This is a genomic window from Botrimarina sp. (assembly GCF_040219535.1).
Classification (GTDB): domain Bacteria; phylum Planctomycetota; class Planctomycetia; order Pirellulales; family Lacipirellulaceae; genus Botrimarina.
This window is the reverse complement of record NZ_JAVJSH010000009.1, coordinates 57,672-106,710: the sequence shown is the minus strand read 5'-3', so window position 1 is coordinate 106,710 and position 49,039 is coordinate 57,672. Positions and strand designations below refer to the sequence as shown.

The 49,039-nt window shown below is 69.3% G+C and carries 34 protein-coding genes (1 of these 34 running past the window's edge); 14 read left to right on the top strand and 20 right to left on the bottom strand.

Going from position 1 to position 49,039, the window contains the following annotated elements:
• The first annotated feature begins 155 nt into the window (after positions 1-155).
• Entirely contained in the window at positions 156-392 is a 237-nt protein-coding gene (locus RIC11_RS03675) for a hypothetical protein (RefSeq protein WP_350208482.1), read from the top strand.
• Between the two features lie 70 nt (positions 393-462).
• Here RIC11_RS03675 and RIC11_RS03670 read toward each other — a convergent pair whose 3' ends face one another.
• The 8 genes from RIC11_RS03670 to RIC11_RS03635 form a co-directional block, all read right to left on the bottom strand.
• On the bottom strand, positions 463-765 hold the full coding sequence (locus RIC11_RS03670) for a helix-turn-helix domain-containing protein (RefSeq protein ID WP_350208481.1): 303 nt from the start codon (positions 763-765) through the stop codon (positions 463-465).
• A gap of 183 nt (positions 766-948) precedes the next feature.
• Positions 949-2,091 carry an ABC transporter permease gene (locus tag RIC11_RS03665; protein WP_350208480.1) on the bottom strand — a complete coding sequence of 381 codons (1,143 nt, stop codon included), beginning with the start codon at positions 2,089-2,091 and terminating at the stop codon, positions 949-951.
• A gap of 1 nt (position 2,092) precedes the next feature.
• Positions 2,093-2,800, bottom strand: a complete 708-nt coding sequence (locus tag RIC11_RS03660) for an ABC transporter ATP-binding protein (RefSeq protein WP_350208479.1) — start codon at positions 2,798-2,800, stop codon at positions 2,093-2,095.
• A 28-nt stretch (positions 2,801-2,828) separates the two neighbouring features.
• Positions 2,829-4,430, bottom strand: a complete 1,602-nt coding sequence (locus RIC11_RS03655) for an efflux RND transporter periplasmic adaptor subunit (protein WP_350208478.1) — start codon at positions 4,428-4,430, stop codon at positions 2,829-2,831.
• 24 nt (positions 4,431-4,454) lie between these two features.
• Positions 4,455-5,624 carry an ABC transporter permease gene (locus RIC11_RS03650; RefSeq protein ID WP_350208477.1) on the bottom strand — a complete coding sequence of 390 codons (1,170 nt, stop codon included), beginning with the start codon at positions 5,622-5,624 and terminating at the stop codon, positions 4,455-4,457.
• Positions 5,625-5,647: 23 nt separating this feature from the next.
• The gene (locus RIC11_RS03645) at positions 5,648-6,181 is read right to left on the bottom strand and encodes a hypothetical protein (RefSeq protein WP_350208476.1); all 534 of its coding nucleotides are present in this window, start codon (positions 6,179-6,181) and stop codon (positions 5,648-5,650) included.
• Positions 6,182-6,518: 337 nt separating this feature from the next.
• Complete coding sequence (locus tag RIC11_RS03640) at positions 6,519-7,028, bottom strand: hypothetical protein (protein ID WP_350208475.1); 510 nt, start codon at positions 7,026-7,028, stop codon at positions 6,519-6,521.
• 158 nt (positions 7,029-7,186) lie between these two features.
• Positions 7,187-8,668 (bottom strand): TolC family protein, encoded by a 1,482-nt coding sequence (locus tag RIC11_RS03635; protein ID WP_350208474.1) that lies wholly within the window; start codon positions 8,666-8,668, stop codon positions 7,187-7,189.
• 140 nt (positions 8,669-8,808) lie between these two features.
• Here RIC11_RS03635 and RIC11_RS03630 point away from each other — a divergent pair, with 140 nt between their 5' ends.
• The 4 genes from RIC11_RS03630 to RIC11_RS03615 all read left to right on the top strand — a co-directional run bounded on the left by RIC11_RS03630 (position 8,809) and on the right by RIC11_RS03615 (position 15,691).
• A complete protein-coding gene (locus RIC11_RS03630; RefSeq protein ID WP_350208473.1) occupies positions 8,809-9,357 on the top strand; it encodes a hypothetical protein in 549 nt (182 codons plus the stop codon).
• Between the two features lie 176 nt (positions 9,358-9,533).
• Entirely contained in the window at positions 9,534-11,201 is a 1,668-nt protein-coding gene (locus RIC11_RS03625; RefSeq protein ID WP_350208472.1) for an efflux RND transporter periplasmic adaptor subunit, read from the top strand.
• Positions 11,191-14,706, top strand: a complete 3,516-nt coding sequence (locus RIC11_RS03620; RefSeq protein ID WP_350208471.1) for an efflux RND transporter permease subunit — start codon at positions 11,191-11,193, stop codon at positions 14,704-14,706. Before RIC11_RS03625 ends, RIC11_RS03620 begins: the two co-directional genes overlap by 11 nt.
• A 46-nt stretch (positions 14,707-14,752) precedes the next feature.
• Positions 14,753-15,691 (top strand): hypothetical protein, encoded by a 939-nt coding sequence (locus tag RIC11_RS03615; protein WP_350208470.1) that lies wholly within the window; start codon positions 14,753-14,755, stop codon positions 15,689-15,691.
• Positions 15,692-15,782: 91 nt separating this feature from the next.
• Here RIC11_RS03615 and RIC11_RS03610 read toward each other — a convergent pair whose 3' ends face one another.
• From RIC11_RS03610 to RIC11_RS03580, 7 genes are all read right to left on the bottom strand, one after another.
• On the bottom strand, positions 15,783-16,070 hold the full coding sequence (locus RIC11_RS03610) for a metal-sensitive transcriptional regulator (protein ID WP_350208469.1): 288 nt from the start codon (positions 16,068-16,070) through the stop codon (positions 15,783-15,785).
• A 242-nt stretch (positions 16,071-16,312) separates the two neighbouring features.
• Positions 16,313-18,670, bottom strand: a complete 2,358-nt coding sequence (locus tag RIC11_RS03605; protein ID WP_350208468.1) for a heavy metal translocating P-type ATPase — start codon at positions 18,668-18,670, stop codon at positions 16,313-16,315.
• 273 nt (positions 18,671-18,943) lie between these two features.
• Positions 18,944-19,411 carry a VOC family protein gene (locus RIC11_RS03600; protein WP_350208467.1) on the bottom strand — a complete coding sequence of 156 codons (468 nt, stop codon included), beginning with the start codon at positions 19,409-19,411 and terminating at the stop codon, positions 18,944-18,946.
• 95 nt (positions 19,412-19,506) lie between these two features.
• Positions 19,507-20,271, bottom strand: a complete 765-nt coding sequence (locus RIC11_RS03595) for a YciI family protein (RefSeq protein WP_350208466.1) — start codon at positions 20,269-20,271, stop codon at positions 19,507-19,509.
• Positions 20,272-20,327: 56 nt separating this feature from the next.
• Complete coding sequence (locus RIC11_RS03590) at positions 20,328-21,170, bottom strand: YciI family protein (protein WP_350208465.1); 843 nt, start codon at positions 21,168-21,170, stop codon at positions 20,328-20,330.
• 59 nt (positions 21,171-21,229) lie between these two features.
• Positions 21,230-21,628, bottom strand: a complete 399-nt coding sequence (locus tag RIC11_RS03585) for a YciI family protein (protein ID WP_350208464.1) — start codon at positions 21,626-21,628, stop codon at positions 21,230-21,232.
• A 258-nt stretch (positions 21,629-21,886) separates the two neighbouring features.
• The gene (locus tag RIC11_RS03580; protein WP_350208463.1) at positions 21,887-23,140 is read right to left on the bottom strand and encodes an RNA polymerase sigma factor; all 1,254 of its coding nucleotides are present in this window, start codon (positions 23,138-23,140) and stop codon (positions 21,887-21,889) included.
• Positions 23,141-23,370: 230 nt separating this feature from the next.
• Here RIC11_RS03580 and RIC11_RS03575 point away from each other — a divergent pair, with 230 nt between their 5' ends.
• The 4 genes from RIC11_RS03575 to RIC11_RS03560 all read left to right on the top strand — a co-directional run bounded on the left by RIC11_RS03575 (position 23,371) and on the right by RIC11_RS03560 (position 26,194).
• Positions 23,371-23,580, top strand: a complete 210-nt coding sequence (locus RIC11_RS03575) for a hypothetical protein (RefSeq protein ID WP_350208462.1) — start codon at positions 23,371-23,373, stop codon at positions 23,578-23,580.
• Between the two features lie 117 nt (positions 23,581-23,697).
• Complete coding sequence (locus RIC11_RS03570) at positions 23,698-24,705, top strand: hypothetical protein (protein WP_350208461.1); 1,008 nt, start codon at positions 23,698-23,700, stop codon at positions 24,703-24,705.
• A 207-nt stretch (positions 24,706-24,912) separates the two neighbouring features.
• Positions 24,913-25,728, top strand: a complete 816-nt coding sequence (locus RIC11_RS03565) for a hypothetical protein (RefSeq protein ID WP_350208460.1) — start codon at positions 24,913-24,915, stop codon at positions 25,726-25,728.
• Positions 25,729-25,741: 13 nt separating this feature from the next.
• On the top strand, positions 25,742-26,194 hold the full coding sequence (locus RIC11_RS03560; RefSeq protein ID WP_350208459.1) for a DUF6392 family protein: 453 nt from the start codon (positions 25,742-25,744) through the stop codon (positions 26,192-26,194).
• Positions 26,195-26,206: 12 nt separating this feature from the next.
• On the opposite strand, the gene RIC11_RS03555 is transcribed toward RIC11_RS03560, so the two are convergent.
• Positions 26,207-26,668: an IS5 family transposase gene (locus RIC11_RS03555; RefSeq protein ID WP_350208483.1), complete on the bottom strand. Its 462-nt coding sequence runs from the start codon at positions 26,666-26,668 to the stop codon at positions 26,207-26,209.
• 554 nt (positions 26,669-27,222) lie between these two features.
• Positions 27,223-38,667 carry a choice-of-anchor Q domain-containing protein gene (locus RIC11_RS03550; RefSeq protein ID WP_350208458.1) on the bottom strand — a complete coding sequence of 3,815 codons (11,445 nt, stop codon included), beginning with the start codon at positions 38,665-38,667 and terminating at the stop codon, positions 27,223-27,225.
• Between the two features lie 552 nt (positions 38,668-39,219).
• On the opposite strand from RIC11_RS03550, the gene RIC11_RS03545 reads away from it, so the two are divergent.
• Positions 39,220-40,347 (top strand): SGNH/GDSL hydrolase family protein, encoded by a 1,128-nt coding sequence (locus tag RIC11_RS03545; RefSeq protein WP_350208457.1) that lies wholly within the window; start codon positions 39,220-39,222, stop codon positions 40,345-40,347.
• A gap of 175 nt (positions 40,348-40,522) precedes the next feature.
• Here RIC11_RS03545 and RIC11_RS03540 read toward each other — a convergent pair whose 3' ends face one another.
• The 3 genes from RIC11_RS03540 to RIC11_RS03530 form a co-directional block, all read right to left on the bottom strand.
• Positions 40,523-41,488, bottom strand: coding sequence for a PEP-CTERM sorting domain-containing protein (locus RIC11_RS03540; protein ID WP_350208456.1), 966 nt, complete (start codon positions 41,486-41,488; stop codon positions 40,523-40,525).
• 175 nt (positions 41,489-41,663) lie between these two features.
• The gene (locus RIC11_RS03535; protein ID WP_350208455.1) at positions 41,664-42,167 is read right to left on the bottom strand and encodes a hypothetical protein; all 504 of its coding nucleotides are present in this window, start codon (positions 42,165-42,167) and stop codon (positions 41,664-41,666) included.
• A 47-nt stretch (positions 42,168-42,214) separates the two neighbouring features.
• Positions 42,215-43,330: a DUF1559 family PulG-like putative transporter gene (locus tag RIC11_RS03530; RefSeq protein ID WP_502879367.1), complete on the bottom strand. Its 1,116-nt coding sequence runs from the start codon at positions 43,328-43,330 to the stop codon at positions 42,215-42,217.
• Positions 43,331-43,787: 457 nt separating this feature from the next.
• On the opposite strand from RIC11_RS03530, the gene RIC11_RS03525 reads away from it, so the two are divergent.
• The 4 genes from RIC11_RS03525 to RIC11_RS03510 form a co-directional block, all read left to right on the top strand.
• On the top strand, positions 43,788-44,402 hold the full coding sequence (locus tag RIC11_RS03525; protein ID WP_350208453.1) for a sigma-70 family RNA polymerase sigma factor: 615 nt from the start codon (positions 43,788-43,790) through the stop codon (positions 44,400-44,402).
• Positions 44,403-44,511: 109 nt separating this feature from the next.
• Complete coding sequence (locus RIC11_RS03520) at positions 44,512-46,293, top strand: FecR family protein (protein ID WP_350208452.1); 1,782 nt, start codon at positions 44,512-44,514, stop codon at positions 46,291-46,293.
• Positions 46,294-46,678: 385 nt separating this feature from the next.
• A complete protein-coding gene (locus RIC11_RS03515; protein ID WP_350208451.1) occupies positions 46,679-47,929 on the top strand; it encodes an RHS repeat-associated core domain-containing protein in 1,251 nt (416 codons plus the stop codon).
• Between the two features lie 565 nt (positions 47,930-48,494).
• Positions 48,495-49,039, top strand: the 5' portion of a protein-coding gene (locus RIC11_RS03510; RefSeq protein WP_350208450.1) for a glycosyltransferase family protein. 190 nt of this gene lie beyond the right edge of the window; only the first 545 of its 735 coding nucleotides appear in the window; its start codon is at positions 48,495-48,497; its stop codon lies beyond the right edge, outside the window.

Genomic DNA, 49,039 nt, shown 5'->3' with positions numbered 1-49,039 from the left:
GCCGCCGCCCAGGCGACCCTCGCCACCGTGCTGGTCACCCTCGCCCAACAAGCGATCGACCCGGTCGGCTGGCTCGCCAACGCCCGACGCACCGTCACCCCGCTAACGCTCGTGGGATGACGGGCGGTAAACAAGTACTCTGCGACGAGCTACTCGTGCTGGAGATTACGCTGGTTTCTCCGCCCTACGTGATCGACTTCGGCAAGAGCTACCTTGACCACCCGCCCGAGCACTCGCCAGAGACTCTGGCCGAGCACGAAGCGGACCAGATTGAGCTATGGGGCGAAAAGATAGGCGAAGTCAACGCCATCCTTTGGCGTCTCGAACGCATGGGCATCTACTACACGGATGCGACGCCACGGAACATTTCGTTCCCGCCTGATTCGGATTGAGCCCGCTCGGAAAAAACTCCCAGCAACCGACCAATCAGCCAGTGCCCGATATCCGCGTGCGATTGGGCCGTTAGGTTGTTTCTGCGTCGGGGGTTGCGCATTCGTTACACCACCTCGCCTGCAGCCGGCGGTGGAGCTCGGCGAGGTGGCTCGCGACCGGATAATGGCCGCGGGGCCGTTGGCGGCGCGCGGATTGCGCCTCGCGCGCGGCTTCGAACCGCTTCGCGAAGGCGGGGGTTCGTTGAGCGGTCCGGTAAACGGCGGAACGGCTGAAGCCGAGCGCCTCGGCGGCTTCGGAGACCGTTTGGCCAAGGTCCACACGGCGGAGCAGCAGCTCACGGCGCCGGGCGGTGAGCTTCGACTTGCGGGGCATCGCGCACCTCGGGGGGCGTAGGACAGGCGGACGGATCGCGCCCCGTATTGTCCCCGACCCGATCCGGACCCGCGCCGGGCAATATTGGCCACGCCAAGCGGCCGCGCGGTTACCCGCCTACGGCGGCACGAGGACCTCTTGGCCGCCGATCCACGCCGCGAGCCGCGTCGGCGGGTCGACGCTCTAAGCGTGGCGCAGCGCCGCAACGATCTCCATCCGCGCCGCTTGCCAGCCGGGCGCCAGGCCGGCGACCAGGCCGACGGCGACGGCGACCAGCAGCCCTTGCAGCGCGAGCATCGCCGACGGCTCGAAGGCGATCGTGACACCCTCGGCGGCGATCGACATGCCCGCGCCCGCCAGCAGCAGCGCGCTGGCAGCGACGCCCAGCACGCCGCCCAGCGTGCTGAGGACCAGGCTCTCTAGCACCACCAGCGAGAAGACCCGTTGCGGCCGGAGGCCGAGCGTCTGCAACACGGCGTGCTCTTTGATGCGGTCCTGGACCGACATGACGGTCGTCGTCGCGACGAGCGAGAGCACCAGCCCCACGCACGCGTAGCCGAGCCAGTGCACGAAGCCGATCAGCTCCGCCAGGTCGGCGAGCGTGTCGGCCTGGTACATCCCCTTGGTGCGGGTCGTCGTGGCGACGGGGCCCGACTCGAACGCTTGATCGAGCCGTTTGGCGACCGCGTCGGGGTCCGCGCCGTCGGTGAGTTTGACCTCGTGCAGCGTCACCGTGCCGACGCCGTCGGCGCCGCGGGCGCGTTGCAAGAAGTCGAGGTGCGTGTAAATCAGGTTGTTGTCCGCGGCCACCGGCGAGTGGAAGACACCGCGGACCACCACCGAGACCCCGCCGATCGTGAACTTGTCGCCGGCCGCGAGGCCGCGTCGGTTGGCGACCGCTTCGCCGACCAGGGCCGCGTCGTCTTGCCCTTCGTAGGCCGACCAATCGCCGCTCGTGAGGGTGAGGTCGCGCCAGGCCTCGAGTTTGTGGGCGGCCATTCCCTGGAACACGATCGCGTCGAGGCTCGCGCGGCAGTTGTTCGTGAAGACCTTGATCGGGATCACGTCGCTCACGCCGGGCGTGTCGGCGATCGTGCGGGCGTAGTCTTGGGGCAGCCTGCTGCTCTGGGGGCAGAACCGGCTCTCTTGGAACACGATCAGGGTGCGGTCGGCCTCTTCGCTGGACGTGAGCCGCGCGAGGCCGCGTTGCACCGAGCCGATGAAGCAAAACACGAGCAGCGCGACGGCCGTGCCGGAGACCGTCAGCACGGTCCGGGCGCGGTGGCGCCAGAGGCTCTTCAGCACGTACGGGGCGAACTTTCTCACGTCAGGCGGTCCTCAGCGGCGCGGGGGCTTGCGTGCGGTTCTCGACGAGCCGGCCCCGTTCGAGCCGGACGCGGCGGCGGGCCCGGGCGCCGGCTTGGGCGTCGTGGGTGACCAGCAACAGCGTCATCCCGAGCTCGCTGTTGACGCGCTCCAGCAGCGAGAGGATCTGCTCGGTTGTCTCGTCGTCGAGGCTCCCGGTCGGCTCGTCCGCGACGATCAGCGTCGGGTTGGCGACGATCGCGCGGGCGATGCCGACCCGCTGCTCCTGCCCGCCCGACATCTGCCGGGGGTAGTGCGACGCCCGCGGCGTCAGGTCGACCGCCTCGAGGGCGATCCCGACGCGCTTGCGCCGCTCGGCGGCGGACATCGGCAGCAGCAGCAGCGGCAGCTCGACGTTCTCGTAGGCGGTGAGCACCGGCACGAGGTTGTGCGTCTGGAACACGTAGCCGATGTGCTCGGCCCGCCAGTCGGCGAGCTTCCCGCGCGAGAGCTTGGTGGTGTCCACCCCGTCGACGACTATCTGGCCCGACGTGACGCGGTCGATGCCGGCGATCAGGTTGAGCAACGTGCTCTTGCCCGACCCGCTCGCCCCCATCAGCGAGACAAAGTCCCCCTTCTCGACGGACAGGCTGACGCCGTCGAGCGGGCGGATCGTCTCCTCGCCGCTGGCGTATTGCTTGGTGACGTCGTTCACTTCAACGAGGGGCATGGCTGATTTTGTGCGGCGGAGGATTCGGTCAGGGCGAGTCGGCTTGCGCGGTCCGCAGGGCCGCCCGGGGTTCGCGGCCGCCGAGCGTGGTGTCTTCGCCGACGACGACCACCCGGGCGCCGTCGGTGAGCGACTCGCGGCCGGCGACGATGAGCTTGTCGGTGGGGGTGAGGCCGGATGTCACCTCGACGAGGCCACCGGCGGTCGGGCCGCCGAGTGAGATCGGCTTCCGCACCGCCGTACGCGACGCGAGGTCGGCCGCCCAGACCGCGGCGCCCGATGCGCCCTCGGAGGCCAGTTGCTCGGGGATGAACAGGCGCAGCGGCGGCTCTTCGTCCGCTTCGCTGGCCGCAGCCGACGGCGGCGCCAGGAAGGTCACCTTGGCCAGCATCTCTGGCTTGAGGACGGCCGGCGGGTCGAGCACGGCGACCTTCACTTGCAGCGTGTTCTTCTGGATGTCGGCGAAGGTCGTGATCGAGATGACCTCGCCGCTGATCGGCTCGGCGAGGGCGGCTGTCTCGATCTGGGCGGGCTGGCCGACGACCACGTGCGGCACGTCCTCCAGGCGCACGTCGACGCGGACCTGGAGCATCTTGGGGTCGTAGAGCTCGGCGACCGCTCCTCCGTGGCCGGCCGAGTCGACGGCGCCGGCTAGCCACTGCCCGGGCTGAGCCAGAACGCTCATCACGCAGCCGTCGATCGGAGAGCGGACTTCCATCCGCTCGAGCCGCAACTCCGCCATGTCGACCCGCAGCCGGGACTGATCCAGGCGCGCGCGTGCGGCAGCGAGGTTGGCCTCGGCCTCGCCCACCGCGCGGGTCTCGTCGGTCATCAGCCGGAGGCGGGCCTCCAGTGCGTCGCGACGCTTCGCGAGCGACTCGGTTTGGCTGCGGAGCCGCGGCTCTCTTCCGACGGTTTCGGCGAGGGTGCTCTCGGCGGCCGCCAGCTCGGCCTGCGACTCGCGCAGCAGGCGCCCGGCTACCGCGTCGCTGGCTTGCTGTCGGCGGCGCAGGTTCTCGGCCGCCAGGTCGCGCTCGGTGCGGGCCTTGTCGGTCTCGAAGGGCAGGCGGTGCAGCTCGAGCTGCGCTCCGCGGAGGTCGGCCTCGGCGTTGGCGAGTTCCGCTTGCAGCCGCACCGGCTGCGAGAGGTTCGCCCGCGCCGCTTGGAGGGTCGCTTCGGCGCGCCGCACCTCGGCTTGTTGCAGGTCGAGGGTCGCCCGGGCCTCGGCCAACGCCAGGCGCGCGTCGGTGTCGATCAGGGTCGCGACCGGCTCGCCGCGGGCGACGTGCTGCCCCTCGATCACGTGCACCTGGTCGATCACCCCGCCCGTCAGCGCCGAGGCCACCACGCGCGTGGGCCGGGGTTCGACCCACCCGGCGGCTTGGAAGAGCGGGGTCCCCTCGCGCTCGAACTCCGCCCGACTCACGACGACCGGCGTCACCGTCACGCGCCGGGCCGGCAGCAAGCTGCTGCGCGCCGACCAGGCAAACAGCCCGATAAACGACAGCACAACAGCCGCCGGCGCGGCGTAGCGGGTGAGCCAGCGCGAGGGCCTTGCGACGCTTTCGGCGGCCGCCGTGCGCTGGACCGCCAGTTGGCTGAGGTCGAGTTGTGGGTTGGCGTCTGCCATTGGGGCTCTGGAGTTGTATGGCTCTTAAACCGCTTTGATGGCGTCGACCACGGGCAGACGCATCGCCTTGATCGCCGGGGGGATGGCGCCGACGACGCCCAGCAGCGCCGCCACGACGCAGCCGATCGCGATCGCGACGCTGTCGACCCGCAGGGCGAACGCGCCCATCGTGAACCGGACCGCCATGCCGTCCACGAGCACCAGCCCGGCCACGCAAGCCACGAGCCCCGCGCCGCATGCCAGGAGGGTCGCCTCTTGGACGAGCGTGAGCAGCAGCGCGCGGCGCCGGAAGCCGAGCGCCTGAAGCGTGGCGAGCTCGCGCACCCGCCCCACGACGGCGCCGTACATCGTGTTGAGACCGGCGAACACGCCCGACCCCGCGACCAGGGCGACCACGGCCCACCCGAGCATCCGCACGGGGCGGTAGTGCCGCTGGAGCGACGCGTAGTACGCGCTCTCGGCGACCGCCTTGAGCTCGAGGTCGACGCGTTCTCGGCAGAAGAGATCGACGTCGGCCACCCGGTCCGGGCTCTGCATGCCGACGGCCACGAGGCTCAGGTCCTGTCGACGCAGGGCCGTCTGCAGGTCGGGCAGCGGCGCCCAGATCTCCGACTCGAACGCGGAGCCCGCCGCCGCGAAGCGGCCGCTGATCCGCCAGCTGCGCCCGTCGAACTCGACGGACTCGCCGACGGCGAGGTCGGCGTGCGGCGCGCCGAGCTTCGAGTAGGCGAGCCGTCCCACCATGACCTCGCCGGTGGCGGGCCAGCTCCCCTCGATCAGCTGCACGCTGCCGCGGACCAGCGGCGCGGAGGTCGTCACGCCCCGGACGAGCCCCAACCCGGGCTGGGCCATCGAGGCGGCCTTCACCCGCGTGCCGAGGTACAGCTCTGGGGACACGTGCTCCTCGCCGAACGACCGCCGCACCCCCTCGACACTGGCGGAGAGCAGCGCGGCCGTGGAGGCCGGGATCGACGAGTTCTCGATGTCCGCCGCCGAGGCCAGCGAGTAGACGAGCACGACACTCGGGCTGCCGCTCGCCGCGAGCGACTTCTCCAAACCGCGGATGAAGCCCACGACGACCAGCACCAGCAGCACCACCACCGCCAGCCCGCCGAGCGTCAGCAGGCTGCGCGACGGACGGCGGAAGAGGTTGCGGACGCCGTAGTCCCACGGCAGAAGTCGTTGACCGAGCATGACGCTGCGCCGAGCTCCCGGGTTCAGTTGCGGGCGTGGAGGCCCGTGGCCAAGAGTTGGAAGTTGCCGCTGTCGTCGCGCTTGGCCGTTCCCCGCACGACGACCATGTCGCCTTGCTCGACGCCGAGCAGCTCGCGCGCGCCGACCCTCACGAGGGCGCCCGACCCGTCGACGAACTTCACCAGCGCGGTGCACGCCTGGCGCTCGGTGGCGCAGCAGTCGGCGGTGCAGAGCTGGCCCTCGCCCATCCCGGCGCTCTCGTCGACGACGGCCATCGACGGGTCGAGGAGCGTGAACGCGGCGCGGCCCTCGATCCACGGGTCGGCCGCGCCGCCGATGCGGCCGACGAGCACGACCTCGTCCCCGTCGGACGTGTTCTCCCTCGCTTCGATCACGCCGACGGCGCCGCCGGGCTCGTCGGCGAGGAGAAACTGGTCGCCGTCGATCGAAGCGGCCGGCTTAGCCGACTGTGTCGAAGCGTTGGAAGCGGAGCCGCAGCCCGTCGCGAACGGGACGGCGGCGGCCGCAACAAGCGTTAGTGAGATTCGAAGCTTCATCGGTTGATTCCTCCGAGAGGACGCAGGTTGGCGTTGGGAGTCGGTTGCTGGTTGGCGTCGCGCCACTGGACGGCCAGGGTCCCGGCGGGCCCGGAAACGCTCAGGGGCCGGTGGCCCGTTCGCACAATCGGCCTAGTTGACGTGGTGCTGAGAAGTCGGCGCAAGCGCTGCCTCCCTAGCCCCCGCGTTGGCGTGACCGCTTGTCCGACGCCGCTGGCGGGCCGAAGGGACAGGCCGAGTCAGATCGAGCGTCGGGCGTTCGCCGCGCAGCGACGCCGCGGGCTCCGACAGCTCACGAACTAGCAGCGGCGAAGCAGGTCGCCGCGGGGCGCGAGAATCACGCCAAGAAACGCGACAGCAACACACAGCGTTCCAGCGCCCTCAGCGGTGGGCCGCTGGATCGCGACACGCCGACGAGCTGGTCAGCGGCTGACGAACAAACCGTCGGAGGCGCCGGCGGTAGGCAGGCGACAGAGAGACCCAGCTCCGCTTGGACCTTGACGACTTGCTCGTAAGGCTGCTCGGCGGCGAAGCACCAGCAACTCTCGTCGCACGGAGCGGCGGGGGCCTCCTCGCCGGGGCAGCGTGACTCGCCTTTGCAATGGGATTCGCCAGCGCAGTGGGATTCGCCGCGGCAGTGGGATTGCTCCTCGCTCGGCTCGGCGCGGGCCGCGTCACAGCAGTGCGATGCGCACTGGCCGTCAGTTGAGTGCGCGACGTGGCCGCAATGCCCACCGCAGCCAAACAGCCGGCACAGCGACTGCGTCTGCTGCAACGCGCCGACCAGCACCAACGCAGCGGCCATAACGGCCACGCGGCGGGTCAGGTTGCGAAGGGGCGCGCTCACGGTTCTTCCCAGCGGCGGGGGCGGACGGCGGGTCGGGCCTCGGTGGCTTAATCGGAAGATCTTATCATCCCGGTCCAGGGAATAGAACAACGCCGCTGTCGATGGCGCGCCTTCCAGGCCCCTACCTACGGGGGGGGCGGATCGCGTTCAGCCGAGCTTCACATCGATCCGCGTTCGCCCTCCGCGGGAGGGAGCAGGTCGCACCCGACGGCCCGCCGCAGTTGGGCCACCAAGCCACAGAGGGTCGCCTCGACCCGGGCGGCTTGCAGCTCGACGAGGAGCACCTCGGAGAACCCGTCGGTGACTTCTCCGAAGCCGACGAGCCGGCCCCGGTAGTCGGCCGCGGCGAGCTCGAGCGCCTGCTTCGCGCGGGGGGCGAAGCGCTCTTCGTACAAGCGGAGCTGCTCCTTGGCGGCTTCGATCTGCTCGTCGATGCGCCGGATCTCTCGCAGCGCGTCGTCGCGTTTGGCGTGGTAATCGCGGGACGACGCGGCGGCGCTGGCCGACGCCTCGCGGATGCCCGCGTCGATGCGGTCGCGCCAGATGGGGAGCGTCACCCCGACCGAGAGGCTCACGTTGTCGTGCCCGTTGGCGACCGGCGACACGGCGTCGCTCTCGGTGATCGTCTGCCAAGCGGCGCCGACGACGAAGTCGGGACGCTTCGCCAAGCAGGCGAGGCGCTGCTGCTGTCGGTCCCGAGAAGCGGCCCAACGCGCCTCGATGAGCTCGGGGTTGCACCCGACCGCTGCGGCGAAGAGGGCGTCGCGGTCGGCGATCGCCGCGTCGCAGTCGACCGACTCGCTCGGCTCGATCCCGGCCGCGTCCGGGCGCCGCAGCAGCGCCGCGAGGTCGGCTTGGGCGAGCGCCTTCTGCTGCCGGAGCTCGATCAGCCGGTTGTCGAGGTTGTCGACCTGAACGGCCGCGCGGAGCACGTCTTGCCGGCTGCCGCCGGCCGCGTTGCGTGCTTCGGCCAAGTGGACCAGTTCGGCGGCGATCTCTCGGTTGCGCTCGCCGATGCGGATCGCCCGGTCGGCGAACCACAGCTCGTAGTAAGCCAAGCGGACGAGCTCCTCGATCTCTAGCTCGACCGCACGCAGCCGAGCGGCCGCCATCTGGGCCTCGCGCGAAGCGATCGCCGCGCGCGTGTCGCGCTTCTCCGGCCAGGGGTACTTCTGCGAAACGCTCAGCGTGTTCCCTGCACGCCCCCCCGCGGTCTGCAGCGCGTGGTCCGAGATAGGAAAGAAGTTGTTCGAGAGCAGAGGGTCTTCGAGGGACCGCGCTTGAACGGGGCGCCAACTCGCAGCCGCGTAGCGCGCTCGCGCGGCGCCGACCCGCGGGTGGCTGGCGATCGCCTCCGCGACGAGCGCCTCGACCCCGAGGCGGCGCGGCGGCGGAGCATCGACGACCTCGCCGCGCTCCGCCGGGTCGGGCAGGCGGAGGGGGCCGTCTGGGGACTCGGCCCCCGGGGCGGCGGCGCCCTCGGAGCCGGCGGGTGTGGTGAACTCGGCCGGCCGGACGGCGCCTGCGTCGGGGGCCTGCAGGGCGGCGGTTTCGCAGGCCGGTTTGCCGGAGAGGGCCGAGTCAGCAATCTTCTGGCCCGCCGTCCGGCACCCCGAAAAGGCCGCAAACGCGGCGAGCACGCCCAACACGAGGCCCAGCGGAGCCGCCCCGCGGCCGCTTTGGCCTGGGTCCTCTGCTTGAACTAAACTTGCTCGGGTAGGCCGCATCGCCGACAATACCCCCAGAAGGTATACGTACTCCGACAGTATCGACTGCTACCGTGCTCAGGTCCCGGACGCTCCGAACCGCCGTCAATCTCTGCCTGACCGCGTCACTCCTGACGCCGGTCCAAGCGGGAGCGATCGCTTTCGGGCAAGCCTGCGACCAAACCGCTGGCGCCCGGGTCGCGTGCGCGGGCTGCGACCACTGCCGGATCGACGCGCAAAAAGAATTTTGTGGCTGCTGCCAGACGCGCCGGCCGGCGGCGCCCTCTCACTGCGGCGACGACGCGCGCCGGGCCCACTCGCCGGCGACCCACAAGCAGCTTGCCGCGGCTGCACGGCGCGAGCGCGAGCCCGTTCCCAGCTCCCCGGAGACCGAGCGTCCCGGTGCGTGCCTGTGCGCGGCGCCGAAGTCGCCGGCCGCGCCGGCGGCGCCTGCGCCGTCGGTCGAGCGCGTGCTGCGCGAGCTGGCCTCGGCGGTTTGCGTGACCACGCTGCCGACGCCGCGGCGCGATCGGGCCGGCCTCGACCACGCGGCCGACCCGCCCGGCTTCTATCTCTCGACGCCCCGCGACTCTCAGCGGCGGCTCTGCGTGTGGCGTATTTGACGCCGGCGCTACCGGTGCGCGCTTAGCGCCCCGGCTCTCTGTTCGGTATCCGAGGGCTGTTCCGGTATCGGCGGGCGACGCGTCTGTGTCGTTCGCGTTCGGTTGCTGCCTCAGGCCCCCGGTCGTTGACCCGGGAGCAAAGGCCACCCCGCAGCGCGCTTGCGCGATTGCCTCTCATGCCAACTCAGCACCAATCCAAGCCGACCTCGCCACGACTCAACCGCGGCTGGCTGCTGCGTGTCGCGCTGCAAGCCGCCGTGCTGCTGGCCACGCTGATTGGCGGCATCGCGCTGCTGGGCGTTGCGCAGCGTGTCGGCTGGCTGTCCGCCGCGCACGCGCCACCCGCTGCGGAGGCCGCCCCGTCGGGACCGGTCGAGTACACCTGCCCGATGCACCCGGAGATCCGCCAGGACACGCCCGGCAAGTGCCCGATCTGCGGGATGACGCTCGTGGAGGTGGCTGGGAAGCCCGCCGAGGCCGCGGCTAACGACACTTCGGGCGACAGACCACCACCCGGCGAGGAGCGCTACATCTGCCCGATGATGTGCACCCCGCCGCAGGGCGTGCCGGGCAAGTGTCCGGTCTGCGAGATGGACCTCGTGAGGGCCGATGCCGGCGCGGGCGGGGGCGATCGGAGCGTGGTCATCGACGCGGTCGCGCGGCGGATCGCCGGCATCCGGACCGCGACCGCGACCCGCGAGCGCGTGCAGCGATCGATCCGCACCGTCGGCGAGATCGCTTACGACCAAGAGCGTGTCGCCACGATCTCGGCGTATGTCGACGGGCGGATCGAGGAGATGTTCGCCGAGTACGAGGGGGTCGTCGTCGCTAAAGGGGACGACCTGGCCGTGCTCTACAGCCCGGAGCTCTATTCGGCGCAGGTCGAGCTGCTCGCGAGCCAACAAACGCCGGCCCTCGATTCGCTCGGCGGCGGCGAGCGGCTGAGCGAGATCGCCATCGACAACCTCCGCGAACTGGGGATGACGCCCCAACAGATCGACCGCTTGCTGACGACCAAGGAGCCACAGAAACGGCTGCGGGTTGCGTCGCCCCTCGGCGGCACGGTCACCGAGCGGCTGAAGGTCGAGGGGGACTACGTGAAGACCGGCGAGCCGATCTACCGGGTCGCCGACTTGTCGAGCGTGTGGCTCATGCTCGACCTCTTCCCGAGCGACGCGGCGGCCGTCCGCTTCGGCCAGGAGGTCCAGGCCGAGGTGAAGTCGCTGCCCGGAGAGGTCTACACGGGGCGCGTGGCGTTCATCGACCCGATGGTCGACCCGACCACACGCACCGTGGCCGTGCGTGTCGAGATGTCGAACTCCGACGGCCGCCTGAAACCGGGCGACTACGCGACCGCCAAGATCTCCGCGCCGGCCGTGCCGGGCGAAGTGGTCTACGACCCGGCGCTCGCCGGCAAGTGGATCGCTCCCATGCACCCGCAGATCGTGCGTAGCGAGGCTGGCGAGTGCCCGATCTGCGGCAGGGCGCTCGTGCCGACCGCCAGGTATGGCTACGCCGGAAAGCCCCTGGCCGGCGACGGCCAACTGGTCGTGCCCCGCTCCGCGGTGCTCACCGCGGGCGACAACTCGGTCGTGTACGCCGAGACCGCGCCGGGCGAGTTCGAGCTGCGCGAGGTGACCGTGGCGGCGTTGACCGGCTCTCAGGCGGTCGTACTGGAGGGGCTGTCCGAGGGGGAGACCGTCGCGACCGACGGCGCGTTCCTCATCGACTCGCAGATGCAGTTGGCGGGCAAGCCGTCGCTGCTCGACCCCACGCGGGGCGAAAAGAGCGAGGCCGCCGGCGGCGCGGCCGGCGCCACGCAGGAGGCCCCCCATGCTCACTAGGCTCGTGCGGTTCTGCGTGAAGGAGGCGTGGCTCGTCGTGCTGCTGGCGGTTGGGCTGACCGCGTACGGCTGGTGGTGCTACCGGTCCGTGCCGATCGACGCGATCCCCAACATCGGCGAGAACCAGGTCATCGTGCTCACGCCGTGGCCCGGCCGCTCGCCCAAAGACATCGAGGACCAGGTCACCTACCCGCTCAGCGTGTCGCTGCTCGCCGTGCCGGGCGCCGAGAGCGTGCGCGGCAAGAGCATGTTCGGCTACTCGTTCGTGCAGGTCACGTTCAAGGACTCGGTCGACTTCTACTGGGCGCGGAGCCGCGTGTCCGAGCAGCTCGGCTCGGCCGCCGCGCAGTTGCCCGACGGCGTGACTCCGCAGCTCGGGCCGGACGCCACGGGGCTCGGGCAGGTGTACTACTACGTGCTCCAGCCGCCGCCCGAGGGGATGAGCCTCGCCGAGCTGCGGTCGCTGCAAGACTTCGTCGTCAAGTACGAGCTGCAGGCCGTCGAGGGGGTGAGCGAGGTCGCGTCGATCGGCGGCTACGTGCGGCAGTACCAGATCGAGATCGACCCCGACCTGCTGCGGTTCCACAAGGTCCCGCTCGACCAGGTGGTGCAGGCGGTGCGCGGGTCGAACGCCGACGTCGGGGCGAAGACGGTCGAGTCCTCCGGCATGGAGTTCATCGTGCGCGGGAAGGGTTTCCTCGGCACAGGGGGCGACTCCGGCAAGGCGATAAGCGACATCGAGAAGACGGTCGTGCGCCAACAAGAGGGGGCGCCGTTGCGGGTGGAGGACGTGGCCCGCGTGCAGCTCGGCCCGGACTTCCGACGCGGCGCGCTCGATTACAACGGCGCCGAGGCCGTCGGCGGCGTGGTGGTGATGCGCTACGGCGAGAACCCCCGGGAGGTCATCGACCGGGTGAAGGAGCGGATCGAAGAGATCACCCCCTCGCTCGGCGGCGTCACGATCCACGGCGTGTACGACCGCACCGGCCTCATCGACGAGACCATCGGCACGCTCACCACCGCGCTGCGCGAAGAGATCGTCATCACCGGCGTGGTGATCCTGCTCTTCTTGCTGCACGTGCGCAGCAGCTTCCTGGTGGCTTCGACGCTGCCGGTGGCGGTGCTGCTGGCGTTCGTGTGCATGCAGACCTTCGGCGTCGACGCGAACATCATGTCGCTCGCCGGGATCGCGATCGCGATCGGCACGATGGTCGACATGGCCATCATCGTGTCGGAGAACATCTACCAGCACCTGGCCGAGTGGGAGGCCGACGGCGCGCCCGGCGGCGCCAAGCGGCGGAGCGACGTCATCGCCGACGCGGCCGCCGAGGTCGCCCCGGCGGTGATGACGGCCGTCACCACGACGATCGTCAGCTTCCTCCCGGTGTTCTTCCTCACGGGGCGCGACTACAAGCTCTTCAGCCCGCTCGCCTGGACCAAGACGTTCGCCATCGCCGCCGCGCTGGTGGTCGCGATCACGCTGGTGCCTGCGCTCGCGCGGATCCTCCTCAAGAGCGCCCACGCGCCGCGGTGGGCGGCCGCCGTGGCCGCGCTGGCCGGCGCGGTGCTGTTGGGGCTGCTCACGCACTCCGTCTGGGCCGATTGGCTCGCGGCGGAGTACGGGGTCCCGGCGGCCGTGGCCACGCCGGTCGCCGCGGCGCTCGGCGCGGTGGGCGGGTGGCTGCTGAGCCGCGAGCGGGTCCAGCCGATCGAAGAGAGCCTCGTCAGCCGGCTGATCGTCCGCGCGTACGTGCCCACGCTGGCGCTCTTCCTGCGATTCAAGGGCGCGTTCCTGCTCGTGCCGGCACTGATCGTCGTCGTCGGCTTCGGCGCGTGGTTCGGTCTGCCGCGCGTGCTGGCGCCGTTGGAGCGGGCGGTCGGCTGGCTCGGCGTGCGGCCCAACGAATTGCCGGGGTACGTCGACCTAAAGCACACGTTCACCGGCCTGGAGACCGACGACTGGATCGCGCTGGACGAGGGGAGCTGGTTCTACATGCCCACGCTCTACCCGGCCGCCAGCTTCAGCCAGGCGATGCAGGTCCTCCAGACACAGGACGTGCTCATCAAGGCGATCCCCGAGGTCCGCGACGTGCTCGGCAAGATCGGCCGCGTCGAGTCCGCGCTCGACCCCGCGCCGGCCGCGATGGTCGAGACCTACGTGATGCTCAAGCCCGAGGACCAGTGGCGTGAGGGCGTCACGGCCCGCGACGTCTGGGACCAGATCAACGCGGCCGCCACGCTCCCGGGCGTCACGCCGGCCAGCCCGCTGCAGCCGATCGAGGGGCGCGTCGTGATGCTGCAGAGCGGCATCAAGGCGCCGATGGCGATCCGCATCTACGGCGACGAGCTCTCCGAGCTGGCCGACGCGGCGCTGGCCGTCGCGGCCCGTCTGAAGGAGTCGCCCTACATCAACCCGGCGACCGTGAACCCCGACATCGTGCTCGGCAAGCCTTACCTGGAATTCACCGTCGACCGCGAGGCGGCCGCCCGGTACGGCATGTCGGTGCAGATGGTCAACCAGGTGGTCGAGTCGGCGCTCGGGGGCATGAACCTGATCAAGACCGTCGAGGGGCGAGAGCGTTACCCGGTGCGGGTCCGCTACCGCCGCGACCTGCGGGAGCAGATCGACCAGCTGGCCCGGCTGCCGGTCGTCACCCACGGGGGGGAGGTCGTGCCGCTCGAGGAGCTCGCCAAGCTCGAAACGACTTGGGGCCCCGGCGCGATCAACAGCGAGAACGCCCGCCTGGTGGCGCACGTGGCGTTCGCCACTTCGGGCGTGGCGGGCGACCTGGAGTCGATCGCCGCCGTGGAAGACGCGCTCCGCACGGCGATGGCGGGGCCGCCTGGATCCGAGCAGCGGCTAGAGCTGCCGGCCGGTTACTCGCTCGAAACGGTGGGCAGCTTCCGCAACCAGATCGAGGCCAACCGGCGGCTCGTCTGGCTGGTGCCGCTGGTGGTCGTCATCAACCTGCTGGTGATCTACCTGCAGTTCCGCCACGTGCCGATCACGCTGGCGGTCTTCGCCGGCATCCCGGTCGCGTTCGCCGGCGGCATGATCGCGCTGGCCCTGTACGGCGCCGAGATGAACACGGCCGTGTGGGTCGGCTTCATCGCGCTGTTCGGCATCGCCGTGGACGACGGCGTGGTGATCGCCACCTACCTCGACCAGGTCTTCACGAGGCTGAAGCTCGAGTCCGTCGAAGACATCCGCACCGCGACGATCGAAGCGGGCAAGCGGCGTATCCGGCCGTGCCTGATGACCACCGCCACGACGGTGCTCGCGCTGTTGCCGGTGCTGCTCTCTACCGGGCGGGGCGCCGACGTGGCCCGCGCGATGGCGTTGCCCGTGTTTGGCGGGATGGTCGTGGAGCTGATCACGCTGTTCGTCGTGCCGGTCGTCTACTGCGGCTACAAGGAAACGAAGATGCAACTCGGCCTCGCCGACCGCCACTGGGAAGGCGTCGACGCGGCCCCGAGCCTCGAGCAACTCGCAACGGCCACGTAATCACGCGCCGCCGAACCGACTGAATCCTTAACTACGGAGACCAGACATGAATAAGTCAATAACCGCGCTGGGCGTCGCCCTGTTGTGGGCGGCGCCGCTGCTCGCGCAGCACGCGGCGCACCAACCCGCGGAGAGAGAACCCGCGCCGCCCGCCGCGACGCAGCCGATCGCGGCCGACCCGGAGGGCCCCCACGGCGGCTCGCTGCGGTCGGTGGGCGAGCTGCTGCTCGAGGTCGTCGTCGACCCCACGGGGATACGTGTGTTCGCCTACGACAAACAAGGCAAACCGCTCGACACGCAGGCGGCCCGCGGCGCCGCCGTGCTTCGCGTCGAGGGCGACCCGAAGCGCTACCGGTACGACCTCTACCCCGACACAGCGCGCGACGGCGCCGCCAGCTCGCTGGCCGTCGCGGTCGACCTCCGGCGGATCGCCGGCGCGTCGGTCGGCGTCGAGGTGCAACTCGCCGGCCTGCCCGGCGCGGGGCGGGAGCCGGTCCGCACGGTCGCGCAGGTGAGCGTGCCGATGACCGACGAGCAACGCGCGGCCGCGGCGATCGCCGCGCAGAAGGTCTGCCCGGTCAGCGGCGAGGCCCTCGGCTCGATGGGCGAGCCGATCGCGGTCACCGTCGGCGACCAGATGGTGTACGTGTGCTGCCAAGGCTGCGTCGCGCCGGTCCGAGCCGAACCGGCCAAGTACCTCGCGCCGGCCCGCGGCGCCACCGGCTCGGTCCCGCCCGGGACCGAAGAGGTCCGCGCCGATGTGTTCAAGGTGTCGGCCGCGGACGAGCCGTACATCGCGGCGCAGAAGACCTGCCCGGTGATGGACGAGCCGCTCGACGGGATGGGCGGGCCGTACAAGGTGCACGCCGACGGCAAGGCGGTCTACATCTGTTGCCCGGGGTGCGCGAAGAAGATCGCCGCCGAGCCCCAGGCGTACCTGAAGGACATGGCCGCGCGAGGAGTGGAGCCGCCCGTCGTCCGATGAGCGAACCCAGACCGCGGGGGCGGCGACGCGCCGAGGCTGGCCCGCCGGCCGGAGCGCCCCGTCGCCCCCGCCCTTTTTCGTATCGGCGGGCTCAGTCGCTGAGGCTGGCGTACTTGCGGAACAGTCGGATCAGCTCCTCGAGCTTCTCGTCGCGCTCGGCCGGGTTGTCGCTCGACGCCGCTTCGGCCACGCACGAACGGATGTGCGATTCGAGCACCAACTGCCCCACCTTGCCCAATGCGCCCGTCGCGGCGGCGATCTGCGTGAGCGTGTCGATGCAGTAGGCGCCTTCGTCGACCATGCGTTCGACGGCCGCCACCTGGCCCGAGACGCGGCGCAGGCGATTCTTGAGCTTGGATTTCTCTTCGTCGGTGAGCACGGCAGAAGCCCGCTGCGGGGGGAGGCCCGGACTGCTGACCGGTCCCGGGAGTTTAGCAGAACCGCGCGGGCCGCCCAATCTTCCGGATCGGGCGCTCTCTCCGGGGGCTGCCTGTCGTTCCGCCGCCAAGGCGGGGAGACGCTTCTCTCCGGCGAACCCGGCCGCCGGCCACGACAGGCCTGCGGTAGCGATCGACAGCGTGACGCTGGGGGCGCACTTCGTCGCTGGCCGCTCGGGCCGATTCACCCGAGCTTGGCGGAGCGCAGCCGCAACGCGTTGGCGATCACCGACACGCTGCTGAGGCTCATCGCCGCGGCGGCGATCATCGGGCTCAGAAGCCAGCCGAAGACCGGGTACAGCACGCCCGCGGCGATCGGGATCCCTAACGCGTTGTATCCGAAGGCGAACACGAGGTTCTGGCGGATGTTGCGCATTGTCGCGCGGCTGAGGGCGGCCGCTTTCACGACGCCCGCCAGGTCGCCGCCCAACAGGGTGACGTCCGCCGATTCGATCGCCACGTCGCTGCCCGTGCCCATCGCGACGCCCACGTCCGCCGCGGCGAGGGCCGGGGCGTCGTTGATGCCGTCGCCCGCCATCGCCACGACTCGCCCCTCGCTGCTGCGCGACTTGACGAAGTCGTGCTTCTGCTCGGGGGACACCCCGGCGTGGACCTCGTCGATGCCGAGCTGCTTGGCGACGGCGTTGGCGGTCGCCTCCGAGTCGCCGGTCAGCATGATGACCCGCAGCCCCAACTCGTGCAGCCGGCGGACGGTGGCGGGCGTCGATTCTTTGATCGGGTCGGCGATGGTAAGGAAGCCGCGCGTTCGCCCGTCGACCGCGACGAACACGGTCGTTTGCCCCTGCGCTTGGGCGGCGCCGGACCGGCTCGACAACCCTTCGCTCGGCGGGGCCCCAAGGCCGGCGAGGAAGCCCGTCTTGCCGACGCTCACGTCGCGGCCGCCGACGCGGGCGGTGACCCCGCCGCCGGTCGTGCTCTGGAAGTCCTCGGCGGCCTGTGTGGCGAGGCCGCGGTCCCGCGCCGCTTCGACGATGGCCCGCGCCAGCGGGTGCTCGCTGGCCGCTTCGACCGCGGCGGCGAGCGAGAGGAGCTCGTCCTCTCCGAGATCGCCCTCGGTTTCGGCGCCGACGACGCGCGGCCGGCCTTCGGTGAGGGTCCCCGTCTTGTCGATGACGACCGTGTCGACCTTCTCGAGCGTCTCCAACGCTTGCGCGTCGCGGACCAACACGCCCTGCTTCGCCCCGCGGCCCACGCCGACCATGATCGACATCGGCGTGGCCAGGCCGAGCGCGCAGGGGCAGGCGATGATCAGCACAGAGATCGCCGCCACGAGCGCGTGCGGTAGCCGGGGCTCCGGACCAAACAGGGCCCATGCGACGAAGGCGAGCACGGCCGCCACGATCACCGCGGGGACGAACCACGCGGCGACCGCGTCGACGAGCGACTGGATCGGCGCGCGGCTGCGCTGGGCCGCCGCGACCATGTCGACGATCCGGCTGAGCACCGTGTCGGATCCGACTTGCGTCGCCTCGACGACCAGCGAGCCGGTCTGGTTGAGCGTGCCGGCCGAGATGCCGTCGCCCGGCGCCTTTTCGACCGGCGTCGGCTCGCCCGTGAGCATCGACTCGTCGACGCTGCTCCGCCCCTCAACGACGGCGCCGTCGACGGGCATCTTCTCGCCGGGACGCACGCGTAGCCTGTCGCCGATTTGGACCCGGTCCAACGCGACGTCTTCTTCGCCATCGGCGGTGATGCGGTGGGCCGTCTCGGGGGCGAGCTGCAGCAGCTCTCGGATGGCGCCGCTGGTGCGCTTCCTGGCGCGCATCTCGAGGACTTGGCCTAGCAGCACCAGCGTGATGATCACGGCGGCTGCCTCGAAGTAGAGGGGCGGCCGCCCCTCCTCGTAGAACGCCGCGGGGATGAAAGAGGGAACGAGCGTCGCGGCGAAGCTAAAAAAATAAGCCGTCAGCGTGCCGATCGCGATCAGCGTGAACATGTTCGGGCTGGCGTTCTGAACCGAACGCCAGCCGCGGACCAGCAGGGGCCAACCGCTCCAGAACACGACCGGCGTGGCGAGGGCCAGCTGAACCCACGCGCCGGCGCCATCGGGCAGCCGGCTCCCGATCGGCAAGCCGACCATCGGCCCCATCGCCAGCAAGAGCAGCGGCAGGCTCAGCGCTACCCCGACCCAGAAACGGCGCGCCATGTCGCGCTCGGCGGAGTCGTCGTCCTCGAGAGAGGCCGACTTGGGCTCCAAGTCCATGCCGCAAATCGGACAGCTCCCCGGGCCGATCTGCTCGACCTCGGGGTGCATCGGGCAGGTGTACACGCGGCCCGGCTGTGACCGCGTCGCCGTTGGTGCTTCGGCAGCCGGTCGGTCGTGGTGGCGACTCGCCGCGGAATTATCGCCAGCGGCCGACCGGCCCTCGCCCGGCGATTGACCCGCGGTTTTGTCCGCGGTGAACCGCGTCTGGCAGCCCTTGCTGCAGAAGTAATAGGTCTCGCCGTCCCGTTCGGCGGAGAGCGCGTGGGCGGGATCCACTTCCATTCCACAAATCGGGTCGGTCGCCGAGGCCATCATGCCCCTCACGAGTGTCGGAACGAGCTGACACGGTCGTCAGCCCGATTCGTATACCCCGTAGAGGTATCCGACAAGCCGACGACACCCGGCCGTCTTCGGGCTGGGCCAGCGAGCACGCGCGGCCCGACTTGGCGCCAAAAATGGCTGGCGCTGGTCGCTCACCACGAGGTTGTCCAACAGGACGAACCCGTCGAGCGAGTCCTCGGCACTCGGCGGCGACACTCATCGCGTACGCCGGCGTCGCAAACGGCGTGAGAGCGGTCCCCGCGCCCGTTACCCGTCGTAGGCTGCGTTGAGTTTCGCTAGGTCCATCTTGATCATCTGCGACATCGCGTCGAACACCCGCTTGGCGCGGGCAGGGTCCGGGTCGCCGATCATCTGCCCGATGGCCCTGGGAACGATCTGCCAGCAGAGGCCGAACTTGTCCTTCACCCAGCCGCACGCCAATTCCTGGCCCCCTACGAGCAACTTGCTCCAGAGTTCGTCGATCTCTTCCTGCGTGTCGCAAGCGACCGCCAGCGAGAACGCTTCGGTGAACCTCCAGTTCGCTCGGCCCGTGTTCAGGGCGACGAAGGTCATCCCGGCGAGCCGGAACTCGACCGTCAGAACGGCCTCGGTCTCCGGATGCCTTACCACGCGGAGAACCCGAGAGTCGGGCAGCACCGACACGTAATAGTTGGCGGCGTCCTCGGCCTCGGACTCGAATCCGAGGAACGGGGTGATCTTGTTCTGGAAATGCATAATGGGACCTTTTCGGAGGCAACGGCTTGCGAAAGGCTTTCGCTGTATCAGTCGCTGGGCGACACGGACAACGCACGGTCGTCGCTGCCGCGCGTTTAGTTCTGTAACAGCGACCGATCCGGGAGCGGCGCGAGAGGGCGGATCTCGGCCGTCCCGCGGCGTGAGCCGGGGATCTGGGCGGCGATGGCGATGGCCTCGTCGAGGTTCGCGACGCGGATCAGGAAGTATCCGGCCAGTTGTTCTTTGGTCTCCGGGAAGGGGCCGTCGGTGACCTCGCGATTCTCGTTCCGTACACGCACGCAGGTCGCGGCGCCCGGCGGCTGCAAGGGGGCCGCTGAAAGGAACTGCCCGCTGGCGTGCAGTTGATGGCAGATCTCTATCGATTCGGCGAGCGCGGGCGCGAACTCGTGGGGTGGCCAGGCGCCCTCTTCGGAGTACATGAGGAGCAGGTAGTCCCTGGTTGGCTCCGGGTCGATTGCGGACGGGTCGCTGTTGTCTGCCTCGGGCAGCGACAAACCGTCGGGCAACGGGAGGAGCGGCCGGATCTCGACCGTTCCCTTGCTCGCCGGCGGCAATCGTTCTGCAATGGCGATCGCCGCGTCGACGTCCTCGACGTCGATCAGGTAGTACCCGCCGAGCTGCTCGGTCGTCTCGGCGTAGGGGCCGTCGGTCACTTGGCGCTGGCCGTCGCGGACCCGCACGCAGGTGGCCGTGTCGACCGAGTGCAGCGGCGCCGACGCGGACAGCTTGCCCTCCGCACGCAGCTCGTCCGATAGCCGCATCGACTGCAGCATGCACTCGGTCCGTTGCTCGTCGTTCCAGCTCGATTCCTGGCTGTAGATCAGCAGCATGTACTTCATCGCACCTCCTCGTGGATTAGATGTAGTCGGGCGGGTCGAGTTCGGCGGGGGCGCGGCTACGGCTGGCCGGGGACCATCACCATCCACCCGACGCCGAACTTGTCGGTGAGCATCCCGTACCGCGGCGACCAGAAGGTCTGTTGCAGCGGCATGTCGACGGCGCCCCCTTCGGCCAGCGCGTCGAACACCCGGTCGCAATCCGCTTCGGTCGGCGCCGTGATCGCCAAGCGGAAGCCGCCGAAGGGCTCTCCGCCGCCACAGCCGTCGGACGCCATCACCATCGTCTGCCCGATGGTGAAGTCGCAGTGCATGATCTTGTCTTGGTAGTCGGGCGGGACCATGTCCTTCGTGGCCGGGTCGGGGCTCTCGTTGAACCGCATCACCACCCCCACCACGGCGCCGGCGGCCGAGCGGTAGAAGTCGAGCGCCTCCTCGCAGCGGCCGTTGAAGAACAGGTAGCTGTGGACGGCCGCCTGCCGCATCGCGATCGCCTTGCGTGAGGCTTCTTCTCGGCGGGCGAACTCGCCGGTCGGGTCGAGCTCGGCGAAGTCGTCGGCCGCGTAGATCGGCCGGATCTCGACTTCCGAATCCTCCGGCATCGGGTTGGGGCACCGCTTCAGCCAGGCGACCGCGTCGTCCACCGAGGCCACCTCCCAGATCCAGTAGCCGGCGACGAGCTCCTTGGTCTCTGCGAAGGGCCCGTCGATGACGGTGCGCTGGTCGCCGCTGAAGCGCACCCGCACGCCCTCGGAACTCGGCTTCAGCCCCTCGCCCGCGAGCATCACACGCGCCGCGACCAACTCTTGGTTGTAGCGGTCCATCGCTTCAAAGAGCTCGGCGCTGGGCGGCTGGCCCGCCTCGGACGACTCGGTCGCGTGGACGATGACCATGACTCTCATAGCGTCCTCGGTAGTTGTTGGTGGTGGGTGGTTGCTTGAAGAACTGCGGCGGCCACAGGTCACCGGCCCGCCGCGCGGCGCCGCTGGTCGCGGGCCGCGATGAGGGCGTTGGTCGCTTCGTCGGCCGGCCGGATTTCAAAGGGGCCGACCCGCACGCCGGGGTGTCGCGTCATCAGCTCGACGGCGTGGTCCATGTCGTCGGCTTCGAGGAGCAAAATCCCGCCGAGTTGTTCTTTCGTTTCCGCGTAGGGGCCGTCGGTCGCCTCGACGCGGCCGCCGATCGGACGCAGCGTGACCGCGCTCGACGCGAGGCCGAGCGCCTCGCCGCCGACGAAGTGGCCCCCGTCGCGGAGCACGTCGTCGTAGTCGAAGCACTCGTTCATCAGCTTCTCGAGCTCGGCCTCGCTCATCGACTCAAACCGCGCATGGTCCGCGTATCCCAAACAAACGAATCGCATGGCTTCGGCCCTCGGGGACTCCGGTTGGGTGGGGCGAGATGGGTGACTCTATGGGGGCGCGCGATCGGGGCGCGCCCTCGATGGCGCCGACAGCGGTCGAGGCGGCCTCTTCCGGGGTCGCCGCCGACGGGGCACGGTGACCGCTCAACACCCAGTAGTCGAACGCCCGCGCGGCGAATCGACACCACCTCAGAAAAAATCGCCGAGACGCGGCGCCGGGCCGCGGGCGCCCGCCTGAAGCCTTTGCGCCGGCTGGACTTACTGGCCCGACAGCTGCGCGATCCGACGCCGAAGGAAGCGCCGCTCGGCCGCTTGTTCTGTCAGCTCCAGCGCTCGGCGGTACGACGCCAAGGCCTCCGCGATGCGCCCCGCCCGTCGACAGAGGTCGGCGCGAGCCGCGTGGGCGAGGTGGTAGTCGTGTAGTTCGCCGCGGCTCAGCAGGCCGTCGATCGCTTCGACTCCGCAATCGGGGCCGTCGCGCATCGCGAGCGCCACGGCGCGGTTGAGCTCGACCACCGGCGAGGGGTCGGCCCGGAGGAGCACGTCGTACAACGAGACGATCTGCGCCCAATCGGTATCCGCAGCCGTCGCGGCCTCGGAATGGACCGCGGAGATCGCCGCCTGAACCGTGTACACGCCGAACCGACGCGTGGCCAACGCTTGCTCGACCAACGAGCGGCCGCGGCGGACGAGCGCTCGGTCCCAGCGGGAGCGGTCCTGCTCCTCCAGCAACACGATGTCGCCACCGGCCGACACCCGCGCCGGGAGGCGCGACTCGTGCAGCAGCATCAAGGCGAGCAGGCCCATCACCTCCGGCTCGGGCAACAAGCCGAGGACGAGTTCCGCCAAGCGGATCGCCTCGCCGGACAGGTCGGGGCGGGTCGCTTGGTCGCCGTGCGACGCGGAGTACCCCTCGTTGAACACCAGGTAGATGACCGACAAGACCGCCGCCAAGCGCTCGGGCAGCTCCGCGACCGACGGCACGACGAACGGGATACCCGACGCGCGGATCTTGGTCTTGCCCCGCACGATCCGCTGCGCCATGGTCGCGGTCGAGACAAGAAACGCCCGCGCGATCTCGTCGGTGGTCATGCCGCACACCTCGCGCAGCGTGAGCGGCACGCGGACTTTCGGGTCGATCGCCGGGTGGCAGCAGGTGAAGATCAGGCGGAGCGCGTCGTCCTCGATCTCTTGTTCGCTGCGCGAGGCGTTGGCCCGCTCGAGCCGCTGGAGCCGCGCCGCCACTTCCGGGTTGGCGCCCGCGCCGAGTGACCGCCGGCGGACGGCGTCGATCGCCTTGAACCGGCCAGCCGAAACGAGCCACCGACGAGGGTTCTCCGGCACGCCCGCATCGGGCCATTGCCGCACGGCGGCGGCGAACGCCTCTTGGAGGGCTTCCTCGGCGAGGTCGAAATCGCCCAGCAGCCTGACCAGCGTTGCGAAGACCCTCCGCGACTCGGTCCGGTACGCCGAGTCGATGGCGTGGGCGATTTCCTCGCGGCTCGCGTTCATGCTTCAGGACCGTGCCGACGCCTTCGTAGCTCGGTTACAGGACGCGTCGATCGCGAACGCGCTCCACACGTCCGCCGGGGCGCTGGCGTCGGGGCTTCTCGGGTCTTTCTGTTCCCGGGCGTCGCGCGCTCTGGGCCGATCGCCCGGGCCAGCGGCGCCGCTGTCGCTGCTGTGAGCGACCTGTTGCATACAGCGGTTCGGGCTGTCGATCAACCAGACCCGCGACAGCCTTGGCCATCCGCATCGGCTTGGTTGCGCCGGACGCGAACCGCCTGGCCCGCGATTGTCGCCGATTCCGCCGGGGGTGGGGAAGCAGCCAAGGGGGTATACTCCACTCCGTCGCGGCGGACGGCTCGGTCCGGGTCATCGGGGCCGAGATCGAGCCGCGACTGCTGGCGGCGATGGCGACGATCCAGGAAGTTGAGCTCGGCGTTGACTGACAGAGAGGCAGCGCTCTGTTCCGCAACAACCAATCCAAGCGACCTCGTTCGTGTCGCAGCGAGCGATCCCCGCGACGCCCACCGCAACCCCGAACCCGCTACACACCAACGAGCAGCATGCGCCGAGTTCGGTTCGCGTTGATTGCCGCGTCGCTTCTGCTGCTGCCGCTTGGTGGCGTCGGCGAAAGCCCGACGCTTGCCTCGGAGCGAGGTCCGACACCCGCCGCGGTCGAGCCGGCCCGATCGAGCGACCAGCCGCCCCACCGGATCGAAGCCAAGCACCTGCCCAATCCCGTGCGGGTCCACCCGAAGGTCATCTCCGGCGGCTTGCCCGACGGGGACGACGCGTTCCGCGAGCTGCAGGCGCTCGGGGTGAAGACGGTGATCAGCGTCGACGGCATGAGGCCCGACGTCGCGACCGCCCGCAGATACGGCCTCCGCTACGTGCACCTGCCGCACGGCTACGACGGCGTGCCGCAGCGTCGTGCGAAGGAACTAGCGAAAGCCGTGCGTGAGCTAGACGGGCCGATCTATATCCACTGCCACCACGGGAAGCACCGCAGCCCAGCCGCGGCGAGCGTCGCGTGTGTGGCGGCCGGCATGGTCCCCGAGTCCCGGAGCGTGGCGATCCTCGAGTTTGCCGGGACCAGCCCCAACTACCGCGGCCTGTACGAGTCGGCGCGGGAGGCGAAGCCACTCGACGCCGCTCTGCTCGACCAGCTCGCGGCCGACTTTCCCGAGGCGGCCAGCGTCCCGCCGATGGCCGAGGCGATGGTCGCTATCGGCCACACGCACGACCACCTGAAGCTCGTCGCCAAAGCGGGCTGGCGGTCGCCGCCGGAGCACCCCGATCTCGACCCGGCGCACGAAGCCCTGCTGATGCGCGAGCACTTCACCGAGCTGCTGCGCACCGACGAGGTCGCGCAAGAGCCGGAGGAGTTCTTGCGGCTGCTCCGAGAGTCCGAAGAGGCCGCCCAGCAGCTCGAACACGCCCTCCGCGCGTGGTCCGCCCGGGGCGCCGAAGCGGCGCCGCCGGACGGGGTCGGGCGGGCGGCCGACAGGATCTCCGCGCGCTGCGCCGCGTGCCACGAGCGGTTCCGCGACGTGCCGCTGGGCGAGAAGTAATCCGCGGCCTGATCACGGCCTCGAGCCACGCCACGGGATCGCCGTGACACAGCCGATTTCGGGAACACGCCTTGTGCCTCGCCTTCGACGAACCTGCGGCACGAAGCAGCTCGATCCGCCGCGACTACCCAGCTCCCCTCGCAACTAGCGTCGCGCAACGCCGGCGCCAGCTCCGTCGGCCAACGGATCTCACGAGCGGGGACCGAGGTGAGCAGCGACCAGCTCGCCGCACGGGCGGCCCGCGGCGACAACTACGCCTTTGCGGGGTTGGTGCTACGCGAGGCGGGCAACAACGCCCGGGGCGCGGCTAGCGCAGTCGCCGAGGCGATCGAGCGCCGCACGAGTGGCGGCAGCAGCACGCTTGCGGCGGTCGGAGGGTTCTTCGGTCATCTCGTCCGGGTGGGTGGCGAGGTGCTGGCGGGGGCGGTTGACCTGCCGGGAACGGCCAGTGCAGGGCTCCGCGACTTGGGAGAAGCGGTCGACGTGGGTGAACGGCACGGGGTCGCCCTGGGGATCGGCCAAACTGTCGGCACGAACCACATCGCTTACGGCATCGTGGGGCACGATCTTGATAACCCGGTCGACCGCGCCGCCGCGTACAAGGAGGGAGCCGGACGTCTCGTCGGGACGGTTTTGGCATCCGCTGGCTCTTTCGCGACAGTCCGCAAGCTCGGCCACCATGCTCCAGTTAAGCCTGGGGATTCCGGCACGTTCGGCGATCTCAAGAGCCGCAAGCGTCGAGCCGGTGAGACAGAAGCTTTGGACATCGATCACCAGCCATCGCTCGCGGCTCAGCGGAAAGCTCTGGAAGATCGCCTCGGGCGTCAGTTGGATGTCGACGAACTCAAAGCGTTGAAGAACAATACTCCGGCGGTGGCTTCACCGCGGACCATCCACCAGCAGACCAGCCCAACATATGGAGGGCGGAATACGCCGGCGCGGATCGCAGAGGACTCTGCTGATCTCGGTGCCGCAGCCTTGAGAGATCGCAGGGTTTTTGATGAGGCAATGGGGAATAGATAGGGGACCACAGCAAATGGCGATGACCGAATATTTAGGCCAGCCAATCTCCAAGATGCTGGAGATCGAGCCGTTTAAAAGCTGGCCCGTCCAAAGAATCGTCGAGGATGACTTTGAGGAGCGATTAGTTCAGTACGTCTTCGAGGACTCCGGATTGGAAGTGCAGTGCGATGGAGACGACCGCGTGCGAGCCATATTCATGTACTCGGAGAAGCACGGCGGCTTCGACGAGTCCCTGCTTGACTTCTCGCTTGCTTCTTCCCGAGAGCAAGTCTTGGCTCACCTCGGCACCCCGTCGAGAAGCGGGGAGAAGATGCGTGATCCGATCATCGGTGAGTGTGGAGCCTGGGATCGCTTCGACTATACGGAACCTGACCTGTCAGCCCACTTCGAGTACGAGCTAGATGGAAGAGGAATCAGCAAGTTCACGCTGATGCGTGGCGATGTCGTTCCGGGGTACAGGAGCTAGGTCGTGTTGAAATTAGGCGAGGCTGACGAAGAGCGAAGCGAGGCAGAGGAAGCCGAGGTAGTTGCGATCGGTCTTCTCGTAGCGGGTGGCGACTCGGCGATGGTGCTTGACCCGATTGAAGAACCGCTCAACCCGGTTGCGGAGTCGGTAACGCGTTCGGTCGTAGCGTCGTCGCCGGATGCCCTTGCGGGCGGGGATCACCGGCTTGGCGCCGCTCCGGCGGATCGCCTCGCGCAAGGGATCGCTGTCGTATCCCTTGTCGGCGACGACGTGGCCGGGCTCCAAGCCGTCGAGCAGCTGCTCGGCTTGGTCCATGTCGTGACGCTGGCCGGCGGAGAGACGCAGCCGTACCGGCCGGCCGGCGGCGTTCACCGCGGCGTGGATCTTGGTGCTCGAGCAGCACGTGCGCCTTGCCGACGCCGCGGACCCCCCGTGTGTACCGCCGCGCGACCAGCTCGTCGTGGGCGATGACAGCCGCGACCGCGAACGCCCAGTCGCTCTGGATCAGCTCGCAGCGGTCCTCGTAGATCGGCTCGCTGTGGGCGCGGGTCTGGAGGAGGCGGAGTGACCAGCTGGACATCACCTCGGCGGGCGAAGCCGCTGAGGCCCGCTCCCGTATGGCCAAAACGAGCGTGCCGTCGCGCCGCTTGGGCGACAATGCCGGGTTCGATGCGGCACGACGAGCGTCGGCGCCGCATCGAACGCCGCAGGCCGTTGCGCGGAACGTCGCCGTTTCGTTACACCTCGGGGGGCTGTAACGTCTCGCTAAGTCGTTGTCGTGCAGGCGCTTAACGCCGTTTTGGACACGTTCAAGCGTGACGACGCGCTCGCGGGCGCGCCGCGTTTGTTTCAAACGAATTGGGATCGGCCGCCGGACTTTTTTCGAAGCAACAGGCGCCGCCGCGCTAAACGCAAGAGCCGCCATCGGCCGCGTCGCCCGCTGGCGCCGCGTTAGGCGATAGAAGGCCCCGATCTGCCGTCGGAAGCGAGCTTCGAGGCGACCCGCATCTTCGTTTGGGAGTTCCGCTTTACTCAGCCCAGACGAACTCCTGCGCAAAGCCATCCGCAAACGCCTCATCGACCGACTCGGTCCCTTCGGCTTCGGAGTTGAGGAAGTCGAACGGCCCCGTCGTCCCGTGTTGGGCGCCATAGTCGCCGCCGGCCGACTCGGCGGCGACGAGCATAAGCTCGCGCCGGATTCTGACGCTGCCTTGCGTGACCGGCCCTTCTTCAGCCGCAGTCCCCGGCGAGGGGCTGGAACGTTCGGGGGCCGTTTGAATCAGGTAAGCGAGGACTCGGTCCGGCGGGATCGTCGTGGGCGACGGGTCGTCCGCCTCGGCGCCTATCGGTTCAACCGACTCCGCGAGGGCGGCGTCCATGGTGTTGAGAAGGTCGCGCCACACCGTGTAGTCGCCCGCGTCGATCCGGCCGCTGAAGTCGCCGTCGGCGCCCTGGCCGGGGGCGACCGCTCCACCGTAGGCGCCGCGCCAAAGGTCGTAGTCGCCTTGGTCGACCGACCCGTCCCGGTCGTAGTCGCCGGGCGCCCCAAGGGAACGGCCCAGGTTGTCGCGCCATATCGTGTAGTCGCCCGCATCGACCCGGCCGTTGAAGTTGGCGTCAGCGCCTTGGCCGGGGGCGACGGTCTCGCCGTAGGAAGCCCGCCACAGCTGGAAGTCGGTCTGATCGACAGAGCGGTCGCGGTTGTAGTCGCCGGGTAGCTCGAGGAGCCCGACCGACGGGCTGCGGAGGGCAAACCCGCCGGCGGCGGAGCCGGTGAAATTGATCCGCGTGGCGCCGCCGTAGTCCTCGGTGGCGGTGAACGAGGCGGCGAACAGATCGGACGGCGCCGCGGCGGGCCACTGGCCAGACGGGTCGATCCACAGCAGGTTGACGAACGCGTCGGTCGCGGGGTCGTTGTCCAGGTCGCCGACAAGCGGCTCGAGTTGGACGTCGCCGACCGAGAAGCCTTCGGGGAGCACCCCGTCGACCGAATCGAGCGTCAATTGCGATGAATCGTAATGCATCCGCAGGTGCAGGCCCGTCGCGCGTGCCGACGCGTCGCCCACGAGGCGGTAATCGATGTCGACCAGGAAGCCCACGCCGTCGGGCCGGTAGGCACGGGCCGCGCTGGCGGCGATCTGCTGGGAGGGCGCCGTCAGGGCGCCGGAGCGGGGCACTTGGCCGGCTTCGGCGAACGGCGCCGCCGGTTCGGCGGACGCCCGCGGAGCGGCCAGGTTGATCGGCGCCGTTGGGGCGACACGCGGCGCGGTGGCCGCGAGGCTTAGCTGCGCGGCCCCGGTGGCGGTTGCCTCTGCCGCGGGCGCGGCGACCTCGACCGTGGCGTCGGGCGAAACCAGCAGGGTCGCGCCGCCCGACTCGTAGCGGTTCAGCTCGGCGCCGTCGACCGCTTCAACGCCGACCAGTTCCCAGCCCGTGTCGAGCAGCACGGCATCGTCCGCCCCAGCCAGGACGACCAGCCGGTGGTTGAACGGGTCGTTCTCGATCACCGCGTCTCGGTCCGCCCGCAGCGTGTTCGCGCCGGAGCCGCGGAGGTCGACCACCTCGACTTCGGACAACGAGTCGGCGCCGGCCAAGTCGATCAGAACGCCCCCCCCGTCGATGACCAAAGCGTCGCTTCGGAAGCCGCCGACGAAAACAATCGGCGCACGCAGCGGGCCACCGCCGGAATCGACGACGAGCGTGTCCTCCGCGTTGTCTTGGCCGACGAAGCGGATCTCCGTGGCGGAGGCCATCGCGATGACCCGCTCGGCGCCGCCGTTGACCGTGGCGACCGCGTCGGCCCCACGCCGACGCAGCGTGAGCGTGTTGGTCCGCGCGGCCGCGTCGGTCGCAAAGACCGGCGTATCGGACTCCACGGGATCGGGCGTTGCGTAGAGCCCCCGCTCCGCCAGCTGCTGCATCTCGACCAGGGGCGCCGGCTCCGCGCCGGGGTCGGCGGCCGAGAGCAAGAAGCCCGCGGTGACAGAGAACTCGGGCGCCGACAGGTTTTGGTTGTCGTGCAGCTCGCGGTTCGGTAGGCCGTGGCTGAACAAGCGGAACCGCTCGACCGGCGTGTCGAACGTGTGGGTGAGCAGCCCCGTGAGGCCGACCTGGGCGGCGTCCTCCGACGTGAGGAGCTTCTCGAACCGCCACTGCCCGGCCCCGCCGTTGGCCGCGGCGTCGAAAAGAAAGAGGTCGAACGCGTCGGGCAGTAGTAGATTGCCGCCGACGCGCGGGTCGATCACGACACCCTCGAACTCGTACCCGCCGACCGCCGTGTACTCGTACCCGGCCGCGTCGGGCGCTCGGACGAACAGGGGTTCTTCCACGCCTAGCGTGGCGAGGACCGACTGCCGGGTGACCCGCTCGGGCGCCACGCCCGATTCGATCAGGTCGGACCTGGATCGGTCGCCGAAGTTGATCGGGCTGCCCTCGGCCGAACGCGAAACCAGCTCGTCGTCGACGTAAATCTCCTCGAAGCGGGCTTCGCGTCCGTAGCTGGCGAGCTCGAACAGGAGCGTCTCGAGCGCCGCCGCGCTGCCGGAACGGGTCGCGCGTGCGACGGCCGAGCCGGCGCTTTGGGCGGCGGCGGCCGACGAGCCGTCGGCCCGGTCGGCGTCGGCGATGCCTTCGAGGCCGAGCACGTCCAACCCGAGGCGGTCGATCGCCTGATCAAACTGTTCGGCGGCGACCTCGCTGGCGGACGACCGTCCCGACTCGATGAACCGCGCGATCGCCGCGGCGTCGGCCGACGTGAGGCCCGTGGTGAGCGCGTCGGAGCGGAAACCGGCCAAGTAGCGAGCGAGCAAGGCGCCGTCGACCGAGCCCTCGGCGGCGCCATCGGCGTCGAGGTCGAGCGTGTCGCGCGACGCGATCGCGCCGCCGCTGCGCTGGAGGACCTGCCGCTGGATGACGCGTCCGAGGTAGTCGGCCACTTCGCCGGGGTCGGTGCGCGTCGCGCTCGCGCCCAGGGCGCCGTCGACCAGGTCGGGCCCGCGGACGCCGTCGAGGTAGCGGATCAGCAGCACGCCGTCGGTCAACGGCGAGGCGAGGCCGTCGCCGTCGATGTCGCTGGTGAGCACGGCCGACACGCCGGCCAGCTCGAACGCCTGGGGCGTGACGCCCCCTAAGTTGGGAGTGGCCTCTGGCGGCTGATCGAGGCCGACCATGCCGGACCGGGTGGCGGTGATCGTCGCCTCGCCGGCGGTGGCGAACTCGATCGCGAACAACGCCGACCCCCGTTCGCCGAGCAGCGAGGCGTCGTACCCACTGAGGCGGTACTCGCCCGGCGCGGTCTGGGTCACCGTGACGCCGTCGTCGATGACCATCAGGTCGGCCACTTCGGCGCCGCCGACGACCACCTCAAGCGTCGTGTAGAACTCGCCCGGCGCGGTCGGGTCGACCAACTCCGACGCGAACCACACGGGCGGCCCGGGGGCGACCGCCACCGCGTCGAGCCGCGACTCGTTCCCGACGCCCGTCGGCTTGGTCGTCATCGCCGTGGCGGCCGTGCGGCCGTCCATCACCTGGTCGAACAGCGTGAACGGGCGCAGCGGCACGGTCGCCTGGCCGAGGTCGAACGTGCGGTCGAACACGCTGCCCGCGTCGAACGAGGCGAGCGTGTGCGCGTGGCGGATCAGCGGGCCGATGTCGACGATCGACACGCCGAAAGCCGACAGCGAGAGGGCGAACGCCTCGAACACGCCGTCCAGATCGATGTCGAGGCCGATGTCGTTGGAGAACCGGGCGTCGAGCGTCATGGACGGCATGACGAGGATCGGGTCGTTGGCGCCGTCGCCCGTGAGGTCGACGCCGCCGATCGTGACCTGGTCGCCCTGCCCGAACACGACCGACTGGACCGCTGCGCCCCCCTCGTACGCGACGCCGTTGACGTCGACCGTCAGCGCCAGCGTACCGAGCGCCGGGTCCAGCGGGTCGTAGAGCGTGGGGTCGTAGAAGCGGTACTCGATCCCTTGGTCGACGACGATTGGCTCGGCCGCGACGTCTTGCGTGACGTTGAGCTGCGGCCCCAGGTTGTAAGAGACCGTCGTGATGTCGAGCGACAGAGGGCCGGCCGAGAGGTTGTACTTGCCGCCGGGGAAGACCGGCAGCAGCGAGGCCAAGTCGACCTGCGCCTTGGCGATCTGCCGCTTGGCGTCGAGTTCGGAGCTGGCCGGGAACGCGTCGGTCGTGGCCGAGAGCTTGCCGCCGGACGCGACGCTTGTGTCGCGGAGGTTCACGTCGGGCAGAGTGACTTGCAGCGAGCCGACGTTCCGATCGGCGCTCAAGAAGCCAGCCGACGCACCGATCCCGAGGTCGACCTGCGCGCCCAAGAGGCTTCCCTCGGCCTCGCCCACGGAGACCGTCACGAACGAGGAGGGGGGCTTGAGCTTCTGCTTCTTGTCCGCGTCGCGTTTGGAGACGTTCTCCTCGGCCGCGTCGCGGCGCCGCTTGGCGGCGATCGTGGCGTCCTCGGCCTCGGCGATCTTGCCCCCCTTCGCCGGGCGCTCGGCGCCGGTCGTGACCGCGTCGGCGTAGTCCTTGCCGGCCAGCTCGGTGACCTCGTCGCGAGCGGCCAGGAAGTCGGCGCCGGACGCGGGGTTCGTCATCCGCGCTTCGGCGTCCTCGAGCCGCTGGTTGTTGCGATCGAGGTCGTTGGTTGCGCGGGTGAAATCGCGGTTGGCGTCCTCGACGTCGCGTGTCGCCTTGCGGTCCTCGAGCTTCTCACGGACCGTCTGCGCGGCCTTGACCACGCCCTGGGCGATCTCTTCGATCGGGATCGAGAAGTAGCGGATGTCGCCGTCGAACAGGGGAACGACCGGTCCGGGGTCGTCGATCGGCTGGCCGTCGAGGTCGTAGAACTGCCCGGTCCGCCGGTCGCGGGCGACCCCCTCGCCCTGCGAGTCGAGGAACACCGGTCGGCCGTCGGCGTCGGAGAGCTGCCGGTTCAGCGCGAACATCTCCTCGGTGTGGTCGAAGCGGATGTCCAGCAGCGGCGCGGTCACGCAGCCGACCAAGCAGCCCGTGGCGGACGCCGACACGTCGAGTTGGAGGACCAGGTCGGCGTACGCGCCGACCTTGGGCGACACCGTGTAGAGCCCCCCGTCGCGGACGTCGACGAACGCCGACACGCTCGCCGTGGCGCCCGACGGGTCGGCGTCGACCACGTAGTTCACGGCGCCGTCGTAGGTGACATCGACCGAGCCGGAGTTCACGTAAAAGCCGACGTCGAAGCCGAACTTCCCGGCGAAGTCCGCGTTGAGCTGGCCGCCGAACTTCGAGCCGAAGGGGCCGTCCTCGATGCCGCCGTACTTGAGCGGTCCCGTGTCGAACTCGAAGCCGAGGAAGTACGGGTCGGGCGAGACCGAGCTGCTGGCGACCCCCTCGTCGAAGCCGAACCCGTAGACGAGCGCGTCGCCCGGGCCGAACTGGCTCTTGTCGAGCGCCTCGTAACGCCAGTTGCTGGTGAGGATGCCCTGGACCTCGTACGCGCCGATGTCGGCGATCGCCGCGCCGACGCCGGCCTGGTCGACCAGCGGGCGGCCCCGTTGGTCGGTCAGCCGCATCGCCATCGGGTCGCCCGCGTCGATCGCGGGGCTGAGCGGTTGCAGCAGGTGGGTGAGCGTGTCGCCGCCGTTGTCGGCCAAGGGGCCGAGCAAGGGGTCGGCGTTGATCAGGTTGCCGTTGCCCGGCGAGAGGAAGCCCGGGCCGGCGCCCGAGTTGTCGCCGATCAGCGTGTAGGAAGCCGTAACCGTGCCCGCGGGTCGGTCGGCGTCGGGCGCTCGGCCACTGGCGTCGGTGTTGCCTGCAATGAGGGAGCCCACGAATTCGGCTTCGGCTTCGACGGCGATGCCACCCACAAAGAACGAAGCGTGGTTGTCGGTGATCGTCGTCGAGGCGAATCGGACGCCGTCAAAGGAAGACGTGACCACGCCTCCGCCGATGCGGGTCTCGACCCCACCGCGCGCCTTGCCGTTGCCGGAGATAGTCAGCAGTTCCCCGTCGAACGCACCGAAATTGAACAGCCCGCCGCCGTTGCCCCCGGCCGTGTTGTTGACGATCGCCGACCGCCGGGCCTCGATCGAACCGCTGTTCCAAACGCCGCCGCCGAAGCCCTCCGCGATCGCCAAGTTGCCGGAGACCGTCGAGCGGTCGATCCGCAGGCTCGCGTCGGGGCCGTTGTGGAGGCCGCCCCCTTCGCCGGCGGAGTTGCTATCGATGAGCGCTCGTGTGAGCTGAGCCTGGCCGACGTTGTAGACGCCTCCCCCCTCGTCCGACGCCGTATTCGCGACCACCGCGGAGTCCCCGAGCAGCAAGTCGCCCTCGTTGTAGACGCCCCCGCCGTCGCCGTCGGCGGAGCCGCCGGTGAGCGTCGTGTTGTAAACCAACGCGGCCGCGTTCGGACGGTCGGGCGCGTTGCGGACCTCGAGCACCCGGCTCTGCCCGCCGGAGTCGATGACCAACGCGTCCTTCTGCCGGCGGTCCGCTTCGGGCAAGAGCGCGAGCGGGTCGATCGCGACCTTGTCGTTCACCAGGAGCGCGCCGCGCGTGAGCACGATCCTCGCCCCACCCGCGGCGAGCGCCTCGCCCATCACGCCGGCGTCGAAGCGGATCTGCTGGATGGTGGCCGACTCGACCGCCTCGGCCACGTTCGCGAGCAGGATCGCCTCGCGGAGGGTCAGGTCGCCCTCGGAGTAGTCGGCGTTCAGCTCGTCCGACAGGTTGTCGACGACGAAGTCGCCACTCGTGTCGACCGGCTCCGCTTCGAACGCGCCGATATCGGCGCCGCCGACCTGCGGGCGCGGCACGCCCCGTTGGTCGACCCCCGGGGAGGAGCTTCCTCCGGCGTCCATGGCGGGGCTCCCCGGCAGGAGGCCGTGCAGCGGCATCGTGCTGGCGACCACGACCAGGTCGGTCAGCATTGGGTCGATCGGATCCGCGGCCGTGCCGAGTTGGTCGTTCGGGTTCGCGAAAAGAGTGAACGAGGTCGCGTCGCCGACCAGGTTGTAACCGAAGCTGAACACGATGCCGTCGTTTACGGCGTCGCCCGACGCGTTGGCGTCGGTGTTGCCGGCGATCAGGGAGTTGCCCAGGCTCATCTGTCCGGCGGTCGAGTTGAACACGCCGCCGCCGGAAAGAGCGAAGTTTTGCGCGATCGTCGAATAGAACACGTCGGCCGTGCCGCTGTTGAAAAGGCCGCCGCCGTTCTCGAAGTTGGCGGTGTTGTTCGACAGGGTCGAGTTGAGCACTTCCAGCGCGCCGTAGTTCTCGATCCCCGCACCACGGGTAGCGAAGTTGTTCGCGATCGTGCTGCCCTCAACGAACGCGTTCGCCGACGCCGCGTTGAACAGCCCGCCACGGTTGTTGTCCAAGAACACGTCGATCAGGCGGAGGAAGCCTTGGTTGTAGACCCCGCCGCCGGAGCCGCCCCGGTCGCCCTCGGCGATTGTCAGACCGCTGATCGTCGAGAAGCCGCTGGTGTTGACCTCGAAAACGCCGCTCTGGAAGCCGGCCGCGACGCGCACCCGATCCGCACCGGGACCGACGATCGTCACGTCGTCTGTGATCCGGAGCGCGGCGCCCGTCAACGCGATTTCGGCCGCCGGCCCGACGACCTCGACTTCGGCGATCGACGGCGCGGCCGGGCCGTCCTCGGTGACGACCACCCGCAGCGAAGCCACGCCCCCGAGACCCCGCAGGGTCAGTTCGGCCCGCCCGGCGGAGGCCGCGAACTCGCGCTCGGCGATGAGCATGCCCTCTTCGTCGCGGAACTCGATGCGGCCCCGGGGGAAGCTCACCCCGGTGAGCACGACCCTCTGAAGGGTCGACGCCGCTGCCAGGCTCAACTCCCAAGAGGGTTCGCCGCCCGCGGAGAGCGTGTCGCCAGCGGCGGCAGTCCAGGCCGTGCCGGCCGAACCGTCGGTCGCACCGGAGGGCGAGCTGCCCAACGTCGAGCTGGTCGCCGCCGCTGCGGCGCCGGGGGCTTCTGCGAGGTTGTAGAGCCGCGAGGCGAAAGCGATCCGGTCGAGCGAAGGGTCGTCGTTCGTGAAGAGGACGGCCTCCGCGAGCGACATCTCACCCGGTGCGAAGTAGCCGTCGACCACGGCCGACGTGGTGTCGACGACGATCGGGTTGGACAACACCGGCGGCTCGTACTCGAACGCGCCGATGTCGACCGCGGCGCCGACCGGGCGGAGCACGCCCCGCTGGTCGCGCATCGCCGCGCCGGCCACGCCGGCATCGATCGCCGGGCTGCCCGGCAGCAAGCCGTGGGTTGGCGTCGGCCCACCCAGGTCGGCCAGCACGCCGACCAACGGGTCGACGCCGAACAGGTTGGCGCCCGTCGTCGTGAACGACGCCGCCGCCAGGTCGGCCGGCCCGGAGCCCGCTGCGTTGCTGCCAACGATCGAGTTGTTGAGCCGAACGAGCCCCCCCGGCGCGTCGATCCCGCCGCCCGTGTCGGCCGCGGTGTTGAAGACCCAGGTAGAGTGGACCAGGTCCACGTCGCCCGCCGCGTTGTAGAGCGCGCCCCCCCGGTCGGCCGAGTTGCCCGAGATCGTCGTGTTGACGAACCGCGAACCGTCCGGGCTGTCGGAATAGACGGCGCCGCCGCGGCCCGCCGCGAGGTTGTCGTGCAGCGTGCTGTCGATGACGGTCAGGCGCCCCGTGTTGTAGATGGCGCCGCCGTCGATCGCGCCGCCGTCGTCGGACCGGCTGTCGCGGATCACGACCTCGCGGAGCGTCAGGTCGCCCCGACTGAGGACGGCGCCGCCGCCCGGGCCGTCCGCTGGCGCGCGGCCCCCGGCGAGCGTCAGCCCCACGACCGTGACCGACACGCCCGGGGCAACCTCCAAGATCCGCTCGATCCCTGCGCCGTTGATCTCTAGCCGGTCGGCGCCCGGGCCGTGGATCGTTAGGTCGTCGGTGATCGGCGGCAGCGCCGCGGGGATCGCGGGGGAACCCTGCGGGGTCGCTTCGGCGAAACTCGCGAAGGCGTCCGCGTCGAAGGCGATCGTGTCGGCGCCCGGCACGGCGTTGGCCCAGTGGACCGCGTCGGCGAGCGACACCTCGCCTTGACCATAGATCCCGTCGGCGAGGCCCGACAGCGTGTCGACACGCATCGACCCCAGCGGCAGCGACTCGTACGCGCCGCGGTCGCCCGCCGGGCCGACGACGCGTGGCTCGCCGCGTTGGTCGGTCGCCGGCGCCGTTTCATCGGCGGCGAACGCGACCGCGACCTCTTCCTCGGTCAGCGGCGCCGTGTAGTACCTAAAGCGTTTCAGCACACCGCTGCCGGCCTCCGATTGCGACGTCGCGTTGTCGTCTTGGAATAGGTGCAACGGATCGAACCCGCCAAACAGCGCGGCGCGGCTCTCGGTGTCGGTGAACTCCCAGAGTTTCTTTCCGTCGAGGTAGCCAGAAACGACGTCGGTATTCCCGTCGCGTGTCAGCGTGACCCGGTGGGTCTGACCAGCGACGAACCGGCCCGCCGAAGGGGAGTCCGTGTAGAAGCGGAGCGCGTCGGCTTGGGTGTAGAGCCCGAAGTCGGTTGTCAGCGCTTTGAAGTCGAGGACCTTCTTGTAGAACGGCGTTAGCGCGTCCCACGAGAAGTCGATCTCGAACGTGTAATTCCGCGGGCTCAGCGGCGGCACGGTCAGCGTCACGCCCTGGTTCGCGCCGAACGCGTAGCCGTCGGGGGTCAGCGCGCCGCCGAGGAGTGCGACGGTGAGAAACTGGCCGGACGGGACCACGCCCCGCGTGAAGTCGAGGTCGTCTGCCGGCGCTCGGCTCGCCGCGATCGGCGTGAAGGAGTCGATCGACGGGCTGTCCGGGAGCAGGCCGACGACCGGAAGCGGTAGCCCGGGCCGGACCAGCTCGCTGACGGGCGGGGCGTCGGCAAGGCGCGCGTCGACGCCGACCAGGTCGGTCCCCGTGGCGCCGCCGCTGGTTAGCGGGTGGCCCTCGGCCCGTTCTATCAGGTTGTTCCCGAGGCTCAGCACCGCCCCGCCGGCTTCGACCAGCAGGTCGCTCGGCGCGCTCAGGCCGCTGGGCGTCGAGACACTGCCCGCCAAGATCGTGCCGCCGATGGCCAGTGCCCCGCCCGAGGCGACCGTCACGCTGCCGCCCGTTTCGACGCCGTTCTGGCTGAACGTGCTCCGCCGGATCGCTGCCGCCGCCCCGGTGGCCACCACGACCGCTCCCTGCGGGCTCGTGTTGCTGAGGAAGGTCGACTGCCGGACGGTCAGATCGGGGTTCGATAGGTTATAGATCGCGCCGCCCGTGGCCTCGGCGCGGTTGTCGCCGAAGAAGCTGCGGTCGATCGCCGTGCGAGTGCCGGCGTCGTACACCGCGCCGCCGCGGCCGATCTCGCCCGTGAAGGCGAACGGCACGGTCTGCACGTCGTTGTCGTAGAACAGCGTGCCGACGATCGCGAGCTCACCGAAGTTGGCGATCGCGCCCCCCTGGTGGCCCGAATTTCCGACAAACCGGCTCCCGCTTATCGTCAGCACCGCCCCCTCGGCGTTGTACACGCCGGCGCCTTGCTGGTTGCCGACGGGGCCGTCAAAGAAGGTGTCGACCGCGTCGTGGCGGCGGACCTCGCTGTCGACGATCGAGGCCACCCCCGCGTTGTAGATCCCGCCCCCGTTCCAGCTGAAGCGGTTCGCTTCGATGACGCTGCCGCCGGTGACGAGCAGCGCCCCGTCGTTGTAGACGCCGCCGCCGAAGCCAAACGCGATGTTGCCCCCGATGCGCGTCAGGTCGTCGGTGTTGTTGTCGCGCAACTCGTCGGGGAGCCGCACGACAAACGGGAAGACCAGCCCGTCGCGTTCGCGTTGCTCGCTCTCGGCCAAGAAGTCGCCGTCGAAACCGAGCCCGGCGAAGAAGTCGGACTCCAGCGCGATCTCTCCGATGTGGGTGTTGTCGAGCGTGAGGTCGCCCGTCGGCGCGTTGTAGATCCCGCCGCCCTTGAGCCGCCCCCCCGACGCGCCGATCGCGTAGTTGCTGCCGACGACCGAGTTCGTCAGCCGGAGCCTCCCCGCGTTGTACACGCCGCCGCCGTCCAACCCGTTCGAGTCGCCCCCCTGGATGATCACATTGATCATCTCGACGTCCGCCCCCTCGTTCACTTGCAGCACGCGGTGGGTGAAGTTCGCGAAGCCGCGCTCCTGGCCTATCCGCAACACGCCGGCCGCGGTGGCGTCGATCGTCACCGCGCTGTTGATCTCGAACTGGCCGGGAGTGAACGGCACGCCCTCGGCGTTCCTGGGCAACACGCCGAAGCCGTCCTCGTCGAACCCGACATAGTTCCCGTAGGCGATCGAGAACCGCAGCGACGGGTCGAACTCGATCCGGTCCGGCCCCGGGTGGGCGACCTCGTCGTCGGCCATCGCGATCGCTTCACGCAGGCTGACCAACTGGTCGTCCGGATCGACGATGTCGAACCGCGTGTTGACCGTGAAGGTCGCCAGCATCTGGCGCTCTTCGAGCGGCTCGAAACCGAGGCGCCTCGCCCCGGATCGATCGCGTCGCCGCGGCGCTCGGCGCAGGCGTCCGGCGAGATCCTCTCGCTCCCGACGCCGCTGACTCTTGTCGGGCATCCCGTGTAGCCTCGCGCTTCAGGGAGAGCGTCGCCGGCGCAGCGAACGCGGCTGGCTCCTACGGGCGTGGCAGGCCACCGCACACTACCGGTGCTGCCGAGCAAGAACGAATGCGGAACGAACCTCGGGAAACTAACGTGCCGGCGACCGCAAAGCAACCAAAATCCACACGTTCACAGAGACCCACCGCCCGGCTTCGAGGCCCTTAGGTATCGCGCCCGCAGAGACAAGACGCTTTAAAAGCCGAGCGGAGCAGCAGCCGGGGTCAATCTGGAGCGGGCTCGTCCTGTCGCACGGAGTGCGTGCCCTTTGACGAGCTACGCCGGCCACCGCCGAGTTGCGTCGAACGACGCCAGCTGCTTTGCTTGGAGTGAATTACGCAGCCCCCACTCCCTTGCTAATGGCGCCGCACGCAAGATGGATCGTATGGCTATCCGCGGATGGATCGTGCTCGTCGGGCTGCTGGGCGTCTGCCCCGCGCAGGCGAGTCCCTACTCCGATCTCGTTGTGTTTGGCGACAGCCTGTCGGACGTCGGCAACACGTCGGCGGCCACGTTCGGCATTCAGCCGGGCGCTGGCTACTTCGACGGTCGGTTCAGCAACGGGCGGGTCTTCACGGAACGGCTTGCGAGCGGGCTGGGCGTGGGGCCATTGACACGCAGCGGAGCCGGCGGCGACGCGTTCGCGTACGGCGGCGCCGAGACCGACGGGCCGGGCGGGTTCGCCGGACTGTTCGTTGACTCGCTCGTCGAGCAGGTCGACGACTACGTCGCGCGACTCGGGGGCGCGACGATCGATCCGGCGGCCTTGCACGTGGTGTTCATCGGCGCGAACGACCTGCTCGGCGGCCAGACCGACCCGGCCACGCCCGCCGGCGTCGTCCGCGCGCAGCTAGAGCGATTGGTCGACGCCGGCGCCAGACAGCTGTTGGGGGTGAACCTGCCGCGGCTGGGCCTGACGCCGCGCTTCAACAACGATCCGCAGCAGGCTGCACAGATCGACGAGGCGACGCTCGCTTTCAACGCCGCGCTGTCGCTCGGGTTCGATCAGATCGCCGCGGCCAATCCAGAGGTGACGACCCACCGCCTCGACGCGCAGCGACTCTTCGACGGTGTGATCGCGGCCCCGGGGTCGTTCGGCTTCGCCAACGCTACGGCGCCGGGAATCGAGCTCCCTGGCGATGACCTCGGCCGAGCCGCCGGCTACGTGTTCTGGGACACGATCCACCCCACACGAGAGCTGCACGCGCTACTGGGCGAGGCGGCGCTACGAGCCGTCTTTCCGTTGGGCGATTACAACCGCGACGGCGCGGCCACCTCGGCAGACTACGGCGCGTGGCGCGACGCGTACGGCGTTGAGTTTGACGCCGCGGCGGGGCTGACTCCGAGCCTCGCTGCCGACGGCGGCCTCGACGGCAGTGTCGATGCGGCGGACTACACGCTCTGGCGCGACAATTCTTCGCCCGCGTTGGTGAGCGTGCCCGAACCGTCCGGCGTGGCGTTGCTGCTTTGGATGGGCGTATGGATCGCCGCTCGGGGGCGGGCACAGGTTTAGCTTTAAACCGAGAACTGGCCTGCCGCCTCCGACAACGCTACAGCTTAGGGCCACCAGAACCTCCGCGATGCCGCCATGCACGGGTCGCCCGGCGCGTGCCGCCCGCGGGGCAGGCGACGGACCCCGACGCCTTGTCGATCGGAGTCCGCCGCCATGCCACGCATCTGCGGTTCCCTCAGCTACGACGACGCAGCGCAGCGGTCGCCATTACCATCGCGGCCAGACCGATCGCCGCCGGTTCGGGCACGCGGACGAAGCCGAGGTCGTCTAGCCCTGGGAAGGCGCGAGAGTTGTTGCCAATCTGGTACGCCTCGATCCGGTCCAGGAAATAGCCCTCTGGCGCCTGAAATCCAAAGTAGTGGTCGAAGCCGTCTTCGACCTGCGCGGCTTGGGCGATCGCCATGTGGGTCACGCTGTCGACGCCGTTGGTGAAGGTCGCGCGGCCGTGGACTGGCGGGTATCCGCCGGCGGCGATACCGTCGGGCGTTGATTGAAAATTGTTGTAGTTGAGCATCGTCCAGCCGACAGTGGTCACCTGGTCGGCCGGATCGAAGTCGAGGTCCCACGACGTGGTCTGACCGAGTGTTCCACTGGCCTCCTCGCGGACAAAGAAGACCTCGTCGAAGTTCAATCGGTCTGGCCCCGAGGGGCCCGTGCCATCGAAATCGCCGGTCGCGCGACCGCGGTAGGGCGTCACGGCGCCCCCCTCGAAGTACCAGTTGGGGCCTCGCTCGACGAAGATATCGCCGATCTTCAGCGACGCGCCGCCGCGGCGGTTGATGGCGCCGGCCGTCGGGTGTTGGTAGTCCACGCCGCTGTAGGTCGCGCTGCCCGAGTCGAACGTAAGGACGCCCCCCAAGCCGGCCGCGTGGGCGTTCGAAACGGCCGCGGCGAACGCAGCCCGATCGATCGTGTTGCCGGTGATGTCACCGTAGGCCACCTCGACTAGCCCGATCCCGCCGTTGCTCACGGCGTCGAGCGACTCGTCGCTCGCGTCCTGGTCCACCACCCCGGCGGCGTCATAGACAGCGCTGAGCGGGAACTCGATCCAGGTCTGGATGTTGGCGGGCTGCGCGTGTAGCCGCCCGGCAACGCAGGCCGTGACGAGGACAGCGACTGTGGTAACCAATACGCGGCTCATGAGCTTACTCCAAGATTCCAAGGTGCAACGGAACACAAGAAAAGGGACGGGTCTGTGGGGGGGTCGCAGCGGGGCTCGAAGGCGGAGGTCCGGCCTGGCGCGGTCCCCGCAGGGAGACACGACAAGATGGCCGCGAACGCGGCGTGTTCAGTGGGGCTCGCTGGCTGGGATTCGCTCACCGTTGCGACGGGGCGCCCGCCGCGGCGCGCTTGGGCTGGCGTCCTGTGACCTCTGCGAAGGGCTTGAACGCCTCGGCGCCAGGCGAAGCGAGTTCGATCAGCAGGTCGTCCGTGTCGGAGTTGATCGCCACCGTCAGGCCGGAGGTCCCGGGGTTTGCGTACTTCTGCGGAGCGTACCACTCGGTTCTCGATGGGCTGACGACTTTCCGCCCGTCGACGATCACCCGGTGGTCCCCGGGGACGCATCCGTCGCCGATCTCGAAACACGACAGGGTGAACCTTCCGTCGGTTTCGATGCGGCCAGACGCCGCGCGGGCGTTCTCGGGCAGGACCTGGATGAATCCGAACTGGACCGGCTGGCCATCGACTGTCACCCGGCCAGCAACCCGGACCCGGTCGGGCCTCCCGTCACCGCACCCCGCGACGAAAGCCGACAGCACCGCCGCCGCAAGGGCCGGTCTACCGATGGTCCGTCGATGGCGGGCGATGAGGTGGCTCATGGGGCGCAGCAACGCTGGAAGTGGGTCGAGGAGGTGGCGCCGCCGGTTCAGTTGAAGTCGTGCCGTTCTTCGTTGGGGAAACCGGGCGATCGGCCCCAAGGTGGGAAGCTGTCGGTGTCGCCTTCCTGCGCTCCGGCGCGCGTGCCGAGCGCCCAGTACACTTCGAGCTCGATGTTCTCGTCGACCGGCTGAACGCGTCCGTCGGCGAAGGCGAAGTGAGCCTGTTGCGGGTGCCGGCTCGAGAAGGTGCCCGTGATGTAGCTGCCGTTGGTCGCGACCGGCGGCATGCCGATCAGCGCGGGCGTGTTGATGGGCCAGCGGACGTTGTGCAGCCCCCATTGTGACCGCAGCCCGGGCGCCCAGAAGTTCTCGGTCGCCACCTTGAGGCGGTTCGACTCGAGCTGGGCGATGTGGGGGCTGCGTTCGTTGGCGATCCTCTCGCCCGCGAGCATCGTCTTCGTCGTGCCGTCGGTGACACGCCGGAGTGGGATCCGCGTGAGGTAGAAGAACAGCCCGTCGTTCCCGAACTTGTTCGGGTTGAACTGGTCCACCCAGACGCTGCCCATGACCAGCCCGTAGCTGGCGACGGACCAGACGGGCGCGTCGGAGACGTCTTCCAGCGCCGCGATCTTGCTCGTCATCGGGGCCGTCGCCTCGGAGTCGTCCGACGGGCACGCGTAGACCGCGGGCCGCTGGCGTATCGCTTCGGCCATACCTGGTTGGGCTAGCCAGTTGGCGGTTTGAAAGCCATCGGCAATTGTATCGCCGGGGAATCGCACGAGCTGATCGAAGAGCGGCTGTTCCTCGAGGTACGGCAGAATAAAGACCATTCCGCTCGCCGCGTTGAGCGGGTCCGCCGGGTCCGCCCCGCTCTCACGGTTGCAGGTCGGATCGCCATCGCAGCCGTGCCGGCCTGGCGGCAGAGTCCCGTGGGCCGATTCGAAGTTCAGGATGGCGAGGCCGATCTGCTTGAGATTCGAGACGCACTGCGCGCGACGCGCGGCTTCCCTGGCTGCCTGGACCGCCGGGAGTAGCAGCGCGACCAGGATGCCTATGATCGCTATCACGACCAGGAGCTCGACGAGGGTGAACCCCCGCGGCGCGGTCCGGACTCTCGACGAAGAAGCGCGGCCGGCAAGGTGCTCCTGGCTACGCGCTACAATGCGGCGGGCCATAAGCCGAAGGGGGTAAGCTGACACGTGGTGCGTTTCTTGCGGATAGGAGGAGACGCTGCGGATCGGCGCGGGCGCCGGTCGGTCGTAGCCGGCTAGTACAAGAACCCGACCAGTCCGACGCCTCGGCTGCGTCGACGCCGGTCAGGAGAAATGCGGAACGGCGACTGACGCGTGGTTCAGTTGGGACGAGTCTTCCGCGACGGAGCGGGGCCGTCGAAACCGGCGGGCTGCCGGCGCGGGGCGTTGACAGTAGTTGTCTGCTGCGGCCGCACGGTTACCGGGAATTTCCGCACCGCGGATCGATTTCTTGCGATTCTCTGCGAAGCCGGGCGGTTTCTGCGATTTAGCCAGTAGGACGAGCGGCGGCCGGACAATTACTCTTTGGAAGCGTGCCCGAAGCGAGGTCCGCTTCGGCTACTGCCCGCACCGGCTGACCGCTTGCTCGATGAACGATCCGACGGAGCCGACCACCGCGCCGCAGGGGCCCGCCAACGCGGCATGCGGTAGCGAGCCGGCCCGGACGGCGGAGGAGCCAACTCCCGGGCCGAGAGAGGACTTGTTCCTGCGTTGCTTGTCGCTCGAGCGTCGCCGGCTTTTCGCGTTCGTGTTCTCGCTCGTGCCCAACACCGCGGACGCCGAGGACGTCTTCCAGCAGACGTGCGTCACCTTGTGGCGCCGCTTCGGCGAATTCGACGAGCGGAAGGAGTTTTATCCCTGGGCCTGTGGCGTCGCGTTTTACACCGTGCAGAATTTTCGCCGGCAGGCGAAGCGGGGGCGGCTGGTGTTCAGTGATGAATTGGTTCAGCTGATAGCAGAAGAGCGGCTGGCGGGCGCCGACCGAGGGCGGCGCCGCCTCGATCTGCTTCAGGAATGCCTCACTCGGCTTTCGGCGACAGATCGTGACTTGATACGCTCGGTCTACGAGGACGGCTCGTCGGCTCGGGAAGCCGCTGAACGACTCGACAAGGCGGTTCAGACGATCCACAACCGGCTCACACGAATCCGACGCCAGCTGTGGCAGTGCGTGGAGCGTAGGAGCCTGCAAGTCGAAGACGGGTGACCCGGTAAGCCGGTCGCCGCCCCGAAGAACGTCCGTCTAGGCAATCCTCCGTGCCCCGCTCGATTAGCGCGGCGACACGACCCCGAAAAGCGCGACAGGCAGAGCCGACGTGGACGAGTCTGAGTTAATCGAACTGCTCTCAGCGCTCTGCAACGACACGCTGAGCGACGGCCAGCGGCGTCGGCTGCAAGAGCGGCTGCTTATCGACGCCGACGCGCGGCGGCTGTATTCGGACTACCTCGACGTGCACTTGGCGATGGTCGACCACGCCACGTCGGCCTCCCCGGGTCAAGCCGGAGCCGCGTCTCACAACGAGCCGCCGCCGCCGCCCACCAAACCGATGCGCCCACCGCCGGCGCTCGCCGCCTCGCCGCGCCGATCGGCTCCGCTTGCCCTGCTCTTAGGCGGAGCGTGTGCGGCCTTGGCGACCGCCGCGCTGGTCACGTTCGCGTTGCGGTTCGAGCTTGCCCCCGGCGCCCTACGCGGCCCGGCGCCGCAGGCGGTAGCGACTGCCGAGTCGCCACGCGCCGCGGCCGAACCCCGAAAGGACCAAGCGGGCCCGCTGGAAGGGCAGGCGGCCGAGGCGGCCTTCTTCGTCGCCCGGGTGACGGGCATCTCGCCGGATGTCGTGTGGAACAACAACCGCGACGCCGGCGATTTCTTGCTACGCCTCCGCAGGGGGGACCTGGTGAGCATCGCAGCGGGCTACGTGCAGTTAGACTACTACTCGGGGGCCAAGCTGCACTTGGTTGGCCCTTGCGAGTTCGTGTTGACCGGCGAGTCGTCGGGCCGGCTGCAACGCGGCAAGCTCAAGGGCAACGTGAGCCAGGGGAACTTCCTCCTCACCACCCCGACCGCTCGCGTGATCGACCTGGGCACCGAGTTCGGGGTCGCTGTCGGGCACGACGACCGCACCGACGTTTGTGTCTTCGACGGCGAGGTTGAATTAGTCTCCGAGGACGGCCACCGGCCGGGAGGGCGGAAACTCCTGCTGACCAAAGGCGAGGCCGCGTTCGTCACACGCGGGGGGGCGGTAACCCAAATGCGGTCCGCCCAACTCGCGGACGACCTCCGGCGACAGCAGCCGTTCGACCGTCCTCTGCTGAGCGGCTCGGGGCCGGTCAGCCTCGTCGACGTGTTGTGCGTCGCAGAAAAAGCCTCGCTCGAGATCGCGAGCATGATCGCTCCCGACACCGGTCTGCCTGACCGCCAGCCGTGGCTGCGGCCCGATGGCCCCGGCTACTGCCTCCCCGCCGGATACCGCACCGCCGACTGGCATCCGTTCGTCGACGGCGTCTTCGTTCCGCCGAGCGAAAGCCAGCCGACGCGGATCGATTCGGCGGGGCGCCGGGTCGAACTGCCGCCAACAACCGGCCGAACCTGGGGGCCGATCTGGTCCCGCCGGCGAACCGCCGGCGCGGTTCCGGCCAATGTCAGCGACGACTATTGGGGAACCGCCACGCTGGCGGGCGTGTTTGCACGCTTCGCCTCCTGCGAGTACGGCATGGTGGGGATTCACTCCAACGTCGGAATCACGCTCGACTTGAAGGCCATCGCCGCCGAGTGCGGGCAGGCGCCGACACGCGTTGAAGGGATCGTCTGCAACCTAGACAACTCGATGAAGCGACTGCCGGAGTGGGCCTGGAACAAGCGTTTCGCGGCCGACGTGCGTATCTTCGTCGATGGTGAGCTACGCGAGAGCGTCCTCGATTTCGCGCGAGACGACGGCGACCAACGGTTCACGGCAACGCTCCGAAAGCAGGATCGCTACCTGACGATCGTGACGACCGACGCCGGCATCCGCGACGAGAACGGCGCCCCAACAACGACGTACGACGACGCGTACGACCATGTCGTGCTGATCGACCCGGTGCTCTTGTTCTCGGAGTAGCGTCGGGGCAGCCCACGCGGGCGACACGGGCTCCACTCGCCGGCTCGGATGGCAGCGTAGCCGACGGCCGTTCCGGGAGTGGCCCTCGGCGGCTTGCCCATCAATCAACTCCGGGTGGGTGCATCCCCTCGCTGATTCGTTACAAACGCGACACGCTCGCCAGCGCCGTGTCACGCTTGATCGTGTCCAAAACGGCGTTAAGCGCCTGGCGGACAACGGTTTAGCGAAGCGTTACGCGCTGCCCTGGGTGTAACGAAACGGCGTCGCTTCGCGCAATTCGCCTGCGGAGTTCGACGCGGCAGCGGCCCTCCTCAAGCCGCAACGAACCTCGCATTGTCGCCCAAGCGAGGCCTTTCCCAGAGCGTTTTGGCCACGGCGGCCCGGCGTGTCGATCGCTCGGCTCGAAGCCACTGGCCACCGCAGCGGCCTGCCCACGAGCGTCGACGAGGTCGGCCAGACGAACGCACCGTTCGCCGGCCTGGCGGGCGACCCGCCGTCGGACACCCTGCTGGGCGCGACGGCCGACGACTTCCTGGGCGCCACGCCCGTCTACTACGCAGGCCACCAGCTCGACCCCCTCACCGGCCTGTACGACATGCAGGCCCGCTGGTACGACCCGGCCACACAGCGCTTCCTCAGCGAGGACCCGCTGGGCCCGGCCGGCGGATCGGACAACCTGTACGTCTACGCCGGCGGCGATCCGGTCAACCGCGTCGACCCCGACGGGCGGGCGTTCTTTACGGTCGGAGCTCTTGTCACTGCGGGCGCTTACCTGGCGACACAGGGGGGCTTCGCCGCTGCTGAAACCGCGGTCGAGTACGGCGCCACGAACGCCTTGGGAACGGCGCAGGATGTGGCCGACTTCTCGACGCTCGGCACGTTCGGCAAGAACTTCGCCATCAACGTCGCCACGTTCGGCGTCGGCGGGAAGATCAAGACCGGATCAAAGCTGGCCCGCCTGGCCGGCGGGGCCGCCCTCTACGCGGGCCGCCAGGGGATCGAGGTCGCCGGCGACACGGCCTACGACGTGGGTTATCATGGCCGCGACCTCGGCGGTTCGCTCGCGCTCAACACGATCGGCAGCATCGCCGGCGAAGCGGCCGGCCGCGCGATCGGCGTCGGGGCACGCAGCTTTTACCGGAACGTCGGCGTATTCGAGCGGTCGACCGGGAGTCTCGCCCCAGCAATAAATGCAACACGCCAAAGGGTCCTTGCAAACATTGCGGAGAGCCGGGCGGCACGGCAATCAAGCAACTTCGAACTGCATATTGCTCGTGAGTCGCAGATCGGTGCCCCTTATGGCGGTGTTGACAACTTCCGATTTACAACGCTGGAGCAGGGCTCACTGGTATACGGTGGCGTGCCAGGGCAATCGGCCTACTACACTGACTTCGCAACGGTCAGGGCAAGCGGCCTAAATGCTCCGAAGCTGTTCGAGTCGTTGCAAGTTGCTCCCCATCCAGTCATTGGATACCGGCCCGGTGTTCAGGCTTATCGAGTTACTAAACCGCTACGAGTGCCTTCGAGCCAGGTGCTTGCGAATCCACAGTTTGGCAGTGGAGGTGGGAATCAGTTCTTCATTCGCAATTTTGAGAGCAAGCTTGAGCCGGTCCGTCAGTTCCCGTTATCGCAGTAGCAGAGACGATTATGGTGTTGAGTAAAGACTTACAGCCAATCTACGACTTGGAAATATCGCTCGGCAATCAAGTGAAGAGGGTGGACGAACCCGCTGGCACTGCGTGTCCTTATGCTGTGGTTTTCGCGGAAGCGTTGCACCTGGAATCAATCCAAGAGAAACTGCAACTGCCAAGCACGGTGAAGTTCTGGGAATCGAGAGACCCCCACTACGAGATCGGTAATGGCTACGTGTGCGAGGTTACACGCCATGCCCTATCAGGACCGATTTCAGAGTAATCGCGATCAACACCTGAAATCGCTCTCAGGCCACAAGTCTGGGACCCCGGCTCCCGGCCATCGCCGATCCCCGGCGTCCTGGATTGTGGGGTGCCCTCGAAAACCCGAGGTCGCTCTCCACGGATAGAGCATCCCTACCCGCAATCAGGCACGCGGCTCATCACCGCACCCGTGAACCCCACCCTCCCCGGCGTCCTGGATGGCTGGGTTACTGGGGGCGAGCTCCGTCACGCCCTCACCCGCGGTTGGCCGCGCAGGCTGCTGGGGCCTCGGGTAGAATCCGGCCCATGCACCGCTCGCAAATCGCATGGGAGATGGGGGGAGGCCTCGGCCACGTTGGTCCACTCCGCGCGATCGCCCAGGAACTGGGTCGCCGGGGTCACGACGTCTGCGTCACAACGCAAAACACGCAGCTCTGCGATCAAGCGCTGGGTGGGACTGCCGCCGAGGTCGTGCCCTGCCCCCGGCTGCCGCTGGCCGACCGGCGGCTCCGGGTCCCCTGCACGTTCGCCGACGTGCTGCACGACGGCGGCTACGCCTCGGCCGAGCGGGTTGTGGCGGCGGTCGGCCGGTGGCTCCGGTTGCTCGACGAGCTGCGGCCCAGCCGATTGCTAGCCGACTACAGCCCAACCGCGATGCTGGCCGCTCGGGTGCGCGGTGTGCCAACCGCGGTGATCGGATCGGGCTTCGTCTGCCCGCCCGACCGGTCCCCGCTGCCTTGCCTCCACCCGGTCGTGCGCGAGCCGCACTGGGCGGCCGGTATCGAGGCGACGGTGCTCGCCACTATGAACGCGGCGCTGTCGACCTATGGTGGACGACCTTTGGAGCGGGT

Excerpts from the sequence above, each read along its gene's own strand:
- RIC11_RS03535 (WP_350208455.1), bottom strand. The coding sequence starts at position 42,167 with ATGAGCCACCTCATCGCCCGCCATCGACGGACCATCGGTAGACCGGCC.
- RIC11_RS03580 (WP_350208463.1), bottom strand. The coding sequence starts at position 23,140 with ATGAACGCGAGCCGCGAGGAAATCGCCCACGCCATCGACTCGGCGTAC.
- RIC11_RS03620 (WP_350208471.1), top strand. The coding sequence starts at position 11,191 with ATGCTCACTAGGCTCGTGCGGTTCTGCGTGAAGGAGGCGTGGCTCGTC.
- RIC11_RS03595 (WP_350208466.1), bottom strand. The coding sequence starts at position 20,271 with ATGAAGTACATGCTGCTGATCTACAGCCAGGAATCGAGCTGGAACGAC.
- RIC11_RS03540 (WP_350208456.1), bottom strand. The coding sequence starts at position 41,488 with ATGAGCCGCGTATTGGTTACCACAGTCGCTGTCCTCGTCACGGCCTGC.
- RIC11_RS03525 (WP_350208453.1), top strand. The coding sequence starts at position 43,788 with ATGAACGATCCGACGGAGCCGACCACCGCGCCGCAGGGGCCCGCCAAC.
- RIC11_RS03590 (WP_350208465.1), bottom strand. The coding sequence starts at position 21,170 with ATGAGAGTCATGGTCATCGTCCACGCGACCGAGTCGTCCGAGGCGGGC.
- RIC11_RS03670 (WP_350208481.1), bottom strand. The coding sequence starts at position 765 with ATGCCCCGCAAGTCGAAGCTCACCGCCCGGCGCCGTGAGCTGCTGCTC.
- RIC11_RS03645 (WP_350208476.1), bottom strand. The coding sequence starts at position 6,181 with ATGAAGCTTCGAATCTCACTAACGCTTGTTGCGGCCGCCGCCGTCCCG.
- RIC11_RS03570 (WP_350208461.1), top strand. The coding sequence starts at position 23,698 with ATGCGCCGAGTTCGGTTCGCGTTGATTGCCGCGTCGCTTCTGCTGCTG.
- RIC11_RS03625 (WP_350208472.1), top strand. The coding sequence starts at position 9,534 with ATGCCAACTCAGCACCAATCCAAGCCGACCTCGCCACGACTCAACCGC.
- RIC11_RS03545 (WP_350208457.1), top strand. The coding sequence starts at position 39,220 with ATGGCTATCCGCGGATGGATCGTGCTCGTCGGGCTGCTGGGCGTCTGC.
- RIC11_RS03585 (WP_350208464.1), bottom strand. The coding sequence starts at position 21,628 with ATGCGATTCGTTTGTTTGGGATACGCGGACCATGCGCGGTTTGAGTCG.
- RIC11_RS03550 (WP_350208458.1), bottom strand. The coding sequence starts at position 38,667 with ATGCTGGCGACCTTCACGGTCAACACGCGGTTCGACATCGTCGATCCG.
- RIC11_RS03650 (WP_350208477.1), bottom strand. The coding sequence starts at position 5,624 with ATGCTCGGTCAACGACTTCTGCCGTGGGACTACGGCGTCCGCAACCTC.
- RIC11_RS03560 (WP_350208459.1), top strand. The coding sequence starts at position 25,742 with ATGGCGATGACCGAATATTTAGGCCAGCCAATCTCCAAGATGCTGGAG.
- RIC11_RS03660 (WP_350208479.1), bottom strand. The coding sequence starts at position 2,800 with ATGCCCCTCGTTGAAGTGAACGACGTCACCAAGCAATACGCCAGCGGC.
- RIC11_RS03655 (WP_350208478.1), bottom strand. The coding sequence starts at position 4,430 with ATGGCAGACGCCAACCCACAACTCGACCTCAGCCAACTGGCGGTCCAG.
- RIC11_RS03600 (WP_350208467.1), bottom strand. The coding sequence starts at position 19,411 with ATGCATTTCCAGAACAAGATCACCCCGTTCCTCGGATTCGAGTCCGAG.
- RIC11_RS03605 (WP_350208468.1), bottom strand. The coding sequence starts at position 18,670 with ATGATGGCCTCGGCGACCGACCCGATTTGTGGAATGGAAGTGGATCCC.
- RIC11_RS03615 (WP_350208470.1), top strand. The coding sequence starts at position 14,753 with ATGAATAAGTCAATAACCGCGCTGGGCGTCGCCCTGTTGTGGGCGGCG.